Source organism: Erythrobacter sp. HKB08, assembly GCF_004114695.1.
Taxonomy (GTDB): Bacteria; Pseudomonadota; Alphaproteobacteria; order Sphingomonadales; family Sphingomonadaceae; genus Parerythrobacter_A.
In genome coordinates, this window is sequence record NZ_CP035310.1 from 280371 (window position 1) to 336969 (window position 56599).

A 56599-nucleotide genomic window follows, 5' to 3' on the forward strand; every position below is an offset into this window, starting at 1 on the left:
ACCGCGAAGGGCGAGGCGACCGACCGGATCATCGGCCTCGAAATCGGGGCGGACGACTATGTCACCAAGCCGTTCGAACCGCGCGAGCTCGTCGCCCGCATCCGCTCGGTCCTGCGCCGTGCGGGGCGCGCGGTCGCGGCGCCCGAAGAAGACGCGCAGTACGAATTCGAAGGCTGGCGGCTCGATCCGATGAAGCGCAAGCTGACCGATCCCGAAGGTGTGCTGGTCTCGATCTCGACCGCCGAGTTCCGCATGCTGCGCGCCTTCCTCGACAATCCGAAACAGGTACTCGACCGCGACCGCCTGCTCGACATGGTTCAAGGCCGCGAAGCGCAATTGTTCGACCGCGCGGTCGACAACCAGGTCAGCCGCCTGCGCCGCAAGATCGAGGCCGACAGCAAGAACCCGCAATTCATCCTCACCGTGCGCGGTGGCGGCTACCGTTTCGGTGCCAGCGTGAAGCGCGTCGCCGCCGGGGAGAACTGAGATGCGCCTGTGGCCCAAGAGCCTGCTCGGCCAGACATTGCTGGCCGTCGCCGCCGCCCTGCTGGTGGCGCAGGCCGTCACTTCGGTGCTGCTCTACCGCGTGGCGGAGAACCGGCGCGAGGAAGGCGTGCTGACGGCAGCCACCTTCACGCTCTGGGGCGCGCCCGCTTTCCGGCGCGACCGGGGCGAGGAGCTGCTGGCGAGGGGCGAGCGCCGCATGCGCGCACCCGACGGCATGCGCCGAGGCAACCGGCGCGGCGAGCGACCGCTGCGGGGCGAAGTGACCCAAGCCTACCCGCTGCTCGACGACGAGAAAAGCAGTACCGAATGGGCTGGCGAACTCGAAACCAGGCTGCGCGGCCTCGGTCTCGAGCCGATCGAGGTTCTCGCCACCGTCCGCCATGCGCGCGACGACCGCACCCTCCAGCAAAGGTTGCAGCGCTGGCCCGCGACCGCCCAGCGCATGGACTTGCAGCGCGGCCGGATCTTCGTCGCCGCGGTCCGCTGGGAAGAGGGCGGCGCCTGGCATGTCGCGCGCGTTCCCTATGCCCGCAATGACCGGCGCGTACTGTTCGTCACCGCGGCGCAGACGTTCGTCATGTTCCTGCTGCTGATGGTGGTGCTCTATTTCCTCCTGCGCCGGATAACCCGTCCTCTCGCCGAACTGACCGGCCGGACGGAGCGCTTCACCGCCTCGCAGGTTGCAGAGCAGCCGCTTGCGTTGCGCGGGCCGGAGGACGTGCAGCGCCTGATCACCGCGCATAATGCGATGGAAACGCGCATCGCCTCGCTGCTCGATGAAAAGGACGTGATGCTCGGTGCGATCGGGCACGACCTCAAGACGCCGCTCGCCGCGCTGCGCGTGCGTATCGAGAGCGTCGAGAACGAAACCGAACGCGACAAGATGGCTGCCAGCATCGAGGACATTACCCGCACGCTCGACGACATCCTCTCGCTCGCCCGGATCGGACGCGGCAACGGGCCGCCCGAGGCGACCGACCTTGCCGCGCTGACTGCCTCGGTGGTCGAGGAATTCGAGGACATGGGCAAACCGGTGACGCTCGGTGAGCACACGCGCATCGTGCGCCATATCCACGTTACCTGGCTGCGCCGCGCGCTGCGCAACCTGATTGCCAATGCCGTGCGCTACGCCGGCGATGCAGAGGTCTCGGTGATCGCCGAGGGAGATGCGGCGGTCCTGCGAGTCGACGACAAGGGTCCGGGCATTCCCGACGGGCAGATCGAGCGTCTGCTCGAACCCTTCCAGCGCGGCGAGGCATCGCGCAACCGCGAGACCGGCGGTGCCGGACTCGGCCTGACGCTGGCACGCGCTATTGCCGAACAGCATGGCGGCACGCTAATTCTCGCCAATCGCGAAAGCGGCGGCCTCAGGGCGGAGATCAGGCTCCCCGCCTAATTGCTCAGCGCATCAGGCCGCCGAGGATATTGCGCACGAAGGCGGTCGCGCCGGTTCGCAGCGGGTCGGCGCTCGATTTCTTGCCGAGAGCGGTGGCGACGGCGATCGAGGCGATCGAACCGGCCGCTGCACGCATCGCGCCCTTGCCGGCTTTCTCCCACATCGAAGTGCTCTTGCGCGAACGCTTGGCGACTTCCTCGCGGCCCTTCTCTTCCACCTCCTGCGCGGTTTCGGCGGCATCGGCGGCCTTCGCGGCGAGCACTTCTTCCGCGCTCTCGCGGTCGACCGCGGTATCGTATTTGCCGTCGAGCGGGCTCACCGACTGGATGATCGCGCGCTCCTTGGCATTAAGCGGGCCGAGGCGGCTGCGCGGCGGCTTGATCAGCGTGCGCTGCACGATGGTCGGCGCGCCGTCCTCGTCGAGCGTCGAGACCAGCGCTTCGCCGACTTTCAGCTCGGTGATCGCTTCCTCGACATCGAGGTCGGGGTTGATGCGGAAGGTTTCCGCCGCCGCTTTGATCGCGCGCTGGTCGCGCGGGGTGAAGGCGCGCAGGGCATGCTGTACGCGGTTTCCGAGCTGGCCCGCGACTTCCTCGGGAATGTCGATCGGATTCTGCGTCACGAAGAACACGCCGACGCCCTTCGAACGGATCAGGCGCACGACCTGTTCGATCTTGTCCTGCAACGCGTCGGGCGCATCGTCGAAGAGCAGGTGCGCCTCGTCGAAGAAGAAGACCAGCTTGGGCTTCTCCGGGTCGCCGACTTCGGGCAGGCTCTCGAACAGTTCGGCGAGCAGCCACAGCAGGAAGGTCGCGTAGAGCTTCGGGCTGCGCATGAGCTTGTCGGCGGCGAGCACGTTGATGTAGCCCCGCCCCTGGTCATCGACTTTCAGGAAATCGTCGATTTCGAGCGCGGGTTCGCCGAAGAAATTGTCCGCCCCCTGCGCTTCGAAGCTCAGCAGCTGGCGCTGGATCGCACCGACGCTCTGGCGGCTGACATTGCCGTAAAGCCCCGACAGTTCGCTCGCGTTCTCATAGGCATAGGCCAGCATCGACTGCAGGTCGCCGAAATCGAGCAGCAGCAGGTTGTTCTCGTCGGCATAGCGGAAGACGATCTGGAGAACGCCTTCCTGCGTCTCGTTGAGGTCGAGCAGGCGCGAAAGCAGCAGCGGGCCCATTTCCGAAATCGTCGTGCGGATCGGGTGGCCCTGCTCGCCATAGAGGTCCCAGAAGATTGCCGGGTTATCGGAATAGGCATAGTCGTCCATGCCCAGTTCCTTCGCGCGGCCTTCGAGCTTGTCGGCATGCTTGAAGGTCGGCGAACCCGGCATGGCGATGCCCGACAAGTCTCCCTTCACATCGGCGACGAACACCGGGACGCCCTCTGCCGAGAAGCTTTCGGCGAGGCCCTGCAGGGTCACCGTCTTGCCGGTACCGGTCGCGCCGGCAATCAGCCCGTGCCGGTTGGCGCGCGAAAGGTCGAGATGCTGGTTCTCGCCATTGGAGGCGAGGCCGAGAAAGATTTGTCCCATTTGTCCGAAAGTCTCCGGTCCCCGAATTGATCACGCGGACAGTGGAGAGGCACGCCGCGGCGGTCAAGCACTCGACTCAGGCTGCAAAGCGGCTAAGGCTTTGAACATGGGAGATCGAAAACCCTTCGTGCTGCTCGACGATGCGCGCTCGCAGGGCGCGGCCGATGCGCATCTTTTCGAAAAGCCCGACTGCATTTTCATCGCGCGCCGCGGCGACGAGGTCGAGACCGTGCTGGCCGAGGCCGAGGCGGCGCGGATCGAGATGGGCGGGACGCTCGCCGGATACATCGCTTATGAAGCAGGCCTCGCGCTCGAACCGCGCCTCGCCAAGCTTGCCGATGCGAGAAGCGGCGCGAAAGGCCCGCTGGTGTGGCTCGGCCTGTTCTCATCGGAACGGGTGATGCCGGCCGAGGAGGTCGAGGGCTGGCTGGCGGAGCATGGTCCGGGCGAGGCTTCGATCGGCCCGCTCGACCCGCAGATTTCGCAAGGCGCCTACGAAGCCGCATTCGCGCAGTTGCAGGACGCGATTCGCGCGGGCGACATTTACCAGGCGAACCTCACCTTCCCGCTCGCCGGGCCGTTTCGCGGCAATCCGGTTGCGCTCTACCGCGCGCTGCGCCCGGCGGCGCAGGCGGGGTACGGCGGACTGATCTTCGACGGATCGCACTGGCTTCTCAGCCTCAGCCCCGAACTGTTCGTCTCACTTCGCGGCGAGGAGGCCAAGGTCAAGCCGATGAAGGGCACCCGCCCGCGCGGCCGCACGGACGAGGAAGACGCGGCGCTCGCCGAAGACCTCGCCACCTCGGTCAAGGACAAGGCCGAAAACCTGATGATCGTCGACCTGATGCGCAACGACCTCAGCCGCGTGGCCGAGGCGGGAAGCGTGCGGGTCGATGCGCCCTTCGCGATCGAAAGCTATCCGACCGTCCACCAGATGGTCTCGACCGTCCGTGCGAAGCTCGCCCCGGGCAAGAGCGCGCGCGACCTGGTGCAGGCGATCTTCCCCTGCGGCTCGATCACCGGCGCGCCGAAAATCCGCGCGATGGAGCTGATCGACGAGGTCGAGCGCGATGCGCGCGGCCCCTATTGCGGCGCGATCGGCCGGATCGGACCGGACGGCGAAGCAGCCTTCAATGTCGCAATCCGCACCATCCGCCTGACCGAGATCGAGAACGAGCACGGCAAGGCCGAACTCGGCGTCGGCTCGGCCATCGTTGCCGACAGCGATGCCAAGGGCGAATGGCGCGAAAGCCTGCTCAAGGGCGGCTTTGCGCGCGCCAGCTCCTCCGACCTGCGCGCGCCGCAATTCGACCTGATCGAGACCATGCGCTTCGATCCGGAAACGGGGATCGAACTGCTCGAGCTGCACCTCGAACGGATGAAGGCGAGCGCAGCGGAACTCGGCTTCGGCTTCGACCGCCACATGGCGCGCAACCGGATCCAGGCACTGTGTTTCGACCTCGAGCGCCCGGCCAAGGTCCGCCTGCTCTCTTCGCGCAGCGGCGCAATCTCGCTCACCACCAGCGACTTGCCGCCCGCTCATGACGGCCCGATCGATTGCATCGCCCTGCCCCATCCGGTCGACGCGGCCGACTGGCGCCTGCGCCACAAGACGACCGACCGCGGCTTCTACGAGGACGCGCGCGACGCCGCCGAGGCGGAAGGCGCGGTCGAGGCGCTGCTCGTTCGCGAGGACGGGCAGGTGACCGAAGGCAGCTGGACCAGCATCTTCGTCGAGCGGGACGGCAAACTCGTCACCCCGCCCCTGGGCCTCGGCCTGCTGCCGGGCGTGCTGCGCCGATCGCTGATCGAGGACGGGCGCGCGATCGAGGGCGAGTTGACGCTGGAAGACCTGGAGGACGGCTTCTATATCGGCAATGCCGTGCGCGGCCTTGTGAAAGCCCAATTACTCCCATGATCGATATCCTGTTCGAAGACGGCGAAGCGCTGGTGATCGACAAGCCGGCGGGCCTGCCGATCGAGACCCCGCGTCGCGGCGGTGCCTCGCTCGAAGACCATCTCGATGCGCTGAAGCTCGGCTTCCAGCGCCAGCCTGTCCCGGTTCACCGGCTCGACACCGATACGTCGGGCTGCCTGCTGCTCGCGCGCAACCCCAAGGCGCTCAAGCGGTTCAATGCTGCCTTCGAGAATCGCCTCGTCGCCAAGCGCTATCTCGGCATCGTCGCGGGCGAGATTGCCGAGACCGAAGGCACAATCGACCTTGCGCTGAGCAAGATCAGCAGCGCGGAGAAGGGCTGGCGCATGATCGCGGCGAAGAAGGGCAAGCCCTCGGTCACCCACTGGCGCAAACTGGCGGTGATGGACGGGCTGACGCTGGTCGAATTCCGTCCCGAAACCGGCCGCACGCACCAGATCCGCATCCACGCGCAGGCCGGCCTCGGCGCAGCGCTGCTCGGCGACCCGGTCTACGGGCGCAAGGATCCGCGCGTGTCGCGCACCATGCTCCATGCCTCGACCCTTACCGTCCCGCGCGAAGGCAAGCCGCCGATCGAAGCCACCTCGTCCCTGCCGGAGGACTTCACGCGCCTCGGCTTCAGCGATGAATGACATAGTCGAACGCGCACAGGCGATCGCCGAGGAAAGCTTCATCGCTGCATCCGGTCCGGGCGGGCAGAACGTCAACAAGGTGGCGACCGCAGTGCAGCTGCGGGTCAACATCTACCGCCTCGGCCTCTCCCCGCCCGTCTTCAACCGGCTGAAGGCGCTCGCGGGCACCCGCCTCAATGCCAAGGGCGAGATCGTGCTGACCGCGCGCACCCACCGCACGCAGGAGGCGAACCGGGCGGAAGCGCGCGAGCGGCTCGCCGAACTGCTCGAAAAGGCGCAACACGAACCCAAGAAGCGCGCCAAGAGCCGGGTCAACCGTCTCGGCAAGGTCAAGCGGCTCAAGGCGAAGAAGGCGCGCGGCGAAGTGAAGGCGAAGCGCGGTCCGGTGCGCCTCTAGGCTTGACTTTGGGCGGTGATTCGATCAATGGCAGCCGCCTGTAAGGGCGGCGCCTTAGCGTCGCCCCTGTTTTTTCGGCCCGGACCGCCTTCGGAAACGGCCTCATTCGATCTTAGGAACACGCCATGGCGAAGCCCGCAACCGTCAAGATCAAGCTCGTCTCGACCGCCGACACGGGCTTCTACTACGTGACGAAGAAGAATCCCCGGAACATCACCGAGAAGATGACCTTCCGCAAATACGACCCGGTCGTGCGCAAGCACGTCGAGTTCAAGGAAGCGAAGATCAAGTAAGCTGAACGGCGGGAACTGGAAAAGTTCAGTGACCGTTCAACGCTCCGACGATAGATATCGGAGCATGAGCATGATCGCATATTTCAAGTCCAAGCCCCTGCGCAGCGCGCTTGCCGCTGCGCTGGCCCTTGGCACGCCTGCAGCAACCCTCGTCGCGACGGCCCCGGCCGTAGCTGCCGAGGGCGATCTCGACCGCGCGGTTGCCGCGCTGCGCGGGATCTCCACCATGCAGGCCGATTTCACCCAGACCGACCGCGCCGGCAACACCATCGCCGGCAAGCTGACGCTCAAGCGTCCGGGCAAGATCCGCTTCCAGTACGAAGAAGGCGTGCCGCTGCTCGTCGTCTCGAACGGCAAGTCGCTCACCATGGTCGACTACGAGGTGAACCAGGTCCAGCGCTGGCCGATCAGCAATTCGCCGCTCGGCGCGCTGCTCGATCCGAACCGCGACGTGAAGCGCTACGGCAAGCTCGTCCCGACCAGCAATCGCGACGTGGTGAGCGTCGAGGTGCGCGATCCCAAGCGACCCGAATACGGCGTCATCACTCTCATCTTCGTGCGCGATGCATCGGCACCGGGCGGCTTACAGCTTACTAACTGGGTGGCGCTCGATTCGCAGAACCACCGCACCACGGTGCGGCTGCGCAATCATCGCTACGGGATGGCGGTCGCCGACCGGACGTTCACCTACCGTGACCCGCGCCGGACCACTCGTCGCCCGCGTTGAACGGTCTGCCGTGCTCACGTTGTAAGAATACGACAAGGCGCTGTCGATTGTTCATTGGCGAGCAAGCCAGCTTCTCATAATCTTCAAGGGCAATGCAGTCGGAGGCGGGTTTCCCCCCTGTTGCCTCAGCCTCCCCCGAAAGGCCGCATTGTCCAAGCGTGACGAACGCTAACATGGAACCCTCGCACCAATGCCCCCGGTGCGAGGGTTTTTTGTTGGCCGCTCGCGATTACTCGATCCAGCCGTAGGCCGCCTGGATGATGCTGTAGATCACGTCCTGCTCGATCACGCCGCGCACCTTCTGCGCGCCAGGACCGTTCGCATAGATCGCGACATCCTCGCCGCCATGCGTTTCGCTGTATAGCGGCACGGTCGCCTGCTGGCGCGCCTTCACACCGGTTTCGGGAACCGCACGCTCGCCCGAAATCGCACCCGGACCGTTCGAGTAGCCGAGCGTCGTATAAGGCTTGCCGTCGCCTGCGAGCAGCGGCTCTTCCCCGCCTTCGCCGAACAGCGCCTCGGGCGAAACGACCAGCCCGAGGATGTCGTTGCCGCGCTTGGGATAGCCCGACATGGTGAAGACGTGGCTGTGGTCCGCCGTCACGAGGATCAGCGTCTCGTCAGGGTCGGTATTCTCGATTGCCCAGCGGATCGCATTGGCGAACTCGACCGCTTCTTCCAGCGCATAGCCCGCCTGCCCGGCATGGTGGCCGTGGTCGATCCGGCCGCTTTCGACCATCAGGTAGAACCCGTCGGGATCGTTCTCGAGGCGGCGGACCGCCTGCGCGGTCATTTCGGTGAGGGTCGGTTCGGTGCTGCTTTCCGCCCGGTCGACCATGTAGGTCATGTGGCTCTTGGAGAAGAGGCCGAGTACCGGCTTGTCGGTGCTTGCCGCTTCGAGCTCGGCTGCGGTCGTGACATAGGAGCCGCCGGTGCGCGCCACCCACTGCGCGGGCAGGTCGGCCGATGCTTCCTTGCGCATGCCGCCCTTCGCACTGTCGTAGAAAGCCTGCGTACCGCCGCCCAGCGCGACGTCGAAATCGCTCTCGACAAGCTGGCGGGCGATGTCGCGGCAGCCGAATGCGTCCTGGTCCTCGACGCCTTCGATATAGGCTTCCCAGTCGCGGTCGACGCTACGGGCATAGACGCTCGCCGGGGTCGCGTGGGTGATGCGCGCGGTGCTGACGATGCCGAGCGCGAGGCCGCGCTTCTTCGCTTCCTCGCCCATCAGCGGGAGGTGGTGCTGCTGGCCCGCTACGCAGTCGCCGCGCGGCGCGTCGGGCCCGATGCCGAGCATGCCGATGCGCGTTTTCTGTCCGGAATTCATCGCGGTCGCGGTCCCCGCACTGTCGGGCACCTGCGCATCGGTATTGTAGGTCTTCACCAGCGCCACGTTCTCGAAATTCTCGAACGGCAGGACATATTCCTCGCCGCTCTGGCCGAGCTTCTGGCCGGCATAGATGCGCGCGGCGGTCACGGTCGAAACGCCCATGCCGTCGCCGATGAAAAGGATCACGTTCTTCGCTTTCGGCTTTTCCGCCTCGGCGGCGGCGGCGTCGCCGTTCCCGTTGTAATTGATCGTCGTGGTGGTGCAGGCACCGAGCGTAAGCGCGGCTCCGGCAAGCAGGACGAGGGAGCGGGTGAAGCGCGGCATCTGTGATCTCCTGGTCATGTGTGTGCGCCTCTCTATTGCGGAACGCGCCGCAGCGAAAGTGCCAGCGTCTTGCTGGCGCGGGCATCGCCACCTAAAGCACCGCCCATGGTTTCTATCACCACCTGGAATATCAACTCCGTCCGCCTGCGCATGCCGATCGTCGAGCGCTTCCTCAAAGAGCACTCGCCCGACGTGCTGAGCCTGCAGGAAATCAAGTGCCAGGAGCACCAGTTTCCCTACGAGGCTTTCAGGGAGCTGGGCTACGAGCATGTCGCGGTGCACGGGCAGAAGGGCTATCACGGCGTCGCCACGGTCAGCCGCATCCCGCTCAAGGAATTCTCGCGCCACGACTGGCAGGACAACGGCGAGGCGCGCCATGTCGGTGTCGAGCTGCTCGGCCCGGGCAAGGGCATGATCCTCGAGAATGTCTATGTCCCGGCGGGCGGCGACGAACCTAACCGCGAGATCAATCCCAAGTTCGGCCAGAAGCTCGACTTCCTCGAGCGGATGACCCGCTGGGCGGATGCGATCGACCGTCCGACGCTGATCGTGGGCGATTTCAACATCGCGCCGCTCGAAAGCGACGTGTGGAACCACAAGCAGCTGCTCAAGGTCGTCAGCCACACGCCGGTCGAGGTCGAGACGTTGCAGCGCTTCAAGGATGCGCATGGCTGGACCGACATCGGGCGCGAGCACATCCTCGATCCGGAACGCTACTACAGTTGGTGGAGCTACCGCGCGAAGGACTGGCGCAAGGGCGACCGCGGGCGCAGGCTCGATCACATGTGGGCCAGCCCCGATCTCGCGAAACAGGCCGTGCGACATCACGTGTTCGAGGATGCACGCGACTGGGAAAAGCCGTCCGACCACATCCCGCTGACGACGGAGTTCGATCTCTGAGCGAGGCCGCCGCCTCCCCCTCGCGCCGGGTTGCCCGCGCGATCGACGCGCTGCGCCACGGCTGGCCGATCGCGCTCGAAGGCGGGCCGGTGCTGCTGCCGGTCGAGACCTCCATCGCGCGCGGGGCGAAGGCGGACCGGATGCTCATCTCGGCAGCGCGTGCTGCAACGCTCAAGCTGCTCAACCAGCGCGAATCGGCCGAGCCGCATGCGCCTGCGCTAATCCGCGCGGCAGAACCCTTCGACCTCTACACCGCCCTGCCGATTGCCGATCCGGCGCTCGACCTGACGAACCCGCTCAAGGGTCCGTTCAAGGCGGAAGGCATCGCGTGGCAGGCGCAGGCCGAAACCGCGATGGAACTGGCCCGGCTCGCCGGCATCCTGCCAGCCTTCCTGGTCGAGGCGAGCGAAGCGGGCGAGGCGGAAAGCGTATCGAGCGCCGATCTCGCGGCGTGGTCCGACACTTCGAGCCTGCAGATCGCGACCCGCGCGCGCCTGCCGGTTTCGGCGAGCGAGGATACGCAGATCGTCGCCTTCCGCAGCGCCGACGACATGCGCGAACACGTCGCGCTGGTCATCGGCAAGCAATCCTCCGACAGCGTGCCGCTCGTCCGGCTGCATTCCGAATGCCTGACCGGCGACATCTTCTCCTCGCTCAAATGCGATTGCGGGCCGCAGCTCGATGCGGCGCTGCGCGAGATGGCGAAGGAAGCGGAGACGGGCGGATGGGGCGTATTGCTCTACCTGCGGCAGGAAGGGCGCGGCATCGGCCTGGTCAACAAGCTGCGCGCCTATCGCCTGCAGGACCAGGGATACGACACGGTCGATGCCAACCAGCGCCTCGGCCTGCCCGACGAAGCGCGCGACTTCCCGGTCGCCGCCCGCATGCTCCAGCTGCTCGGCGTGCGTTCGATCCGGCTGATGACGAACAATCCGGCCAAGGTCGACGCGCTTACCGCGGCCGGGGTCGAGGTGGCCGAGCGCGTGCCGCACCAGCTGCCCGACAACCCGCACAACGCCCGCTACCTCGCGACCAAGCGCGACCGGTCGGGCCACATCCTCAAGTGAGCGCGATCACCATCCGGCCCGAGGGCGCGCGCGACCAGTCGGCAATCTACTCGCTGACGAAAGACGCCTTCGCCGACATGCCCTTCAGCGACGGGGACGAGCAGGACCTCGTCGACCGGCTGCGCGCCGATGGTGACCTTGCCCTGTCGCTCGTCGCCGAGGATGCCGAGCGGGTGGTCGGACACATCGCCTTCTCGCGCGTCGCCATCTCCGACGGCAGTGCGGACTGGTACGGTCTCGGCCCCGTATCGGTGCTGCCCGAATGCCAGCGGCAGGGCATAGGCAGCCGGCTGATCCAGCGCGGTATCGCCGACCTGCGCGAACGCGGCGCGCGCGGCATCGTGCTGCTGGGCGACCCGGCCTATTATTCGCGCTTCGGCTTCGGGCACGATCCGGCGCTGACCTATCCCGGCCCTCCGCCGCAGTATTTCCAGCGACTGGTAATCGACGGCTCGCCGCCCAAGGGAGTGGTTTCATACCCTCCCGCTTTCGGTTAGGCTCGACGCAGGACCCGAGGGGAGCTTGATGAAACAGATTTTCCTGGCCGTCGCGGCGCTGCTGCTGATGGCCAACAGCCCGGACGAAATCGATGCGCTGATCGCGCAGGAATCCTACGACGAAGCCTTCGCCATGGCGCAGGAAGGCGCCAAGTCGGGCGATCCGCTGATGGCGACCTACCTCGCTTGGATGTACGACAAGGGTCACGGAACCGAGCAGGACCTCGCCAAGGCGGCCGAGATCTATCGCGAGGCCGCGGACGGCGGAAACAACTTCGCGCGCTGGCGGCTCGGCGTGATGATCGACATGGGCGAGGCGGAAGGCACGCTCGAGGAAGCGTTCGAACTGTTCCGTGCAGGCGCGCAGGAGGACTACCTCAATGCCATTTCGAGCCTTGCGGTGATGCATGCGACGGGCCGCGGTACGCCGCAGAACTACGGCGCTGCGATGGACAGCTACAAGCATGCCGCACGGCTTGGCGACGCCCACGGGTTCCAGGGCGTCGGCGTGCTCTACGTCAATGGCGAAGGGGTCGAGGCGGACACGGTCGAGGCGATGGCCTGGTGGCTGGTCGCCCTGTCGCTCGGCAACGATACGGCCTCGGCGAACTACCAGCGCGTGTCGCCCACGCTCGAGGATTCAGAGGTGCACGCGATCTACAAGCGCGCCAATGCGATCGCGGAAGAATACGGGCTGGAGCAGCGCTTCACCCCGTGGGACGAGTAGGCCCGCCTAGCGCCGCTCGAAGGGCTTGAGCCCGACGCCGAGGGCATTTTCGCCCAGCCGGATTTGCGCCCCGCTCCAGTCGGCGACGAACACCGTGTCGCGCCGGATGTCGGGCGCAATGCGTGCATCGTTTCCGGCGATCAGCAGTCCGTCCGAGCTATGCAGGCGTTGCTCCGCACCGACGGCGATGAAGGCCGAGTAGTTCTCCTTGCTGCGACCCTGCACGAACCAGTTGTTGCTGATCTGGCCTGTCGCGCCGGCGGGCAGGTCGATCATGTAATTGGTGCTGCGACCCGAGGAATCGTCGAAACTGCTGGAAGCGATCTCGACCTTCGCGGCGCGCGCCTTGAGGTAGTGGCCGCCGGTGCCACGCTCGAACCGGCTGCGGGTCACGCGAAGGTGGCCATAGTCGCCGATGTAGATCGAGTGCGCGCAGCCCCCGCCACCCTCGCAAGTGCCGAGGCCGGAGAAGGTCGACTTGTCGATGACGATGCGCGCTGTCGGATCGTTTGCCGTTAGGATGCCCTGCTGGCTGTCGGTGAACCAGCTCTGCGAAACGGTAAGATTGCCTTTTTCGAGGCGGATGCCCGCGCCGTTGAAATCGGGCACGGCCATGCGGCGAAAGACGATGCCAGACACGCTGGCGCTATCGCCGCGCAGGACGAGCGCCGCCTTGCCTTCGCAGGTCACGCCATCGAAGATCGCGGTGCCCGGCTCGCTTGCAAGATAGGCGACATTGCCCGCCGCCTGCACCGCGCATTCGCGGTAGGTACCCGGCGCGATCGCGACGGTCCCGCCGCCGCGCCCGATGGCGTTCACCGCGTCCTGCAGCTTGGCATAGCTGCGGCCGGTCTCGACGACTGTGAAAGGCTTACCCGTCTGCGCAAGGAGCGCGCCTGCCGGGATCGCGGCAACCGCGAGCGCGCCGAGGAGTGCGATCCAGCGCAGAGAGGGGCGCTCGGGCGTAATGCGGGCAGAATAGTCCATGCAACCCGCGCTACGCGCAAAGGGTTAAGGAGCCGCTAACCCTGTTTTCCCGCGTTTCACGGGCGCCAGCGCCACCCGCCGCGCGTCCGCTTCTTCACGACGATCAGGAACAGGATCGTGACGATGGCGATGCCCGTGAACCCGATGATCATGTTGGCGAGGTGTCCGGTCTCCGCCAGCAGGCCGAAACCGAGCATGAGCACGAAATAGCCCGCCATCAGCGCCCAGCCCTGCCAGGCGATCGGGAGGCCTGCGCCGTAGCCGAGCTTCTTCGCCGCGAACCAGTCGCCGGGTTCGAAGAACTTGTGCAGCATCGGCCTATTCCTCTTTCGGTGGACGCCCGCGGCGGGGCGGCCTGGCTTGCGGAAGCTTTATCCCGCGAGCATCCAGGGCTTCGCGGAGCAGGATCTCGATCTCGGCATTCGCGCTGCGCAGTTCTGCCGCAGCCAGCCGCTCGACCGCCGCATGGACTGCGGGGTCGAGACGGAGGGCAAAGGCTTTCTTGGTCGGTGAGGCCATCGGCCTGCTCCCGTTCTCGCGCTTACTGGTAGAGCGTGCCGGCGTTGACGACCGGGTGCGCTTCGCGCTCGCCGCACAGGACGACCATCAGGTTCGAGACCATCGCCGCCTTGCGCTCGTCGTCGAGGTGGACGACGTCGTCCGCGCTCAGCTTCTGCAACGCATCCTCGACCATGCCGACCGCGCCGAGCACGATCTTGGCGCGCGCTGCAATGACCGCGTCGGCCTGCTGGCGCTTGAGCATCGCGCTGGCGATTTCCGGCGCATAGGCGAGATGGGTGAGGCCCGCCTCGTCGACCACGATACCGGCGACTTTCAGGCGATCGTTCAGCTCTTCCAGCAGCTCGCGGTTGATATGGTCGCCGCCGCCGCGCAGTGTCACCGCTTCGCCTTCGAAGTCGTCATAGGGGTGGCGCGAACCCACCGTGCGAAGCCCGGCTTCGATCTGGATGTTCACGAACTCCTTGTAATCGTCGACGTCGAACGCGGCCTGCGCGGTATCGGCGACACGCCACACGACGTTGCAGGCGATCTCGATCGGGTTGCCCCGCACATCGTTGATCTTGACCCGCTCGGAATGGATGTTGTGGGCGCGCGCGCTGATCTTCTGGCGCATCATCCAAGGCCATACCCAGCGAAGCCCCTCGCGCCGCTCGGTCCCGCGATATTCGCCGAACAGGGTGATGACCGCCGCCTGGTTGGGCTGGATCATAAAGAACCCGCCCGCGATCAGCAGGACGACGAGGATCGAGCCGACCAGCGAGCCTGCGAACATCAGCTTGTCGGATTTCTCCGGCCCCGGCACGCCGCCGCTGATGAACCAGAAGGCCAAGACGGCCACCGCCAGCAGGACGAGCAGCATGATGTAACCGTTGAAGCTGCTCGCCTCCCCCTCACGGCTGGTGTTCATTGCACGGACTGTATCTGACATGACAGGCTCCTTTCGATATAATTATGATATCACTTTTATATCAAAAGGCAGTTTTGTCAAGAAACACCGGTGCGCGCCCGCGTCAATGCCGCTGGATCACCCGCAGGAAGGCCTCGCCATAGGCTTCGAGCTTCTTCGCCCCGATACCGGCGATCGTGCCGAGCTCGGCGAGGCTTGCGGGGCGGTTCGCCGCCATTTCGCGCAAGGTCGCATCGTGGAAGATGACATAGGGCGGCACCTGCGCCTCGATCGCCAGCTCGCGCCTTAGTTCGCGCAGCGCGTCGAATAGCGGGTCGCCGACCGGGTTGGGCGCGGCATTGCGCCCGCGCCGTCTCCGCTCGCGTTTGGGCGGGAGGACCATTTCCACGCTGGCATCGCCCCTCAGGATGTCGCGCGCATCTCCTCCCAGCGCGAGCCCGCCATGCTCGGTCGAAACCAGCGCGCCGCGTGCCTGCAGTGCGCGCGAGAGCGGCTGGAGCAGGCGCGCATCCTCGCCCTCGACGATACCGAAGACGGTGAGGGCATCGTGCCCGCGCTGGCGGACGCGCTCGTCCTCCGCCCCGGTCAGCACCTTCTGAACGTGGCCGAAGCCGTAAGTCTGCCCAGTGCGATAGACGGCCGAGAGCAGCTTGCGCGCAAGCTCGGTCGCATCGGTTACCTGCGGCGGCGAGAGGCAGTTGTCGCAGTTGCCGCAGGTCTCCGGCGGATCCTCGCCGAAATGGCGCAGCAGGACCGCGCGGCGGCAGCCCGGCGTCTCGACCAGTCCGGCCAGCGCATCGAGCCGCGCGCGCTCTTCCGCCTGGCGCGCTTCGGGCAGCTCTCCGAGCCGCTGGCGTGCCTGCGCGAAATCGCCCGCACCCCAGAGCATTTCCGCCCGCGCCGGATCGCCGTCGCGTCCCGCACGGCCGGTTTCCTGGTAGTAGGCCTCGATCGATTTCGGGATGCCGGCATGGGCGACGAAGCGCACGTCCGGCTTGTCGATCCCCATGCCGAAAGCGATGGTCGCGACGATCACCATGTCCTCGCTCGCGACGAAGGAAGCCTGGTTAGCCGCGCGCTCCTCCGCCTCGAGCCCGGCGTGATAGGGGCGCACCGGGCGGCCGGTCGCATCGGCAAGCTTGGCGGCGAGGTCCTCCACCTTGCGGCGGGTCGGCGCGTAGACGATGCCCGGCCCCGGTTCCTCGTTCATCAGCTGTGTGATCTGGCGCACCGGATTGTCGCGGTGGCGGATCGCGTAGCGGATGTTGGGCCGGTCGAACCCGGCAAGCACCAGCCCATCTTCCGGGATGCCGAGTTGCTGGAGAATGTCGAGCCGCGTGCGCTTGTCGGCCGTCGCCGTCAGCGCAAGGCGCGGCACGTCGGGAAAGCTGTCCATCAAAGGGCGGAGCTGGCGATAGTCCGGGCGGAAGTCGTGACCCCATTCGGACACGCAATGCGCCTCGTCGATCGCGAACAGCGCGATGGGCGCGGCGGTGAGGAAGTCGAGGAACTGCGGCTGGCTCGCCCGCTCGGGCGCAACATAAAGCAGGTCGAGCTCGCCCGCGCGGTAGGCGTCCATCGTCTCGCGCCAGTCGGCATCGGCGCTGGTCAGCGTCGCCGCGCGAATGCCATTCGCCCGCGCGCTGCGCAGCTGGTCGTGCATCAGCGCGATGAGCGGCGAAATGACCACGCATGTCCCGCCCAGCATCGCCGCCGGCAGCTGGTAGGTGAGCGACTTGCCCGCGCCCGTCGGCATCACCGCCAGCGTCGACTGGCCTGCAAGCACGCGCGCTACGACCTCTTCCTGCCGGCCCCGGAATCCCTCGAAGCCGAACAGGCGGCGCAGCGTTTCGCGCGCGTCGTCGATCCGATCGGGTGAGAGGGGGAGGCTCGCCATGCCTGCAAGCCTTGGCACACATGCCGCCGCTCGCAAGGGCCGGTGCCACGAAATTGGCTTTGCGGCGTGGATAAGCCGCCGCTAGGCTGCGCGGCGGGACAGATCACTTACGAATACCAAGGGAGCCTATTTCCATGAAGAAGATTGCCCTCACCGCCATGCTGACCGGCTCGGCCCTCGCACTGGCTGCTTGCGGCGATGCCGAAGACGCATCCTACGAAGCCGAAGCGGACAACGTCGAAGTCCCGGCCAACGAGGCGATGGACACGGTCGAAGACGAGCCGGTCGAAGATGCCGACGCTACCGCCGAAGCGACCGAGGAAGTCGCCGACACTGTCGAGGCCGAAGCCGACGCTGCTGCCGAAAACGCCGAGGACGTCGTCGCCGATATCGAGGCGCTGACCAACGAAGCGATGGAAGACGGCGAAGACGCTGCCGACGAGGCTGAGGAAGCCGTCGACCCGGCCTGATCGCACTTAAGATCGAGAAACGGGCGGGCGGATCGCGCAGATGCGATTCGCCCGCTTTTTCTTTGCCGCGCCTGCGCTATGGTGCCGCGCATGAAACGCGCGATCGCCCTGTCGGCCTGCCCTCTCGCCCTCCTCTCCATTGCGGGATGCGGCCCGGCCGATAACGAGCCCGGCCCCGGCGGCGTGACCGTCGGCGAGGCGCGGGCGCTGGACGAGGCGGCCGAAATGCTCGAAGAGCAGCGCTTCGATCCAGAGGAGCTCGCGACCGAAGCGCCTCCATCCGAAACCGAACCGACACAGCAAGAGGGCTGAACGCCCCGGCAGGGAGAGAGATTGCATGGCCGACAACGGCATGGACCCCGATGTCTTCGACCAGTTCACCGAGCAGCTCGAACGCTATGTGCGCGAGCGGCTGATCCCGGCGGAAAAGGATGTCATCGAAAACGATGCGATCCCCGCCGATATCGTCGAGGAAATGAAGGAAATGGGGCTGTTCGGCCTGTCGGTGCCGGAAGAGTTCGGCGGTGCGGGCCTCAACATGCAGCAATATGCCCGCGTGATTAACATCATGGGCTACGCGGCGCCGGCCTATCGTTCGATCTTCTCGATCAACATCGGCATGTTCAATTCCGCGCTCAAGAACGGCGGGACCGACGCGCAGAAAGCCGAATGGTGGCCGCGTATCGCGAGCGGCGAGATCGCCTGCTTCGGCCTGACCGAACCGGGCTCGGGCTCCGACAGTGCAGGCTTGCAGACCTCCGCCCGGCCCGATCCCGGTGGCAACGGCTGGATACTCAACGGGACCAAGCGCTACATCACCAACGCACCGAGCGCCGACGTCGCGTTGATCATGGCGCGCACGGAGAAGGAAAACCTGCCCAAGAACGCGCATGTCAGCGCTTTCATCGTGCCGATGGACACGCCGGGCGTTTCGACCGGCTCGCCCGACAAGAAGATGGGGCAGGCGGGCGCGCATATCTCCGATATCATGCTCGACGACGTCCATGTGCCGGGCGAAGCGCTGCTCGGCGGGGAGACCGGCAAGGGCTTCCGCTTTGCGATGATGAGCCTCGACAACGGGCGTATCTCGGTCGGCGCCATGGCGGCAGGGCTGGCGCGCCGCGCACTCGATTCGGCCATCCGCTACGCCAACGAGCGCAAGGCCTTCGGCGAGCCGATCGCCAACTTCCAGCTGATCCAGCAGATGCTCGCGGAAAGCGAGATGGAAATCTACGCCGCCGAGGCGATGATGGCCGATGTGACCGCGCGCGCCGACCGGGGCGAGAACGTGCTGCGCAAGGCCGCCGCATTCAAGGTCTTCGCCTCCGAGATGTGCGGGCGCGTGGTCGACCGCGTGGTGCAGGTCTACGGCGGCGCGGGCTACCTCGCCGAATACGATGCAGAGCGCTTCTTCCGCGATGCGCGCATCTTCCGCATCTACGAAGGCACGACGCAAATCCTGCTGCTGCAGATCGCCAAGCACATGCTGCGCGAATGGAACGAGGGGGCCTGAACCTAAGCCATGTACAATCTGCTTTCCGATCTTTCGGTGATCGAGGTTTCCAGCTTCGTTGCCTCCCCCACCATCGGCCTCTACTGCGCGCAGATGGGTGCCGACGTGGTCCGGGTGGACCACAAGGCGGGCGGGCTCGACTACGACCGCTACATGCTGACCAGGGAAGGGCGCTCGCTCAGCTGGGAGAACCTGAACCGCGCGAAGAAGAGCGTCGCGCTCGACCTGCGCAGCGCGGAAGGGCGCGAGCTGTGCGTCGAACTTGCGCGCAAGACCGGCACGCTGGTGACCAACCTGCCGGAAAAGAGCTTCCTCAGCCATGACGCGGTGTCCGAGGGGCGCGACGACATGGTGTCCCTGCGCATCATGGGCTGGCACGACGGGCGCCAGGCGATGGACTTCACGGTCAACGCGGCGAGCGGATACCCGCTGATGTGCGGGCCGGAGGAATGGGACCCGGCGACCGCGCCGCCGGTCAACCAGGTTCTGCCTGCATGGGACTTCATCACCGGGGCTTACGGCGCCTTCGCGCTGATGGCGGCGGTCCACCACCGCAGCCGCACCGGCGAGGGTAGCGAGCTGCGCATCCCGCTGGGCGATGTCGCAATCGGGACGATGGCCAATGCCGGTGCGATGGCCGAAATGCTTTATCGCGGCTCGGATCGCGAGCGGCTCGGCAATGCGATCTGGGGCGCATTCGGACGCGACTTCCGCAGTCGCGACGGCAAGCGCTTCATGGTCGCCGCCCTCACGCCGAAGCAGTGGGACGGCCTGATTGCCGCCTTCGGGGTGGAGCAGGAAATCGCCGCGCTCGAAGCCGAACTCGGCGTGCGCTTCGCCGATGGGGACACGCCCCGCTTCCAGCATCGCAAGGCGCTGTTCGCACTGTTCCAGAACGCTTCGGAGCAGCACGATTACGACGATCTCGCCGCCCGCATGGCGCAGCACGGCTGCACGTTCGAGCGCTACCGTACCATGCACGAAGCGGCTAACGATCCGGTGCTTGTCGCCGAGAACCCGCTGTTCGGCCCCTCGCCGGCCAACCCCAGCGGTTTCGAATATCCCGCCACCCGCAGCTTCGCCAAGCGCCACGGCCACGAAGTCGGCGACCCGGCGCCCGCCCCCTATCTCGGCCAGCACAGCGAGGAAGTCCTCGCCGAGCGTCTCGGCCTGTCCTCCGGCACCATCGGCAAGCTCGTCGATGCCGGAACCGTTGCCCTTTCCGACAAGGATACCCGATCATGACCCTCCGCCGCGTTGCCATCTGCTCGCCCCTTCGCACTCCCGTCGGCCGCTTCCTCGGAAGCCTCGCCCCGCTCGAAGCGGGCGCGCTGGGTGCGGTGATCCTGAAAGCGCTGGTCGAGCGCAGCGGCGTCGATCCCGAGCGGGTCGACGACGTGGTCTTCAGCCAGGGCTACGGGAATGGCGAGGCACCTGCGATCGGGCACTGGAGCTGGCTTGCCGCCGGCCTCCCGCTCGAAGTGCCCGGCTACCAGGTCGACCGGCGCTGCGGCTCGGGCCTGCAAGCGGTCGTTAACGCGGCAATGATGGTCCAGACCGGCGCGGCCGACTGTGTCGTTGCAGGCGGTGTCGAGAGCATGTCCAATGTCGAGCACTACACGACCAAGGCCCGCCACGGCGCGCGCATGGGCGACATGGCGCTGTGGGACCGCCTGACGCGCGGCCGCCTCATGAGCCAGCCGATCGAGCGTTTCGGGGTCATCACCGGCATGATCGAGACGGCGGAAAACCTCGCCAAGGATTATGACATCTCGCGCGAGGCGGCGGACGCCTACGCCGTGCGCTCGCATCGCAATGCCGCGAAGGCGTGGGACGAGGGCAAGTTCGACGCGCAGCTCGTCCCGGTCCCCGTGCCGCAGCGCAAGGGCGACCCGGTGATGTTCGCGAAGGACGAGGGCTTCCGCGCCGATGCGAGCGAGGAAAGCCTCGGCGCGCTGCGGGCAATCGACCTCAAGCACGATCCCGATGCTATCGTCACCGCGGGCAATGCGAGCCAGCAGAACGATGCCGCAGCCGTCTGCCTCGTCGTGGCGGAAGACAAGGTCGAAGAGCTCGGCCTCACCCCCATGCTGTGGTTCAACGGCTGGGCGGCAGCAGGCTGCGACCCGAGCCGCATGGGCATCGGCCCGGTCCCGGCGGTCGAGCGGCTGTTCGCGCGCACCGGCATGGGCTGGGACGATATCGAGATGGTCGAACTGAACGAGGCATTCGCGCCGCAGGTTCTCGCCGTACTCAAGGGCTGGGGCTGGTCCGAGGATGACAGCCGGATGGACATGCTCAACGTCAACGGCTCGGGCATTTCGCTCGGCCACCCGATCGGTGCAACCGGCGGGCGCATCCTTGCCGACATGGCGCACGAGATGCACCGGCGCGGGGCACGCTACGGCCTCGAGACCATGTGCATCGGCGGCGGACAGGGGATCGCGGCGATCTTCGAACGGGCCGCCTGATGGGCGACTGGTCGCAATGGGTCGGGCGCGAGCAGCGCAGCACCGACCGGCTCGACCCGGCGCTCGCCGCGCGCTGGCTCGCGACCTTCGACCTGCCCGCGCCGCAAGCGCCGATCCTGCCGCAGGGCATCCATTTCTGCCTCTGCACGCCCGAAGCTCCCTCCGCGATGCTCGGCGAGGATGGCCATCCGCTGCGCGACGAGACCCCGGCGAGCTTCTTCCCGCCCGTCCCGTTGCCACGCCGGATGTGGGCGGCGAGCGATATCGCGTTCCACGAGCCCATCGGGATCGGCGCGAGCGTCGAGCGCATCTCGCGCATCGCCTCGGTCACGCCCAAGTCGGGCCGCAGCGGCGAGATGGTCTTCGTCGAGGTCGAGCATGAGACCAGCGCCGACGGCGAACTCGCTATACGCGAGACGCAGACGCTGGTGTACCGCGAGGCCGCTGCAAGCGACGCGCCCCTCCAGCCGCCCGCGACCGGCGCGCCTTCTTTCGATCCGAGCGGGTGGGACGCGCACCGCACCCTCACCCCCGATCCGCGCCTGCTGTTCCGCTTTTCGGCGCTGACCTTCAACACGCACCGGATCCATTACGACGCGCCCTATGCGCGCGATGTCGAGCGCTATCGCGGCCTCGTCGTGCACGGCCCGCTGACGGCCAGCATGCTGCTGCAAATGGCGGCCGAGGAATATGGCGAGCATGCGCTCAAGACCTTCCGCTTCCGCGCGGTCAGCCCGGCGATCGCGGACGAGCCGCTGCATCTCGCCCTGCGCGGGACCGGCGAGGGGATCGATCTGGCCGCCTTCGACGACGACGGGCGGCAAGTGCTTCAGGCAAGTGCCAGCCGCTAGCCTTTAGTCGACCGGATAATCCTCGATCGGCTCGATGACCGCATAGCTTTCCGCCATCGGCTCATGCCCGAGATCGGGAAATTCGAGCGGTTCGTGCTTCACCTGCGTATCGGGCAGGCGGTCGAGCAGGTCGCGGATCAGCGTCAGCCGGCCGCGCTTCTGGTCGTTGAAATCGACCAGCGTCCACGGCGCATGGGCGGTGTGCGTCGCTGCCAGCATCTCCTCGCGCGCCTCGGTATAGGCGGCGTATTGCTGCCGCGCGGCGAGGTCGATCGGCGAGAGCTTCCAGCGCTTGAGCGGGTCGTCCAGCCTCTCCCGCAAGCGCTCCTCCTGCTTTTCCTGGTCGGTGGTGAGCCAGTATTTGAACAGCAGTATGCCATCGTCGACCAGCATGCGCTCGAAGCGCGGCGCTTCGACGAGGAAGCTCGTCACCTGCTCCTGGCTCGCGAAACCCATGACCTTTTCCACGCCTGCACGGTTGTACCAGCTGCGGTCGAACAGCACGATCTCTCCCGCCGCCGGGAGGTGCGGCACGTAGCGCTGGAAATACCACTGGGTGCGCTCGGTATCGCTCGGTTTGGAGAGGGCGACGATGCGGCACTGGCGCGGATTGAGCCGTTCGCTGACCGCGCGGATGGCGCCGCCCTTGCCTGCCGTATCGCGCCCTTCGAACAGGACGCAGATGCGCGCGCCGGTCGCCTTCGCCCAGCGCGCCATGGAGACGAGCTCTTCCTCGAGCGGCTCCAGCAAATCCTCGTATTCCGCCCGCTTCAGATCGCCCAATCCCGCCTCCTTCGAAACATGCGCGAGTATTTGTCCTCGCGACACCAAACTGGTATAGATTGAAACCAGTTATGGCCACTCTAGCACAGACCGAACAGGACTTTAGCGTCCTTCCCGAGCTTCCGGCGGATGTCTTCACCGCGCCGCTGAAAAAGCCTGCCCATGTGGGCGAGGACTGGGTCGAGCCGAAGCAGACCGAATATTCGTCCGAGGACGATGCGATCTGGAACGACCTGTTCGCCCGCCAGATGGATGTGCTGCCCGGCCGCGCGGCGACCGCCTTCATGGAAGGGCTCGAGAAGCTCGACCTCGGCAAGGGCGGCGTGCCCGAGTTCGGCGCCATGTCGGAAGAGCTGAACAAGATGACCGGGTGGAGCGTCATCCCCGTGCCGATGCTCATCCCCGACCACGTGTTTTTCTGGCACCTCGCCAACCGGCGTTTCCCGGCGGGCAATTTTATCCGCACGCGCGAGACTTTCGACTACATCCAGGAACCCGACGTCTTCCACGACGTGTTCGGCCACGTGCCGATGCTGACCGACCCGGTGTTTGCCGACTACATGCAGGAATATGGCAAGGCCGGGTGGAAGGCGATGCGCTACAACCACCTCAAAGCGCTCGGCTCGCTCTATTGGTACACCGTCGAGTTCGGCCTGATCCTCGAGCACGGCAAGGACTTGCGCGCCTATGGTGCAGGCATCCTGTCAGGCCCGACCGAGGCGGTGTTCTCGGTCGAGGCGGAGAGCCCCAATCGCATCATGCTCAACGTCGACCGGGTCATGCGCACCGATTACGTGATCAGCGACCTGCAGCCGACATACTTCGTGATCGAGAGCTTCGAGGATCTCTACCGCCAGACGGTCGAGCGCGACTTCGACCGGCTTTACCGATCGCTCGGGCCGAGCTTCACCTACGCCAATACGGCGGTGATCGATGTCGACAATGTGCTGAACCGCGGAACGCAGGAATACCTGCTGCGCGGTGGACGCGGAAGCGGCGCGACGCCGGTTTAGCGGCGTTTTTGCGGCTGCGGTCGCGCGCGGAACTTGCGCAGGCCGAGCAAGGTCAGCGCAAGGACGACGATCGATCCGAGCCCGCCGAGCACAAAGCCCGCCGGGCTGATGCCGGTCATCAGGGATCCGTCGTAAATCGCTGCGCCGAGGATGACGGCGCTGATGCTGCCGACCGCCAGATTGACGATCAGTTCGACGTGATCGCTGTTCTCGCCGACGATGGACGCCAGCCAGCCGAACAGCGCTCCGACCGAGAGGAGGAGTACCAAACCCATTTATCTTACTTCGCTTAATTCCAATCTACATCTGCGGAAATGCGCGAAGCGGGGCCGGGTTCCGGCGAAAGGCGGGTTCAGAACAGTGCGAGCAGCGCTACGCCGAGGGCGACGCGGTAGACGACGAAGACCATCATCGAGGCTTTCTTGAGGAAATTCATGAGGAAAGCCATCGTCGCGAATGCCGCGATAAAGGTCATGACGCCTGCGACCAGCGCTTCGAACGCGAGATCGCCGCCGGCTTCGAAAATCTCCGGAACGATCAATATGCCCGCTCCCGCCACTGCAGGGATCGACAGGAGGAAGGAGAAGCGCGCCGCTTCGAACCGGCTGTAGCCGAGTGCGCGCGCCGCAGTCATCGTCACGCCCGAGCGGCTGGTGCCGGGAACGATTGCCAGCGCCTGCGCGATGCCGACGATCAGGCCGTCGCGCCAGCTCATGTCCTCGAAGGTCTTCTCGTTGCCGCCGAAGCGGTCGGCGAGACCGAGGAGGATGCCGTAGACGATGAGGTTCACGGCAATGAGGTCGGTGAAGCGGATCGAGGACATCAGGTCGTCGTCGACCACGGTAATGTCGAACCAGGTCTCGGCGAGCGAGTTGAATGCGCCCATCTTGATCGCGAGACCGAACAGGACGGCAGGAATCGTGCCGAGCACGATCCACCAGAACAGCTTGCGCTCCGCCGGCGCCTTGCCGATCCCGACCGAGGCGAAGCCGCCGCGCGCCAGCACCACCACGTCCTTGAAGAAATAGACCACGATCGCGAGCAGCGAGCCGACGTGCACCGCGACGTCGATCAGCGGGCCCTGGTCGGGGAAATCGGTGATGTAGGGGATGAGGATCAGGTGGCCCGACGAGGAAATCGGCAGGAACTCGGTAATCCCCTGGACGATCGCGATGAGCAGAAGCTGGAGGAAGGTCATGTAACTGGTGCAATCCCGGCATGCACGGGACCGCAAGCCGCGCGTCCCGTATTCAGCGCCGCAATCGCACGAGCGGCGCGCAAGTCAAGCCTCGTGAGGCCGGACCGGCGCGCCGCCCGCTTTGCGATAATCGCCCGTTACCAGATCGAGACGCGCTCTTCCGGCGGCAGGTAGAGATCGTCTTCCGGCGTCACGTTGAACGCTTCGTACCAGGCGTCGATGTTACGCACGACGCCGTTGGTGCGATACTCTTCCGGGCTGTGGCTGTCGGTGCGCAGGCGGTTGCGATAGTTTTCTTCGCGCTGCGTCGAACGCCAGACCTGGGCCCATGCCATGAAGAAGCGCTGGTCGCCGGTCAGGCCGTCGATCACCTTGTCTTCCTCGCCATTGAGGTGGAGCTTGTAGGCACGGTAGGCGAGGCTGAGCCCGCCGAGGTCGCCGATGTTCTCGCCCAGCGTGAGGCGACCGTTGACGCAGGTCTCACCTTCGTCGAGCGGGCAATAGGAATTGTACTGCTCGACCAGCTTGTCGCCGCGCTCGTCGAATGCCGCGCGGTCCTCGTCGGTCCACCAGTTGCGCAGGGCGCCCTCGGCATCGAACTTCGAACCCTGGTCGTCGAAACCATGGCCGATTTCGTGGCCGATCACGCCGCCGATCGCGCCATAATTGACTGCCGCATCCGCAGTTGCGCCGAAGAACGGCTGCTGCAGGATGCCCGCCGGGAAGACGATCTCGTTCTTCAGCGGGTTGTAGTAGGCGTTGACCGTCTGCGGCAGCATGCCCCACTCGGTCCGGTCGATCGGGCCGCCGAGCTTTTCGAGCATGTCGCGCCATGCCCAGTGGGCCGCCGCCATGCGATTGCCGAGCGGATCGCCCGCCTTCACATTGAGGCCTTCATAGGTGTCGAGATTGTCGCGGTAGCCGATCTTCGGGTCGAAGCTGTTGAGCTTGGCCATCGCCTGCTCCTTCGACGCATCGCCCATCCAGTCGATTTCCTCGAGCGATTCGGCGAGGGCGAGGCGCAGGTTCTTCACCAGCTCGTCCATCGCGGTCTTGCTCGCCGGCGGGAAGTAGCGCTCGACATAGGACTTGCCGAGCAGCTCGCCCATCAGGCCTTCGGTTTCGCCGATCGCACGCTTCCAGCGCTCGCGCTGTTCGGGCGTGCCGCGCAGCGTCTGGCCGTAGAAAACGAAGTCGGCCTCGTCGATGTGGCTCGGCAGGACCGAAGCGTTGTTCTCGATGAATTCCTTCACCGTCCACGCCTTGAGCGTTTCGATCGGGGTCGCCTGCAGCAGGTCGGTCATGCCGGTGAAGCCCTTGCCGATCTTCGACATGAACTCGTCGGTCAGGCCCAGTTCCTTGGCCTTTTCCTCGCTCGGGCGGATGTTGGTGACGATGAAGCGGTCGGTTTCGCCGAAGCCTGCTGCCTCGATCATGGTTTCGATCGGGAAGTCGCCGACCAGCTCGCCGAGTTCTTCGGGCGTGTAGGCGTTGTAGATGAGGTCGAGGTTACGGCTCGCCGCACGGTCCCACGAGATCGTGCGGGCGATGTCGTCCTCGAAGCCGAAGACGGCAGCAGCGGTCGATTCCGGATCCTCGTAGCCCGCTTCGGTGAAGAGGAAGGTCAGGTACTCGCGGTACTTGGCCTTGATTTCCTCGCCCTTCTCGCTGTCGTCGAGATAGTAGTCGCGGTCGGGCAGGCCGAGGCCGCCGGACGACATGTAGACCGAGTAGCGATCGGTTTCCTTGGCATCGACATTGACGCCGCCACCGAGCGGCGAAGCATAGCCCGGGGTCGACCACAGCGTGACCAGCGCCTCGAGGTTCTCGGCACCCTGGATGCGGTCGAGATAGGGCTGCGCCGGAGCGAGGCCGGCAGCATCGATCGCCGCGGTATCGAGGTAAGAGGAATAGACGGCGGCGATGCGCTGCTCGTCATAGGTCAGCTCGGACGCATCCTTGGCCATCAGCTCGTCGACCAGCGCCTTCACGTCGGAGGTCGACTTTTCGCGCAGCAGGTTGAACGCGCCGAAGCGGCTGAATTCCGCCGGCAGCGGGTTCGCATCGAGCCACTTCTGGTTGACGTAGCCGAAGAAGTCGTCGCCCGGATCGATGTTGTCCGACAGCAGCTCGGGGTCGACGCCCCAGGTGCCGAAGCTCATGGTCGGCGTTGCCGGCTCGGCCGCTTCGGTTTCGGTGTGATCGTCGGCAAGCGCCGGCGTCGCCAGTGCGAGGGCAGCAGCGCTGACACCCGCGGCAAGGATGGTACGGATCATGTATGTTCTCCCGATAAGCCCGCCGCGTGCTGGCAGCGGGCCCGAATTGATGGGTCTTGCATAGAGATTTGCGATTGCCAACGTCGCCGCTTGTCGGCGGGTTCGCGCGCTTGGTCGAAAAGCGGGCGGCTCAGGCGGCTTCGCCCGAGGCGAATTGCAGGCTCGCGAGGCGGCTGTAGAGCCCGCCTGCCGCCGACAGCTGGGCATGCGTGCCCTGCTCGACGATGCGCCCGTCTTCCATCACCACGATCCGGTCGGCTGCGCGCACTGTCGCCAGGCGGTGAGCGATGACCAGCGTCGTGCGGTCGCGCATCAGCCGGTCGAGCGCCTGCTGGACCAGCTGCTCGCTCTCGGCATCGAGCGCGCTGGTCGCCTCGTCGAGCAGCAGGATAGGCGCATCGCGCAGGAGGGCGCGGGCAATGGCGACACGCTGCTGCTGGCCGCCCGACAGCCGCGTGCCGCTTTCGCCGAGGAATGTGTCGAGCCCGTCGGGCAGTTCCTTGAGGAAACGTTCGGCATTGGCCGCGCGGGCAGCTTCCCAGATTTCCTCGTCGCTCGCATCCCAGTTGCCGTAGCGCAGATTGTCGCGCGCATCGGCGGAGAACAGGATGCCGTCCTGCGGGACCAACGCGATGCGCTTGCGGATTTCCGCCGGGTCCGCACTGGTGAGCGGGATACCGTCGATGCGGATCGTGCCTGCCTGCGGGTCGTAGAACCGCTCCGCCAGCTGGAAGATGGTCGACTTGCCCGCGCCCGACGGCCCGACGATCGCGACAGTCTCGCCCGGTTCGACTTCGAGGCTGAAGTCGGCCAGCGCCGCGGTTTCGGGGCGCGTGGGATAGCGGAAGGTCACATTGCGGAAGGAGATGCTGCCGCGCGGCGGTTCGGGGAGGTTTTCCGGCCTCGCGGGCGGGGCGATCTCGGCCTTGGCGTTGAGCAGTTCGTTGAGGCGGCTGGCTGCGCCTGCGCCGCGCAGCAGGTCGCCGTAAACCTCGGTCAACGCCCCGAAGGCCCCTGCGACGAGACCGCCGGTGAGGACGAAGGCGAAGATCGAGCCGCCCGAAATCGCGCCTTCGGTCACGGCGATGGCGCCGCGCCACATGACGAGGGTGATGCCCCCGAAGATCAGCAGGATCACGATCGAGGTCATCACCGCCCGCAGCATGATGCGCCGCTTGGCAGTGGCGAAGGTCCGCTCGACCGCGTCGACGAAGCGCGTGTGTTCGCGATCTTCCTGGTTGAACGCCTGGACGATCTTCATGCCGGCAAGCACTTCGGTCACCATCGCGCCGACATCGGCCACCCGGTCCTGGCTCGAACGCGAGACGTTGCGAATGCGGCGGCCGAAAAACATGATCGGCAGGATCACCAGCGGGATGCCGATGATGAGGCCGAGCGTCAGTTGCGGCGCGAGGTAGAGCAGCAGGGCCGTCCCGCCGATACCGGTCAGCACATTGCGCAGCGCGACCGAAACGGTGGTGCCGACCACCTGCTCGATGATCGCGGTATCGCTGGTCATCCGGCTCGAAATCTCTTTCGGGCTGTTCTCCTCGTAGAAAGCGGGCGCGAGGCGCAGCAGGTGACCCTGCACCTTGCGGCGGATATCGGCGACCACGCGCTCGCCGATCCAGCTGACGAAATAGAACCGTACCGCCGTCCCGAGGCCGAGCACGACGACGATCATCAGCAGGTACTGGAAGGCGTGCGCGATCTGGTCGGCATCGGCCCCGCCACTGAAAGCCTCGTCGATGATGACCTTGAAGCGCCACGGAATGGCGAGCGTCGCCCCGGCGGTGATCAGCAGCGCGACGAAAGCGGCAGCGATCTGCGCCGGGTATTTCGCCGCCTCGCGGTAGATCATGCGCAGCGGTCCGAGCGTGCGAGCAGGCTTGGCCTCGCCGTTCTCCGCACGCTTGCCACGGCGCGCGAACAACGAGAGGCGCGTGTTTTCGCTTTCCTGCGAGGTCTCGGTATCCGCGTCCATCGCGACAGGAGTTAGCGATGCATCGGGCACAATTCCACACCCGCAGGCCCACTTTCGGCCCTTTTGGGCACCGTTTTGCGCATGATGCGTTGCACAAAACGGAAAAGCCCGTCACTGTGCAGTGCACAAAAGGCCGGCAAGAGCCTCAAATTGGGACCAGCAGGGGACTTCGGATTGCTTTATCACGCTTATGAATTGCAGCGCTCGTGGCTCAGCAGCGCAAGTGCCTGGGCCTCGATCAGCGCCGAGGTGCTGACCAATCCGCGCCTCCCCTTCGGCTATCTCGGCCTCGGCCCGATGGCTGCGAGCGCACTCGAAGTCTTCGCCCATGCTGCAGCCCCGCGCGGCAAGCCCGCTTTCGGGATCGAATTCGTCGAGATCGGCGACCAGCAATTCCCGGTCGAGGAAGCGACGGTGGTCAACCGTCCGTTCGGCGACCTCAAGCGCTTCCGCCGCGAGGAACTGCCAGAAGATGCCCCGCGCCTGCTGATCGTTGCACCGATGAGCGGCCACTATGCGACGCTCCTTCGCGGCACGGTCGAACGGATGGTCGAAAGCTGCGAGGTCTACATCACCGACTGGGCCGACGCGAAAACGGTCCCGCTGCACGAGGGCCATTTCGACCTCGACGACTACATCGACTACCTCGTCGAATTCCTCGAGTTCATCGGCGAGGGCGCGCATATGATGGCGGTGTGCCAGCCGAGCGTCCCGGCGCTTGCCGCGACCGCGATCATGAACCGCGACGACCATCCGGCGAAACCCGTCACCCTCACCATGATGGGCGGCCCGATCGACACGCGCGAAAGCCCGACGACGGTCAACGACCTCGCGATGGAGCGCCCGATCGAGTGGTTCCGCCATTCGGTCATCGCCACCGTGCCGATGCAGCATCGCGGCGCGGGCCGCCAGGTCTACCCGGGCTTCCTGCAGCTCGCCGGCTTCATGAGCATGAACCTCGGCAGCCACATGATGAGCCATTACGAGATGTTCAAACACCTCACCATCGGTGACGAGGACAGCGCGCAGGCGACCAAGGATTTCTACGACGAATACCGCAGCGTGTGCGACATGACGGCGGAGTTCTACCTGCAGACGGTGCAGGAAGTGTTCCAGGAGCACTCGATCCCCAATGGCACTTTCAGCCACCGGGGCCGCCGCGTGAACTTGGGCGACATTACCTCCACCGCCATCCTCGCGGTCGAGGGCGAGCGCGACGATATTTCCGGCGTCGGCCAGACCAGGGCTGCGCTCAAGCTGACCCCCAAGCTGTCCGACACGAAGAAGGCCTATTACCTCGCCGAGGGCGCAGGCCACTACGGCATTTTCAACGGCAGCAAGTGGCGCGAGAAGGTCGCTCCGACGGTCGAGGAATTTATCGCCAGGCACGGCAAGGCGAAGCTGCGCGCGGTCGCCTGACCGCTCGCTAGACGTTGCCTTCCCTGCCGCCGCCCAGCACGCGGCGGATGATCCTTCGCGCGAGCAATAGCAGCCAGATGGTCAGCGCCAGCAGAACGAGCGCGATTGCGCCTGCCGCATAGGGATATTCGTAGGCGAGATAGAGCAGGCCGATGGTCGCGACGTCCTCGACCGAGGAGACCGCGAAATTGCTCACCGGCTCAGGGCTCGTGTTGACCACACCGCGTGCGCTCGCCTTGCCTGCATGCGAGGCGAAAGCCGCGCCCCCGCCGAGCAGGAAAGCGATCACCTGCGTCGTCGGATCGCCCGGATCGACGATGGCGAGCGCCAGCAGCGCGCCGCCGACCGGCCGCACGAATGTGTGTACCGCGTCCCAGATCGAATCGAGCCACATGACCTTGTCGGCGAAGAATTCCGCCAGCGCGCCGACTGCGGCGATGCCCATTACCCACGGGTTCTCGAGTACCGCGAGGCTCGTCAGGTGCTCCGGCACGGGCAGTGCCTCCAGCCGCATGGCGAGGCCCGTCGCGAAGATGCACAGGTAAAGTCGCCAGCCCGCCAGCAGGCTCACGCTTCCCGCGATCCCGATAATCTCCATGATGCCCATATTCGTCGCCTCATGCGCCGGCGGATGCATTCGCATCCTTGGCTATCCTCGCTCATGCGACCTCGCGGTCGCGTCGCTGCGGACGGCCGTTCGGCCTTGCGGTCCTCGGGTTCCGAGGCCCGGAAACAGAAACTCCCGCCGTGTCCCTTAAAGGACGGGCGGGAGAATGCTGTGCAATGCCCCGAAAGGCAAATTTCCGGTTGCGGGTCCTGCGCTTAGAGGACTTCGAACATGCCCGCAGCGCCCATGCCGCCGCCGACGCACATGGTGACGACGACATACTTCGCGCCGCGACGCTTGCCTTCGATCAGTGCGTGGCCGACGCAGCGTGCACCGGTCATGCCGTAAGGGTGGCCGATCGAGATCGAGCCGCCGTTGACGTTGAGGTTCTCGTCGGGAATGCCGAGCTTGTCGCGGCAGTAGAGCACCTGCACCGCGAAGGCTTCGTTCAGCTCCCACAGGCCGACATCGTCCATCTTCACGCCGGTGCGCTCGAGCAGCGCCGGAATCGCGAAGACCGGGCCGATGCCCATTTCGTCGGGCTCGGTACCGGCGACCGCCATGCCGACATAGCGGCCGAGCGGCTGCAGGCCGCGCTGTTCGGCGAGCTTGGCTTCCATGATGATGCTGGCCGAGGAGCCATCCGACAGCTGCGAGGCGTTACCCGCGGTGATCGTCGTGCCCGGACCCATGACCGGCTGGAGCGACTGCAGGCCTTCGAGCGTGGTCGAGGGGCGGTTGCCTTCGTCCTTGGCGATGGTGACTTCCTGGTCGGAATTCTCGCCGGTTTCCTTGTTCTGCACCTTCATGGTGGTGGTGACGGGGACGATCTCGTCGTCGAACTTGCCCGCTTCCTGGGCGGCAGCGGTGCGCTGCTGCGACTTGAGGGCGTATTCGTCCTGCGCCTCGCGGCTGATGCCGTAGCGCTGGGCGACCGTCTCGGCAGTCTGCAGCATCGGCATGTAGATCGCGCCGTGCATCGCGATCAGCTCGGGATCGGGCATCACGCGCATTTCCTTGGTCTGCACGAGGCTGATCGATTCCTGGCCGCCGGCAGCGACGATATCCATGTTGTCGACGATCACCTGCTTGGCGGCGGTCGCGATGGTCATCAGGCCCGAGGAGCACTGGCGGTCGATGGTCATGCCCGACACGCCGATCGGGCAGCCTGCGCGCAGCGCGACCTGGCGGGCGAGGTTGCCGGCCTGCGTGCCCTGCTGGAGCGCAGCGCCCCACACGACGTCCTGCAGCTCGCCAGCTTCGATGCCGGCGCGCTCGATCGCGGGCTTGAGCGAATAGGAACCGAGCGTCGGGCCCTTGGTGTCGTTGAACCCGCCCTTGTAGGCGCGTCCGATGGCTGTACGGGCGGTGGAAACGATGACTGCGTCGCGCATGGCGAGCTCCTTTTCAGATGTTAGAACTTGTCCGATCGCCCGGGGAGGAGGGGGATCTGTCGGGTCGTGATCAGACGAAAACCTGCATGATCCATTCGGTGATCAGGGCGGGCTTGTCCTCGCCTTCGATCTCGATGGTGATCTCGTTGGTCTGCTGCCACTGGCCCGGACGCTTCTCGATCATTTCGAGCAGCTTCCAGTGAGCGCGGATGCGCTTGCCCGAGCGGACCGGCGAGATGAAGCGGGTTTTGTTGCCGCCGTAGTTGACGCCCATTTTCACGCCGTCGACCCTGGGCAGGTCGGAATTGGCGCTGAGGTAGGGGATCATCGAGAGCGTGAGGAAGCCGTGCGCGATGGTGCCGCCGAACGGCGTCATCTTGGCCTTTTCCTCGTCGATATGGATGAACTGGTGGTCGCCGGTCGCTTCGGCGAACTGGTTGATGCGCTCCTGGCTCATCTCGACCCATTCGCTGGTGCCGATGTGCTGGCCGGTCTTTTCTGCGATTTCCTGCGGGTTCATTGCGCCTCTCCTTTGTCCGCCGAGTCTCTAAAGCTGGCGGCTTCATGGCGCATTAGGCGGCGCGGTGCAACGCGCTTTCCGTAAACGTCAACCTGCCGCTACGGCATCGCGAGGCCCCGGCGCATCGGTCGACGGAGGCTTGCGGCGCGAGGTGGAGAAGTCGTGCTCCTCGATCCGCTTGCAATAGCTCCACAGAGCGCATTGCAGGCCGACGATCATCAGCACGAAGGGCTGGTAGGCGATGCCCTGGAAGAGCGAGCCAACGAGGTAGATGGCCTGCGCATATTGCAGCGAGGTCGCAAGCGGCGCGATCCATTCGCGGCCCTGCGCCTCGCCGTTCCCCTGCCGCTTGCGCCAGCGGCGACGCAGGCGCTCCATGTGCCACAGGCCGAGCGCGTGGAGCCACAGCCACAGGAACAGCCCCGGCCAGCCCTGCTCGCCGAGCATCTCGAAAATCGCCGAGTGATAGGCGCGGCCCGAATCCGTCACTTCCTGGAATTCGACCGAGGTGGTGTTCCCCTGTTTCTCGCGCACCGGCATGTCGTAGGTGAATTCGTTGCCGCGGAAGGCATCGAAGCCGCCGCCGGTGGGCTTCTCCATCGCGTAGTCGATGGTCCATTCCCACACCGCGATGCGGGTCGAGGCGCTCTCGTCGCCGTCGACACTGCCGAGGGTCGACATGCGCTCGTAATAGCTCGCCGGGAGGAAGGGCAGCGCGACCAGGCCCAGCGTCGCGCCCGCGACGAGGAAGGTCACGCGGCGCTTAACGTCCCTCAGCGCGAGGACCAGCAGTACCGCGATGCATACGAGGCCGGTGCGCGCCTCGGTCCCGACCGGCATCAGCAGGCAGGCGAAGATCAGCCCGGCGGAGAAGGCCTTCATCCGCCAGTCGGGGGTGAAGACCGTGCCGTATTTGTTGAACCACAACACGATCGGGATGATGCAGATCGCGACCGTCGCCAGCGTCGAACTTTCATAGAGGCCGCTGTTGTCGTTCACGAAGAACAGTTGGTTCTCGTAGCCGCCCCCGCCGAGCGTCACCTTGATCCCTGCGCTGATAATGATCGCGGAGACCGACAGCAGCATGACGAGCAGCGCCGCTTCCATCCTGAGGCGGGTCGTCAGCGTGAGCGGCAGGAAGATCGCGAAGACCAGCGCCTTCCACACCCAGGCCCATTTCTCCGCCGCGGCTTCGGGGAAATCGGCATTGCCGGTCGTCCAGAGGCAATAGACCAGCAGCGCCAGCATGATGCCCTGTCGCAGGGTAAAGCGGCTGCCGTGCTTGGGATCGGTCAGCAGCCAGCCGGCAAAGGCCGCGACGAAAGTGATCAGCGAGGCCTTGAGGATCGGCATGAGCGTCCAGCCCATTTTCCCCGGCGCGAGCACGTCGACATAGAGATAGGCCAGCACCCACAGGTAGGGCCGCCGGAAACCGAAGGCGAGGAAGACGATCAGGAAGAGGAACAGCGCGGCGTCAAGCATCCTCGCCGCCTTCCCCTGCCTTCGATCGGCGCACCGGCCTGTGCCGGTCGTCGAGATCGGGGTCCTCGTCGAGCTCAGCGCGACCGACGAGCCTCACCAGCGCGATCAGGATCAGCGCATGGGTCATGGCAAGGGCGAAATAGTCGATCACGGCGGTTCGGTAGGCCTCTTCACGCGCGGCGGCGCGCATTCTTCAATCCGTGCGAGTTAGCACCGAGCGGTTGACGCGGCGTTAAGCCTATTCTGGCACAGCTGCGCGCCATGACCCGCGTATTGCATGTCCTCGACCATTCGCTGCCGCTCCACAGCGGCTACACTTTCCGCACGCGCGCCATCCTGAAAGCGCAGCAGGCGGCGGGGATGGAAGTGCGCGGCATCACCGGCCTGCGCCACGGCGCCGAGGGGCCGGACATCGAGACGGTCGACGGCCTCACTTTCCATCGCACGCACGGCGAAGCCAGCGGACCGCCGGGCCTGCGCGAATGGCGCGAGGTGTCAGCGCTGTCGAAAGCGATCCTCGACCTGGCTGCCGAGTGGCGGCCCGACATCATCCATGCGCACTCGCCCGCCCTTTGCGGCGAAGGGGCGCTGGCGGCCGCCCGCAAGCTCGGCATCCCGCTGGTCTACGAGATCCGCGCCTTCTGGGAGGACGCCGCTGTCGGCAACGGCACGGGGCGCGAAGGTTCGGTCAAATACCGCATGACCCGCGCGATGGAGAACCATGTCGTCGGCCAGGCCGATGCGGTCTTCACCATCTGCCACGGCCTACGCGACGATCTGATCGCGCGCGGCTTCGAAGGGGCCAAGATCGGCATTTCGCCCAATGGCGTCGACCTCGACCTGTTCGGCGATCCGCCGCCGCGCGACGAGGAACTCGCCGCCGAGCTCGGGTTCGGGCACGAGCCGGTGATCGGCTTCATCGGCAGCTTCTACGATTACGAAGGGCTCGACGACCTGATCGCCGCCATGCCGATCCTGCGCGAGACGCAGCCCGGTGCGCGCCTGCTGCTCGTCGGCGGCGGGCCGTGCGACGAGGCCTTGCGCGCGCAGGCAGCAGCCTCGCCAGCGAGCGATGCGATCACCTTCACCGGCCGCGTGCCGCATGGCGAGGTCGAGCGGTTCTATTCGCTGATCGACATTCTTGCCTATCCGCGCAAGCGCAGCCGCCTGACCGAGCTGGTCACGCCGCTGAAGCCGCTCGAGGCGATGGCGCAGCGCCGCCTGGTCGCCGCATCCGATGTCGGCGGGCACCGCGAACTGATCGAGGACGGGGTCAGCGGAACGCTCTTCCCGGCAGACGATCCGGCGGGCTGCGCCGACACACTGTCGACCCTGATCGACAACCGCGCGCGCTGGGATGTCATGCGCAATGCCGGTTCACGCCATGTCGCCGAGTGCCACGACTGGGCGCATAATATTCATCGTTATCAATCCGTTTACCAACAATTGTTAGAGCACCGGACAGATGAGGTCGCGCAAGTCGCCGCGTAAGCGGTGGCTGAAGCAATTTGAGTGGGGACACAGACCACCGTGAGCAAAAGTAAGAAAGCGCCGATTGCAGCGCACCCGGCCTTCCCGGCCGTCGTCGCGCTGTGGTTCGCCACACTGCTCGGACTGGGCAGTCTCGTGGTGCCGATCGTCGTATTCGAGCAACTCGTCTCCGCGACCGGCCTTTCCTCGATCGTCGCCTCGCTCGCGCCGCCGCTCGGCATGACCGCGCGGCTCGGTATCGCCGCCATCGCTGCCCTGCTGGGCGGCGGGCTCGGCCTGTTCCTTGCACGCAAGGTGAGCGCGGGCGGACGCTGCAAAAATGCACCCGTCGTGGTGCGCAAACGCGAAGACCGTCTCGATCGCGAGCCTGCAAAGCGCCCGATCAGCGCGCATGAGGAACTCGGCCCCGATTCGCTCGATTCGCCTTTAGGGAAGAAGGTGCAGGCGGAAGAAGTCGTCGCCGAAGAGCCGCTCGAAGCGGAATTCGAACACGTCGAAGAAGCGCCGGAGCCGGTCGCGGAAGAGCCTGCTAGCGAACCTGCGTTCGCGGGCAAGACCATCCCCGGTCGCCGCCGTGCGTTCAGCGTCAACGACGAAAGCAGCAAGAGCGAGTATCTCGAATTCGTGCCCCTGCCGGGCGGCGACGAGGCGCTCGACGAACCGCATCTCGCCGTGCGCAACGACGATCTCATGCCGCTCGACCTCGATGAATTCGTCGATGAGGACGAGGCCGACCATGAAGACCTGAGCGCGCTGGCCAACCTGCGCCGCAGCCTGTCGAACGAAACGCTCGCCACTTCGCTCGCCCGGAGCGACGAGGCGGACGTGGCTGAAGAGGACGAAGTGCCCAGCGACGATGTCGCCGCACCAGCCCCGCGCCCGTTCGATGCGCCCGCGGTTGAAGCGGAACGCGAGGAAGCGCCCGCCCCTGCTGCATTCGCGATTCCCGAAATTGCGGAACCCGCCGCCGAGGAACCGCTCGAACCGGTCGTTCCCGAGGACAGCGAGCCGGGCGACGTCGCCAGCCGCCCGCTCGGCGAGCTCGGCATGGTCGAGCTGGTGGAACGTTTCGCGCGTGCGCTCCAGAACACGCCCAGGCCTGAAGAGACCGAAGCCGTCGAAGAGGCGGAGCTCGTCGAAGACGTAGAACCTGCCGCTGCAGAGGCCGTCACCTTCGAACCGGCTCCGGTTGTCGAACAGCCGGTCGTCGTGGACGATATGCCTGTCGAAGAACCGGTCGAAGCTACCGCACAGGAAGAACCCGCGCAGGGAGAAATCGCCGTCGCGGAAGAGGAAGTGGCAGCGGCAGCACCCATGGTGTTCCGGCGCCAGGTTTCGGCCCCGGTCGCCCAGCCCGAAGAAGAGTCGGTCGAAACGGTCGAAGACGCCGCGCCGCCCTCTTTCGAGGCCGCGCCGCAAGTCCCGAAGATGCTGCAGTCCTTTGCAGGCATAGAAGACGACGAGGAAGACGAGGACGACGACCATTTCCCGTCCTTCAAGCTGCCGAGCGCCGCCCCTGCTCCGAGCCCGGCCCAGCCGCGCGTGCGCCTCGACACCGCTCCGCCGCGTGCGTTCGACGAGGAAGACGACAGTTCGGAAGATGCCTACCCCTCGCTGCTCAGCATGCGCGGTCGCATCGGCGAGAGCCAGGGCTTCGTGCGGATCGAGGACGATGGCGTCGCCCCGGCCGACGAGGAACCCGTCGTGGTCTTCCCGGGACAGGAAAACACCGCGCGCCCGGCAAGCGACGGGCCGACCCGCGACCCTGCGATGGGCCAGAAATTCGCTCCGCCGCAGCAGGATGCGCCCGCCCCGCGCCGCTTCGATGCTCCGGCCGAGCCGCAGCAGTTCGGTGCGCCGAAGGCAGCAGCAACCCCGGCCGATCGCAGCGAGACCGAACAGGCCCTGCGCGATGCGCTGATCAAGCTCCAGCGGATGTCCGGCGCGGCCTGACCGCCCGGAAAGCCAAACTTCCCCAAGGGCCGGTTCGCCAAGCGCGCGCCGGCCCTTTCTTCATGCGCCCTAACGCAGCCTAGGGGCGTGCATACGATTCCTTCTCGCTTCGCAGTTGCAAAAATTATTTCCTGTCGGCATGAGAGCCTTTCACGACAGTTTTACTGCGCGTGGCAGACAGCTACGCCATCTTTCGTTTCCCGGACGCTCCTCGCGGACCGGACGGGCAAGCGACCGAACGGGAATTGCGAATGGGATATCCTGGTCCGAGCGGCCTCTACGATCCGGTGAACGAGCACGACGCCTGCGGCGTCGGCATGATCGCGCACATCAAGGGCGAGAAGAGCCACGCGATCGTCGAGCAGGCGCTCGAGATCCTCGCCAACCTGGACCACCGCGGTGCAGTCGGCGCCGACCCGCTGCTCGGCGACGGCGCGGGCATCCTGCTGCAGGTTCCCGATCCGCTGATCCGCAAGTGGGCGAAGGCCGAAGGCCACGACCTGCCGCCGGCCGGCGACTATGCCGTTGCCCAGTGCTTCCTCCCGCAGGACGAGGAAGCGCGCGATTTCGTGATCGAACAGCTTGAAAAGTTCGCCGCCAAGGAAGGCCAGCGCGTCATCGGCTGGCGCGAGGTCCCGCTGACCCTCGACGGGCTCGGCAAGGCGGTGATCGAATCGATGCCGGTCATGCGCCAGTGCATCATCGCGCGCGGCGACAACTGCGCCGACCAGGATGCTTTCGAACGCAAGCTGATCGTCATCCGCAAGCAGACGCTGAACCCGCTCGCGCGCCTGTCGGAAAAGCACAATTTGCCCGACCTGGTGAAGACCTACATCCCGAGCTTCTCCAGCCGAACCATTGTGTACAAAGGCCTGCTTCTCGCGAACCAGGTCGGTTCGTTTTACGACGATTTGCGCGATGCCGACTGCGTTTCGGCGCTCGGCCTCGTGCACCAGCGCTTCTCCACCAACACCTTCCCGAGCTGGCGCCTAGCCCACCCCTACCGCTTCATGGCGCACAACGGCGAGATCAACACGGTTCGCGGCAATGTGAACTGGATGAACGCGCGCCGCCGCACGATGGAAAGCGACCTCCTGGGCGCGGACCTCGACAAGATGTGGCCGCTCATCCCGCATGGCCAGTCGGACACGGCGTGCCTCGACAATGCGCTCGAACTGCTGCTCGCCGGTGGCTTCAGCCTCGCCCATGCGATGATGATGATGATCCCGGAAGCCTGGGCGAAGAACGCGCTGATGGATCCCGCCCGCCGCGCTTTCTACGAATATCACGCCGCACTGATGGAGCCATGGGACGGCCCGGCCGCCGTGTGCTTTACCGATGGCCGCCAGATCGGCGCGACGCTCGACCGCAACGGCCTGCGCCCGGCGCGCTACTGCACGACCAGGGACGATCTCGTTTGCCTCGCCTCGGAAAGCGGCGTGCTGCCGTTCGCCGAGGAAGACATTACCCGCAAGTGGCGCCTCCAGCCGGGCAAGATGCTGCTGATCGACCTCGAACAGGGCCGCATCATCGAGGACGAAGAGCTCAAGGCCGACCTTGCCGCTGCGCACCCGTACGAGAAGTGGCTCGAGCAGACGCAGTACAAGCTCGAAGACCTCGACACGATCGAGCCGGAACTTTCCGAAGTTCCCGAGCACGTGACCTCGCTGCTCCAGCGCCAGCAGGCCTTCGGCTATACGCAGGAAGACGTCTCGCGCTTCCTCGAGCCGATGGCGCAGAGAGGCGACGATCCGATCGGTTCGATGGGGACCGACACGCCGATCGCCGTGCTGTCGAGCAAGAGCCGCCTGCTTTACGACTATTTCAAGCAGAACTTCGCACAGGTCACCAACCCGCCGATCGACCCGATCCGCGAGGAACTGGTGATGAGCCTGCTGTCGATGATCGGCCCGCGCCCGAACCTGCTCGGCCGCGATGCCGGTACGCACAAGCGCCTCGAAGTCAGCCAGCCGATCCTGACCAACACAGACCTGGCGAAAATCCGCTCGGTCGAAGCGGCACTCGACGGCGCGTTCCGGACCGAGACGATCGACATCACCTGGGATGCGAGCACGGGCGCAGAAGGCCTCGCGCTGGCGCTCAAGGAAATGTGCTGGGCCGCTACCGAGGCGGTGCTGCAGGATCACAACATCCTCGTCCTGTCCGACCGCGCGCAGGGGCCGGACCGCATCCCGATGCCCGCCCTCCTCGCGACGGCGGCGGTGCACCACCATCTCGTTCGCCAGGGCCTGCGCATGCAGACCGGCCTTGTCATCGAGACCGGCGAAGCGCGCGAGGTGCACCACTATTGCGTGCTCGCGGGCTACGGTGCTGAAGCGATCAACCCCTATGTCGCCTTCGAGACGCTGGAGGACCTGCGCACGCGCAAGTTCCCCGAACTCACCGCGCGCGAAGTGCAGGACAATTACATCAAGGCGGTCGGCAAGGGCATTCTCAAGGTCATGTCCAAGATGGGCATCTCGACCTACCAGTCCTATTGCGGCGCGCAGATCTTCGATGCGGTCGGCCTGTCGAGCGAACTGGTCGACGCATATTTCAAGGGCACCGCGACGACCATCGAAGGCATCGGCCTCGGCGAGGTCGCCGAGGAAGCGGTGCGCCGCCACGCGATCGCTTACGGCGATGATCCGCTCTATAAGGGCATGCTCGATGTCGGCGGCATCTACCAGTACCGCCTGCGCGGCGAGGACCATGCCTGGACCCCGGCGAATGTCGCCAACCTGCAGCATGCGGTGCGCGGCAACGATCCGAAGAATTACGAGGAATTCGCCCGTTCGGTGAACGACCAGAACGAGCGGCTCCTGACCATCCGCGGGCTGATGGAGCTCAAGAAGGCGGACCAGCCGGTCCCGCTCGAGGAAGTCGAATCCGCCAAGGACATCGTCAAGCGATTCAGCACCGGCGCGATGAGCTTCGGCTCGATCAGCCACGAGGCGCACTCGACCCTGGCCATCGCGATGAACCGCATCGGCGGGCGCTCGAACACGGGCGAGGGCGGCGAGGAGCCGTTCCGTTTCCAGCAGATGGACAACGGCGATTCCATGCGCAGCCGGATCAAGCAGGTCGCCTCCGGCCGCTTCGGCGTGACGACCGAATACCTCGTCAATTCCGACGACATCCAGATCAAGATGGCGCAGGGCGCAAAGCCCGGCGAAGGCGGTCAGCTGCCCGGCCACAAGGTCGACAAGCGCATCGGCGCGGTGCGTCACTCGACCCCGGGCGTGGGCCTGATCTCCCCGCCGCCGCACCACGACATCTATTCGATCGAAGATCTCGCGCAGCTGATCCACGACCTCAAGAACGTGAACCCGGCCGCGCGCATCTCGGTCAAGCTGGTGTCCGAAGTCGGCGTCGGCACGGTCGCCGCGGGCGTATCCAAGTGCAAGGCGGACCACGTCACCATTTCGGGCTACGAAGGCGGCACGGGCGCAAGCCCGCTGACCTCGCTCACCCATGCCGGCAGCCCGTGGGAAATCGGCCTTGCCGAGACCCAGCAGACGCTGCTGCTTAACGACTTGCGCAGCCGCATCGCGGTGCAGGTCGACGGTGGCCTGAGGACCGGACGCGACGTCGCGATCGGTGCGCTGCTCGGCGCTGACGAGTTCGGTTTTGCGACCGCCCCGCTGATTGCGGCGGGCTGCATCATGATGCGCAAGTGCCACCTCAACACCTGCCCGGTCGGCGTCGCGACGCAGGACCCGGTGCTGCGCAAGCGCTTCACCGGCACGCCCGAGCACGTCATCAACTACTTCTTCTTCGTCGCCGAGGAACTGCGCCAGATCATGGCCGAGATGGGCTTCCGCACGCTCGACGAGATGGTCGGCCGCGTCGACCGGCTCGACATGCGCCGGGTGCATCGCCACTGGAAGGCGCAGGGCGTCGACCTCACGCGCCTGCTCCACACCATCACGCCGGGCGAGCACGGTTCGCTGCGCCATACCGAGACGCAGGACCATGCGCTCGGCACGGCGATGGATGTCGAGCTGATCGACGTCTGCAAGCCCGCGATCCAGAGCGGCCAGCCGATCGAGATCAGCCGCGAGATCCGCAATGTGAATCGCACGGTCGGCGCAATGCTGTCGGGCGAAGTCGCCAAGGCGCACGGCCATTCCGGCCTCTCGCCCGACACGATCCGCATCAATCTCGATGGCGTTGCAGGCCAGAGCTTCGGCGCATGGCTCGCCCACGGCATCACGCTCGACCTGACCGGCGATGCCAACGACTACGTCGGCAAGGGCCTGTCGGGCGGACGCATCATCGTGCGCCAGCCTGCCGCCGCCGAGCGCAACCCGCGCGAGAACATCATCGTCGGCAACACCGTGCTCTACGGCGCGATCTCGGGCGAAGCCTTCTTCGGCGGCGTCGCGGGCGAGCGTTTCGCGGTGCGCAATTCGGGCGCCGTCGCGGTGGTCGAAGGCACCGGGGACCATGGCTGCGAATATATGACCGGCGGCGTCGTCGCCGTGCTCGGCCGGACCGGACGCAACTTCGCGGCCGGGATGAGCGGGGGCGTCGCTTACGTCTACGATCCCAAGGGCACCTTCCACGAACGCTGCAACCTCGCACAGGTCGAGCTGGAGAAGATCTCGCCCGAGCCGGACGAGGACGAAGGCACCGGTCGTCCCAAGCAGCGTCCGGTCGGGGTCAACGATCTCGGCATGGGCGACATGCTTCGCCACGATGCCGAGCGGCTGAAAATCCTCATCGAGCGGCACAAGCTGCACACTGGCTCGCAGCGCGCGGCCGACCTGCTGGCCGACTGGGACAATGCACTCGGCAAGTTCGTCAAGGTGATGCCGAAGGATTACCGCCGGGCGCTCGAAGCGCTCGAACAGGAGCGGCGCGAAGCCGCCAGCATGGCAGCGGAATAAGGGTCAAGGATCATGGGCAAGGAAACGGGCTTCCTCGAAGTCGAGCGTGAAGATCGCGGGGCGATCGAACCGGAAAGCCGGCTGCGCAACTACAAGGAATTCATGGTCCCGATGCCGGAGGAAAAGCTCCGCGCGCAGGCCAGCCGCTGCATGAACTGCGGCATTCCCTACTGTCACAACGGCTGTCCGGTGAACAACATCATCCCGGACTGGAACCACCTCGTCTATGAAGGCGACTGGAAGAATGCGCTCGAATTGCTGCATTCGACCAATAACTTCCCCGAGTTCACCGGCCGCATCTGCCCCGCCCCGTGCGAGGCGGCATGCACGCTCAACATCATCGACTCTCCGGTCACCATCAAGAGCATCGAATGCGCGATCGTCGACCGCGGATGGGATGAGGGCTGGATCAAGCCGCAGGTGCCAGAGAAGCAGACCGGCAAGTCGGTCGCGGTAGTGGGCTCCGGCCCGGCGGGCCTCGCCTGCGCCCAGCAACTCGCCCGCGCGGGCCATGCCGTCACCGTGTTCGAGAAGAGCGACCGGATCGGCGGGCTGCTGCGCTACGGCATTCCCGACTTCAAGATGGAAAAGCACCTCATCAACCGCCGAGCGGTGCAGATGGAAGCCGAGGGCGTGACCTTCAAGACGAGCGCCGAGGTCGGCGTGGAAGTCAGCTTCAAGGCGCTGCAGGAGAATTTCGACGCGATCGTCCTGTCGGGCGGTGCGGAAGAAGCGCGCCAGCTCGACATTCCGGGTGCCGAACTGCCGGGCGTGCGCCTGGCGATGGAATTCCTCACCCAGCAGAACAAGCGCAATGCGGGCGACGACGAAGTGCGCGCCGCCCCGCGCGGCACGCTGACCGCGACGGGCAAGCACGTCATCGTGATCGGCGGCGGCGATACCGGCTCGGACTGCGTTGGCACCTCGAACCGCCAGGGCGCGGCGAGCGTCACCCAGCTCGAGATCATGCCCAAGCCGCCCGAGCACGAGGACAAGGCGATGACCTGGCCCGACTGGCCGCTCAAGCTGCGCACCTCTTCGAGCCACGAGGAGGGCGTGCAGCGCGACTGGTCGGTCCTGACCAAGCGCGTCGTCAGCGAAGGCGGCGACGTAACCGGGCTGGAATGCGTCCACATCGAATGGAAGGACGGCAAGTTCGAGGAAGTGCCGGGTAGCGAGTTCACCCTCAAGGCCGACCTCATCTTGCTCGCGATGGGCTTTACCGGGCCGAAGCGGCGCGGGCTGCTCGACCGGGCGGGCGTCGAACTCGACGGGCGCGGCAATGTCGCTGCCAACACCGACGATTATGCGACGAGCGAGCCGGGCGTCTATGCCTGCGGCGACATGCGGCGCGGGCAAAGCCTCGTCGTCTGGGCGATCCGCGAAGGCCGCCAGTGCGCGCGTTCGGTCGACGAAGCGCTGATGGGCGTCACTTCGCTACCGCGTTGATCTCGCAACACATCGCAGGGAAACTGTCGACAGTCCGCCAAATGGGTTGCGGGCTGCAATTGCCCGATTCATAGATGCGCCGGGGATACCGCCGTGTCGGACGTGCGCGGCCATACGCAACATATTGAAAAGCCCGAAGCATCGCAGAATTGCACGGGCGCCTTGGAGGGAAATAGTGAAGCACGTCTCGGCGCATAGTCGCAAAGCAGCATCGCGCATCTCGGCATCGTTCCTGGCCCTGGCTCTGACCGGCCTCGCCTCGCCTGCACTCGCAAGCGAAGGCGAAGCGATGGGCAGCGCCGCCTCGGAAGCCGCCGAAGCGACCTCGTTCGATCTCGCAACCGTTTCGATCACGGCCAACGACCTCATCCAGCAGCAAGGCGTGCCGACGCCGCAGGCGGAAACGCAGCAAGCCGCCGATGCAGCGCCGCCGCCCACGCCGCCGCGCCGCCGCGGCCCGCCGCCGACCGATGCCAAGCTGGTCGTCTCGCAATTCGTCGATTTCGTCGTGACCGGCAGCCCCGACGATACCGCCCGCTACGGCGGCCGCGCCGATGCCTATATCAACCTGCGCGGCGACACCTGGGGTCTCGACGAGAGCTGGATGCTCAAGATCCGGCCCGAGTTCCGCTGGGGCAAGAGCTCCAACGGCGTGGTCGGCCTGATCCCGAAGAACACCGCGCTGTTCCGCCCCGAAGGCACCGAGAATTACGACCTGTCGCTGTCGGTCAAGAAGACCTTCGGCAATGGTGCGAGCCTTGAAGTGGGCAAGATGAACGTGCTTGATATTTCGGGCACGCTGCCGATCGTGGCGAGCGACGGGCATTTCGGCTTCCAGAACCTCGGCATCGCACTGCCGCCGACCGCGGTGGTGCCGAACACGCTGACCGGCGCGATGCTCGAAGTGCCGACCCAGAAGGTCATTTACCGCCTCTGGGTGTTCGATCCGGATTCGCAATACGGCCGCACCGGGTTCGAGACCGCATTCGAAAGCGGCGTCGGCTTCCTCGCGTCGGCCGCTGCGCTGACCCGCTTCGGCGGCAAGCCGGGCGTCTACAATTTCGCAGTCGTCGGTTCGACCCGTTCGGGCCCTGCCTTCGACATCCTGCCGCGCGCCCTGACGCCTCCGCCGAACGGCAATTTCGGCGACGAGTCGGGCGAGCTCGCGCTGCAGCTGTCTGGCTTCCAGTACCTCAGCCTCAACCCGAACGCGCCGGGCAAGGGCATCGGCCTCTTCGGCCGCTTCCAGGCCTCGATGGGCGATCCGACCTTCCTCGATTATTCGGGCTTCATCGGTCTTGCCGGCAACCCGGCGGTGCGCCCGCAGGACCGCTTCGGCATCGCCTTCTTCTACTACTCGCTGACCGACGAGCTGGTCGACGACATCGCCTTCCGCCTGCCGATCGAGGAGGAGAAGGGAATGGAGGTGTTCTACACCGTCGGCCTGCCCGAGAAGTTCGAGCTGACCTTCGACGTGCAGGTGGTCGACAGCGCGATCGCCTTCCGCGACACCGGCGTCACTGCCGGGCTGCGGCTGACCAAGACCTTCTGACGCGTTTCGGGGCCGGAGCTAGTTCTGGCCCCGTCCGCGCTCCTGCACGGCGGCGCGGCGCGCTTCGATCTCTTCACGTGCGACGGCTGAATTCGCCGCACTGGAAACCCGTGCCTCGATAGCCATGCCCTCGCCGAAACTGGCGGCGTAGCCTTCGTCGATCAGCGCCTTGTACTTGGCGAGGAAGGCGGGATCGATGCTCGCCATGTCGCTCGCCAGCTTGCGTGCGAGCGGGAGGAGTTCGTCGGACGCGACGACGTGGTTCACCAGCCCCCAGGCGAGCGCGGTCTGCGCATCGAGGAAATTGCCGGTGAAGGCGAGTTCCTTGGCCCGGCTGATGCCGATCATGCGCGACAGCTTTTGCGACAGGCCCCAGCCCGGCACGATGCCGACCCGCGCATGGGTATCGGCAAAGCGCGCATTGCTGCTCGCCACCAGCACGTCGCAGGCGAGCGCGACTTCGAAGCCGCCGGTGATCGCAACTCCGTTGATAGCACCGATGACGGGCTTGCGGCACACCTCGATCGCCTTGACCGGGTTGTCCGCCGGATCGGTCGCATTGGCCGAACCGAGCGCGCCCTCCTCGCTACCCAGCTCCTTGAGGTCGAGCCCGGCTGTGAAGGCCCGCTCACCCGCACCGGTCAGGATGACCGCGCGCACCGCGTCATTCGCATCGACCTCGCGCATGACCTCGTAGAGCCGCCGGCGCAGCTCGCGCGAGATCGCGTTCATCGCCTGCGGGCGATTGAGCGTGACGGTCGCGATGCCATCGGAGATTTCGAGCAGGACGGTGTCGGACATGAATAGCTCCCTCAATTCGCAATAAGGCTAGTCGCGCGATCCGCTAGCACATTTGACGCATTGCGTGGCGGCCGGATCATTTTCGAGGCGTTTGGCGGCAATGTCCTCGCCGCAGGTCAGGCAATAGCCCCACTCGCCTTCCTCCAGCCGGACGAGCGCCGCTTCGAGCCGCACCCGCTCGCCCTTGCGCCGCCGCTCCGCCGCGAGCGCCATCGCCTGCTGCTGCATCGCGTCCATCCGGCTGAGGCGCCCGACGCTGTCCTGCTGCAGGGTGACTGGCTCGCGCCCCTCGGCGCTGATGCGGTCCTGCTCGTCGATCTCGGCGATCCGCACGCGCAGCGCTTTCCCGGCTTCCTCCTCCGTCATGGCGGCCAGCCTACCATTCTATCGGCGTATGGCCATTCTCTTGCAGGAACGCGTTGACCCGGCTGAACGGGCGGCTGCCGAAGAAGCCGCGATGCGCCGAAAGCGGGCTGGGATGCGGGCTCTTCAGGACGAGATGCCGGTCCGACTGGCCGATCGCCGGGATGCGCGCGGCCTTGCCCTGTGCATGGCTGCCCCACAGCACGAAGGCGGTCGGCACGCCTCGCGCTGCGACTGCCGCGACGCAGGCATCGGTGATCGCGTCCCATCCCTTGCCCGCATGGCTGCCGGCCTTGTGCGCTTCGACCGTGAGCGCGTTGTTGAGCAGCAGGACGCCCTGGCGCGCCCAGTGCTCGAGATTGCCGTGATCGGGGCGCGCGATGCCGAGGTCGCTTTCCAGCTCCTTGTAGATGTTCGCGAGCGAGGGCGGCATCTTCACGCCTTCGGGGACGGAGAAACACAGGCCATGCGCCTGCCCCGGGCCGTGATAGGGATCCTGCCCGAGGATCACGACCTTGACCGCGTCGAGCGGGGTCAGGTCGAGTGCCCGCAGGCGCTGGCCGCGCGGCGGGTAGATCGCCTTGCCCGCGTCCTCTTCCGATCGCAGCCAGCCGCCGAGGCGCCGTGCATCCTCGCCCGCGAGGACGGGGTCGAGCACCGGCTTCCAGCTTTCGGGGACTGCATCGCTCATGGCCGACGGGAATAGCCAGCGTGCAGGCGGCGAGCCAGCACCCCTTCCCTCCAATCCCCAATCGGCCTAAGGCGCTGGACTTATGGCAGTGCATTTCCACGAAGAAGATTTGCCCGAAGGCGTGCTCGCGCCCGGGCCCGTTGCAGTCGACACCGAAACGATGGGGCTGATCACGCCGCGCGACCGCCTGTGCGTCGTGCAGATCAGCGACGGTAATGGCGATGAACACCTCGTCCGCTTCAAGGTCGGCAGCAGCTACGATGCGCCGAACCTCAAGGCGGTGCTGGCGGACCCGAACCGCCTGAAGCTCTACCACTTCGCGCGCTTCGACCTTGCCGCGATCGAATACTATCTCGGCGTCACCGCCGCGCCGGTGTTCTGCACCAAGATCGCGAGCAAGCTGACCCGCACCTATACCGATCGCCACGGACTCAAGAACCTCGTGATGGAACTGCTCGACGGCGAAATGAGCAAGGTCCAGCAGTCGAGCGACTGGGGCGCGCCGGAAATCAACGACGCGCAGCGCGAATACGCCGCTTCCGACGTGCGCTTCCTCCACCGCCTGCACGACGTTTTCGTCGAACGGCTGAAACGCGAGGGACGGACCGAAATCGCCCAGGCCTGTTTCGACTTCCTGCCGACGCGCGCGAAGCTCGATATCGCAGGCTGGGCCGACCACGACATCTTCTCGCACGCGTAAGGGACTTCCCAGGGCAGCAACCATGGTCATCAAGCGGCGGATCGAAACGGATGAGGCGAAGGAGCGGCGCAGCAAGCGCCAGCACTTCGCCGCGCCCGGCGGTTCGCACGACAAGCTGGTGTCCTTCCTCGGCAAGGCTCTGCCGATGGGCGTGGGCGTGCTGGCCGCCTTCATGGTCATCACCCCGCTCAGCCCGCGTGGCGAGGTGAGCTTCCTGCTCGACCGCAACAAGGTCGCGGTGATCAACGAGCGCCTGCGCGTCGACAATGCGATGTACCGCGGGCAGGACAACGATGGCCGTCCGTTCTCGCTGACCGCGGGCGAAGCCGTCCAGCGATCGAGCAGCGAGGGCATCGTGCGGATGGAAGACCTCGTCGCGCGCATTCTCCTGCCCGAGGGTCCGGCGCGCGTCGGCGCGGCGGCAGGCAGCTACGACATCGACGAGGAAGTGGTCGACATCACCGGCCCGGTCCGGATGGTCGCCGCAGACGGCTATCGCATGCAGGTGAGCGGCGTGTCGGTCGACCTCGCTGCGAAACGCATGGTCGGGACCGACGGAGTCGAAGGGGAAATCCCGGCCGGCTCCTTCTCCGCCAACCGGCTCGAAGTCGACATGGCCGAACGCACCATCGTGCTCGACGGGAATGCGCGGCTTTCCATGATCCCCGGCAGACTGAGGATGCCATGACCAAGACCTATCTCACCACCGCCCTGCGCAATGCCGCGATCGGCTTCACGCTGACGGCCGCCGCCTTCGCCGGTATCCAGGCGGGCGCGCAGGCGATTGCCGGGCACAATTCCAACGCGCCGGTCAATTACAACGCCGGGCGTATCGAGCTGCAGGATCGCCAGAACCGGGTCGTCCTGTCGGGCGATGTCGTGGTGACGCAGGCCGGGCTGACCGTTCGTTCGAACCGCATGCTTGTCAATTACAGCGATGCGGGCACGCTGCAGATCCAGCGCATCACCGCCACCGGCGGGGTCACCGTCAGCCGAGGCAACGAGCGGGCGAGCGGCGATGTTGCGGTCTACGACTTCAACCGCCGGATCATCACCATGGCAGGCAATGTGCGCCTGCGCCGCGGATCGGATACGCTGAACGGTGGGCGGCTGGTGATCGACCTCGCAAGCGGCGTTTCCAGCGTCGACGGGCGCGCGAGCGGCTCGTCCTCGGTCGCCGGAGAGAGCGGCACGAACAGCTCGGGCCGCGTCACCGGCACCTTCTCCGTTCCCGAGAACTGAGGCACCGCGCGGTGACCGCGCGCGACACTCCGCAACTGCGCCGCGCGGCGCTGTCGCTGCTCGGCTCGGCCGCGCGCCAGCGCGAGTTCGCCGGTTCGCTATCGCATGGCGAGTGGGAATCGGTCGCCATTCTCGCAGGGCTCCATCGCCTGTGGCCGCATCTGCATGGCCGGATCGAGCGCGGCGAGCTTGTGGTCGAGGTGCCGCCCCATATCGTCGCGCACTGGCGCAAGGCGCACCGCGAACAGGCGCTCGTCGCGCTCGCCCAGCGAAACGAGCTGTTCCGCCTGACCGAATGGCTGCGCGAGCGCGGCATGGAGAGCGTGGCGCTGAAGGGCAGCTGGCTTGCCTGGTACGCCTATCCCCACGCGGCCGAGCGGCCCTTGCGCGACATCGACCTGCTGCTGCCCGCAGGCATGGCAATCGCGGCGTGGGATGCGCTCGTAGCCGATGGTTTCACGCCCGACGAGCCGCGCGAGACGGACGAGGCGCAGGCTCGTCTCGCCAAGCACCTCCCGCCACTCGAAGGACCGGCGGGCGCCTCGGTCGAATTGCACCTGCGCGCATGGGAACTTGCCGAGCGGATGGACTGGGCCATGCCGCCGGACCGGACCGAGCGGATGATCGCGAGCGCGCAGCCAGCCGATCCGAGTGACCCGTGCCGCTATCCCTCGCGCGAGGCGATGCTCGCCCATCTGGTGATACACGCGGTCTATTCGCATCGCCTCGATGCCGGGCCGCTCCTCCTGCCCGATATCCTTTTCTGCGCCGCAAAGGAGATCGACTGGCCCGCCCTTCTCGAATGGGCGCGCGAGGATGGGTGGGAAGAGGCGCTGGCACTGGTCCTCTCACTGGTCGACCGCTGGTGCAGCAGTGGCATGGTAGGCGAAAGCGGGGTGAGCCATGTTCCGCCCGAGCGCGTGCTGGAGGACGCCGAGCTGCTGCTGGTGCAGGACCCGCGCGCGCGCAAGTCGGCGGGCATCGCAATGGCGGTCGGCGAAGCGTGGGACGATGGGGGCCTTGCCGAAGTGCTGCGCCGCCTCGGCGAACGCGCGGCGAAGCTGTCGCCCGCGAAAATCGCCAAGCGCAGCTACGAGACGGCGCGCGATTTCACCTCCGGTCCGGCGAGCGAGGATGCGCGCCGCGCGCTCGCCATCGGACGCTGGCTCGAAGGGCGGGAATAACGCGAGCGCGCCAGTTCCGCCGCGACGCCAAAGCGTCTAGGCAGCAGCCATGGCACTCGAAGGCACAGGCAAGCGCGCACTCGTCACCGGGATCACCGGGCAGGACGGGGCGTATCTCGCGCAATTGCTGCTCGACAAGGGATACGAGGTGCACGGCATCAAGCGCCGGTCGTCATCCTTCAACACGGGCCGGATCGAGGAAATCTACCAGGACCCGCACGAGCCCGACCAGCGGCTGGTGCTGCATTACGGCGACCTGACCGATGCGACGAACCTCATCCGCATCGTGCAGGAAACGCAGCCGCACGAAATCTACAACCTCGCCGCGCAAAGCCATGTGCAGGTGAGTTTCGAGACCCCCGAATATACCGCCAATTCCGACGGCGTGGGAACGCTCCGCCTGCTCGAGGCGATCCGCATCCTCGGTCTGGAAAAGCACACGCGGTTCTACCAGGCCTCGACCTCCGAACTCTATGGCTCGGTGCAGGAAGTGCCGCAGCGCGAGAGCACGCCGTTCTATCCGCGCAGCCCCTATGCCGCCGCGAAGCTCTACGCCTACTGGATCACGGTCAATTACCGCGAGGCCTATGGGATGCACGCCTCGAACGGCATCCTGTTCAACCACGAAAGCCCCTTGCGCGGCGAGACTTTCGTCACGCGCAAGATCACGCGCGCGGCCGCGGCCATTTCGCTCGGGCGGCAGGACCGGCTCTATCTCGGCAATCTAGATGCCAGCCGCGACTGGGGCCATGCCAAGGAATATGTCCGCGGCATGTGGCTGATGCTGCAGCAGGATGAACCCGACGACTACGTGCTCGCGACCGGCGTGACGACGACGGTGCGCGACTTCACCCGCTGGGCGTTCGAGGATGCGGGCATCCCGATCGAGTTCCGCGGCGAGGGCGTCGAGGAGAAGGGCTACTGCAAGGCGAGCGGCAAGCTGCTGGTCGAAGTGGACCCGCGCTATTTCCGCCCGACCGAAGTCGACCTGCTGATCGGTGATCCCGGCAAGGCGCACCAGAAGCTCGGCTGGCGGCACGAAACCGGCGTGCGCGAACTGGCGCGCGAAATGGTCGAAGCGGACCTCCAGGTGATGCGCAGCGCGCCCATCGCCAAGGGTTCATGATCCGGCGGGGCTGAGCCATGACGAGCATCGGCCAGCGCATGATTTCCTCCGGCGCGGCCAGCGCGACCTCGCTCGTGACGAGGGTGGCCGAGCAATTGCTGCTCATTCCGGTCCTGCTCGCCGCCTGGTCGGTCGAGCTGTTCGGCGAATACCTGCTGATTGCCGCGATCCCGACCTATATTGCGCTGTCCGACCTCGGCGTCGTGCAGTCCGGCTCGAACGAGCTGGCGCGCCGCGCGGGCGAGGGCGACGAGGAGGGCGCGCATCGCTTTTTCCGCGACCTCGTCGTCACCTTCCTGCGCTGGTCGCTCCTCCTGCTGGTCGTGCTTGCCGCAGTCGTGATGGCTGTCCCGCTGGCGGACTGGCTGGGCCTCAGGCAGATTTCCTCCGCCGAGGCGAAATGGACTTTCGGCCTGCTCGCTGCCGCCGCGATCATCTCGCAGAATTCGCTCGCGCTGCTCGGCGGGATGCGGGCGCGCAGGATCATGCCGGCCGGGCTGTGGACCCGCGCGATAGGGACCATCCTGCGCCTCGCCGCGACCTTCATCGCGGTGAAGTTCTTCGACACCGGCCCGGTCGCGATCGGCGCAATCATGCTCGCATCGCGCATCGGCGAATATGCCGCGCAGTCGGTCATCCTCAGGCGCGCGGATTTCGCCGCAACCCTCAACCTTTTCGCACGGCGGAGCCAGAAGCTCGGCAGATATGTAGCAAGCGGGCTGGAATACCTCATGTTCGACCTCGCCAAGGCGCTGCTGCTGCAGGGCGCGGTCATCATTATCGGGCTGACGCTCGGCGCGGTGGCGGTCGCGGTGTTCTCGACCCACCGAACGCTCGCCCGGGCAGTGTCGCAGATCGTCCAGACCGCGCTTGTCCCGCTGCAGGCGGAAGCCGGGCTGATGGGCGGAGCGAGCCAGCGTACGGGCCTTGCCCGGCTGGTCATCGCCACCACGCGCCTGGCTGTGTGGACATGCCTCGCGGTCGCCCTCGCGCTGTTCGTCGCCGGCCCGGCGATATTCGAGCTGTGGACCGGCGGGAAGATCGCCTTTGCGCCGGAGCTTTACGGGCTTCTCGTCGGAGCCGTGCTCTTCGAAGCGGTCTGGATGCTGACTGCGCAGGCGCGCATGGGGACCAACCGGCACCGCCCGATCGCGTGGAGCTTCCTCGCGGTCGCCGCTTGTGCAGTGGCCGGGATGTCCGCCTCGGTCACGCTCGTCACGGCAGCGGCGGTCCTGCTCGTCGCGGAGATCGTCATGTGCCTCGTCGCGATCCCGTTGACCGTATCGCTGCTCGACATGCGGGTCGGCGCCTACCTGCGCGCGATTTTGCGCTTCCCGAGCGAGGAACTGCGCTTCCTCAAAAACCGCCTGCTTCCTTCGGGGCATTAATCGCTCCCGCGCATTGCCCGCGCGTTATGCGCTTGGCATGAAACCGGCACTCTTCGCAGCGGGCGAGCGGGAAGCCGGATGTTCGAACTGACAGGCAAGCGCGTATTCGTGGCCGGCCATCGCGGCATGGTCGGCAGCGCGCTGTGCCGCAGGCTCGCGAGCGAGAATTGCGAAGTGCTCACCGCGACGCGCGAGGAACTCGACCTGCGCGACCAGCAGGCGGTCGAGACATGGTTCGAAGCCAACCGCCCGCATGTGGTGTTCCTTGCGGCAGCCAAGGTTGGCGGCATCCTTGCCAACGACAGCTATCCGGCGGATTTCCTCTACGACAATCTCGCGCTCGAAACGCATGTCATCCACGCGAGCTGGAAGCATGGCGCGGAAAAACTGCTCTTCCTCGGTTCGAGCTGCATCTACCCCAAGCATGCCGAGCAGCCGATCCGCGAGGACAGCCTGCTGACCGGTCCGCTCGAGCCGACCAACGAGTGGTACGCCATCGCGAAAATCGCCGGCCTCAAGCTGTGCCAGGCCTATCGCCGCCAGCACGGGGCGGACTTCATCTCCGCCATGCCGACCAATCTCTACGGGCCAGGCGACAATTACGATCTCGAGACGAGCCATGTCCTGCCCGCGCTGCTGCGCAAGGCACACGAGGCGAAAAAGCGCGGCGAGAATGAAATTGCGATCTGGGGCAGCGGGACGCCGCTCCGCGAGTTCCTGCATGTCGACGATCTTGCCGATGCGCTGGTTTTCCTGATGCAGAACTACTCCGAAGAAGCGCCCGTCAACGTCGGCAGCGGCGAGGAAGTAACTATCGAAAAGCTCGCTCGCCTCGCGCTCGAAACGGTCGGGGTCGAGGGCACGGTGCGAACCGATCCGTCCAAGCCCGACGGCACGCCGCGCAAGCTGCTCGACACCAGCAGGCTGGCCGAACTCGGCTGGCGCGCGAAGACGCCGCTGCGCGAAGGCATGGCCGATGCCTATGCCGATTTCGCATCGCGGGCCGGGCAATGACCCTGCCGGCGAGAAGCGAGCGGCTGCTTTTTCCGCTGGCACTCGCGACCATGCTCTGGACGCTGGTCGTCGGCGGGTCCGGGCGCGAGCCCAACCTCGCGCTGGTGTTCTTCGGCAGCCTGCCGCTGCTTTACGCAGTCCTGCGCAGCAAGCCGCGGGGCGAGACGGCCTGGACGCTCAAGCTCGCACTCGTCCTGCTGGCCCTCGCCGCGCTCCAGCTCGTGCCGCTGCCGCCGTCCATCTGGACCGCGCTTCCGGGGCGCGATCTCGCTGCGCAGGTGCTCGTCGCATCGGGGCAGGAGCCGGGCTGGCGACCGCTCGCGCTCGATCCGGCGGCGGCGGCTATCTCGCTGCTTGCAGTCGTCCCTGCGCTCGCCATGCATGCAGCGGTCCTGCGGCTGGATCCGCGCGAAACGAAGCGCCTGCTCGCTGCCGTGGCCCTTTTCGCCATCGCGAGCGCGGTTGTCGGGATAGGCCAGCGCCTGATCGGCGGCGGTGCGCTCTATGCGACCGAGCATGCCGGGGCCGCACTCGGCCTGTTCGCCAATCGCAACCATCACGCCGACCTGCTCATCGCCGGCATATTGCTGACCGTCGCTATCCCCGTCGGGAGGGCGGGGAAGAGCGCACGCGCCATCGCCACGGCAGCGATCGCCCTGCTCGCCTTCGCCGTGGTCGCGACCACTTCGCGCGCCGGCATCGCGCTCGCCATACCGGCCATCATCGCCGCGCTCGTCGCGATCTGGCGACCGAGGCGGCGTGCCGCGCCCCTGCTCGGCGCCGTCCTGGTGGCGGGCGGGATCGCCATGCTGCTGGTCCCTGCATTTTCCGACATCTTCGCACGCTTTGGCCTCGCGGCAGACGACCAGAGGCTGACCATGGCGGCCGACACGCTCGCAGCGACGCGCGCGATGTGGCCGTGGGGATCAGGATACGGCAGCTTCGTGCCGGTCTACATGGCGCATGAGAACCTCGACATGATCGACGCGCGCTTCGTCGTGGCGGCGCATAACGACTACCTGCAGCTCGCTCTCGAAGGAGGGCTTCCCGGCGTATTGACGGCGCTGGCGGGGCCGCTCGCACTGGCCCTCCTCGCATGGCAGATGCTCTCGCGGCGCGCGCCGATGGCGGCATGGGCCGCGTGGGGCGTCGCAGCCGTCCTGCTGGCCCATTCCGCTCTCGACTTTCCGCTGAGGACGCCCGCACTCGCCATGCTGTTCGGGTTGTGCACAGCTGCGGCGCAAATGGGCATCGCGCAATGGCGCGCGGCAAGGCTATGACGTCAGCTAGCAATGGGTCCGGCAAGGGTGAGGCGCACATGACGAGGCTGGCGGCCAAAGCTGCATTGGCACTTGCATCGGCGCTCGCCGTGGCGGGTTGCAGCAATGGGCCAGCACCGCAGCTTCCCGCTGGCGAGGCGGCCTACGCGCTGCTGCCGCCCGGCGACGTCACTGCGCCGCGCCGCTCCGAAATCGGACCGAACGACCAGATTTCGATCATCGTCTTTCGCGAACCCGACCTCTCGCTCGAGAAAGCCTTCGTCGACAGCGACGGCGCGGTCCAGGTGCCGCTGCTTGGCTCGGTGCAAGCCTCGGGGCTGACCGCCGCCGAATTCGCCCGCCAGCTCGAACGGCTCTACGGCGCGCGCTACCTCGTCGATCCGAGCGTGACGGTGTCGATCGTCGAAGCTTCGCTCCAGCGAGTGACAGTGACCGGGGCGGTCAAGAAAGCAGGCGTGTTCGAGATGCCGAGCCGCATCTCGCTGATCGATGCCGTCGCCTTGGCCGAAGGTCCGACCAATGTCGCGAAATACGACCAGGTCGTCGTCTTCCGCCGTGTCGGGGGCGAGCGCGTGGGTGCGCTGTTCGACCTGTCGCAGATCAACGCGGGCAATGCGCCCGACATCGAAATCCTGCCGGGCGACCAGGTCATCGTCGGCACTGACGGGCTGAAGCAGGCCTATCGCGACCTCCTCCAGGCAGCGCCGCTGATCGGCATCTTCAGGCCGTTCTGATGTCGCGCGTCGAAACTCCTGCCGCGCAAACGCCGCTCTCGGTCCAGCCGCCGGGCGCACCGCCTTATGCCTACAGCTACGGCAATCCCATGCCGACCATCGGCATCGATGTGCGCCGGCTGGCGAGCGCGCTTTACCGCAATCGCTTCATCGCAGCCGCGATTATCGCAGCCGCACTGGT

At 66.2% G+C, this 56599-nt stretch carries 54 protein-coding genes (2 of these 54 only partly in view); 34 read left to right on the forward strand and 20 right to left on the reverse strand.

The genetic code is table 11. The features are described from left to right. Positions 1–486: the 3' portion of a response regulator gene (locus EO245_RS01370; RefSeq protein WP_128891248.1), read on the forward strand. Its footprint begins 252 nt before the window's first position; the window shows 486 of its 738 coding nt (coding positions 253–738); its start codon lies off the left edge, out of view; it ends in the stop codon at positions 484–486. A 1-nt stretch (position 487) separates the two neighbouring features. Continuing rightward, the gene (locus EO245_RS01375) at positions 488–1903 is read left to right on the forward strand and encodes a HAMP domain-containing sensor histidine kinase (protein ID WP_128891249.1); all 1416 of its coding nucleotides are present in this window, start codon (positions 488–490) and stop codon (positions 1901–1903) included. Between the two features lie 4 nt (positions 1904–1907). On the opposite strand, the gene EO245_RS01380 is transcribed toward EO245_RS01375, so the two are convergent. Then, positions 1908–3434 carry a helicase HerA-like domain-containing protein gene (locus tag EO245_RS01380; RefSeq protein ID WP_128891250.1) on the reverse strand — a complete coding sequence of 509 codons (1527 nt, stop codon included), beginning with the start codon at positions 3432–3434 and terminating at the stop codon, positions 1908–1910. A gap of 106 nt (positions 3435–3540) precedes the next feature. On the opposite strand from EO245_RS01380, the gene pabB reads away from it, so the two are divergent. From pabB to EO245_RS01405, 5 genes are all read left to right on the forward strand, one after another. Further along, positions 3541–5352 carry an aminodeoxychorismate synthase component I gene (pabB, locus tag EO245_RS01385; protein ID WP_128891251.1) on the forward strand — a complete coding sequence of 604 codons (1812 nt, stop codon included), beginning with the start codon at positions 3541–3543 and terminating at the stop codon, positions 5350–5352. Beyond that, positions 5349–6002, forward strand: coding sequence for an RluA family pseudouridine synthase (locus EO245_RS01390; RefSeq protein ID WP_128891252.1), 654 nt, complete (start codon positions 5349–5351; stop codon positions 6000–6002). Before pabB ends, EO245_RS01390 begins: the two co-directional genes overlap by 4 nt. Further along, positions 5995–6399 carry an alternative ribosome rescue aminoacyl-tRNA hydrolase ArfB gene (gene arfB, locus EO245_RS01395; protein WP_128891253.1) on the forward strand — a complete coding sequence of 135 codons (405 nt, stop codon included), beginning with the start codon at positions 5995–5997 and terminating at the stop codon, positions 6397–6399. Before EO245_RS01390 ends, arfB begins: the two co-directional genes overlap by 8 nt. Before the next feature lie 125 nt (positions 6400–6524). Further along, a complete protein-coding gene (gene rpmG, locus EO245_RS01400; protein WP_010233410.1) occupies positions 6525–6692 on the forward strand; it encodes a 50S ribosomal protein L33 in 168 nt (55 codons plus the stop codon). Between the two features lie 64 nt (positions 6693–6756). Further along, positions 6757–7419 (forward strand): outer membrane lipoprotein carrier protein LolA, encoded by a 663-nt coding sequence (locus EO245_RS01405; protein ID WP_128891254.1) that lies wholly within the window; start codon positions 6757–6759, stop codon positions 7417–7419. A 229-nt stretch (positions 7420–7648) separates the two neighbouring features. Here the strand turns inward: EO245_RS01405 and EO245_RS01410 are convergent, their stop codons facing one another. After that, the gene (locus tag EO245_RS01410) at positions 7649–9091 is read right to left on the reverse strand and encodes an alkaline phosphatase (protein WP_234026925.1); all 1443 of its coding nucleotides are present in this window, start codon (positions 9089–9091) and stop codon (positions 7649–7651) included. A gap of 87 nt (positions 9092–9178) precedes the next feature. On the opposite strand from EO245_RS01410, the gene EO245_RS01415 reads away from it, so the two are divergent. Genes EO245_RS01415 through EO245_RS01430 form a run of 4 tightly spaced genes read left to right on the forward strand, consistent with a single transcriptional unit; the run spans position 9179 to position 12264 of the window. Beyond that, a complete protein-coding gene (locus tag EO245_RS01415; protein ID WP_128891255.1) occupies positions 9179–9973 on the forward strand; it encodes an exodeoxyribonuclease III in 795 nt (264 codons plus the stop codon). Continuing rightward, a complete protein-coding gene (gene ribA / locus EO245_RS01420; RefSeq protein ID WP_128893409.1) occupies positions 9922–11040 on the forward strand; it encodes a GTP cyclohydrolase II in 1119 nt (372 codons plus the stop codon). Before EO245_RS01415 ends, ribA begins: the two co-directional genes overlap by 52 nt. Then, positions 11037–11537 carry a GNAT family N-acetyltransferase gene (locus tag EO245_RS01425; protein ID WP_128891256.1) on the forward strand — a complete coding sequence of 167 codons (501 nt, stop codon included), beginning with the start codon at positions 11037–11039 and terminating at the stop codon, positions 11535–11537. Before ribA ends, EO245_RS01425 begins: the two co-directional genes overlap by 4 nt. 28 nt (positions 11538–11565) lie before the next feature. Next, on the forward strand, positions 11566–12264 hold the full coding sequence (locus tag EO245_RS01430; RefSeq protein WP_128891257.1) for a tetratricopeptide repeat protein: 699 nt from the start codon (positions 11566–11568) through the stop codon (positions 12262–12264). A 6-nt stretch (positions 12265–12270) separates the two neighbouring features. Here EO245_RS01430 and EO245_RS01435 read toward each other — a convergent pair whose 3' ends face one another. The 5 genes from EO245_RS01435 to recQ all read right to left on the reverse strand — a co-directional run bounded on the left by EO245_RS01435 (position 12271) and on the right by recQ (position 16577). Beyond that, positions 12271–13251 carry a right-handed parallel beta-helix repeat-containing protein gene (locus tag EO245_RS01435; RefSeq protein ID WP_128891258.1) on the reverse strand — a complete coding sequence of 327 codons (981 nt, stop codon included), beginning with the start codon at positions 13249–13251 and terminating at the stop codon, positions 12271–12273. 56 nt (positions 13252–13307) lie between these two features. Continuing rightward, the gene (locus tag EO245_RS01440; RefSeq protein ID WP_128891259.1) at positions 13308–13565 is read right to left on the reverse strand and encodes a hypothetical protein; all 258 of its coding nucleotides are present in this window, start codon (positions 13563–13565) and stop codon (positions 13308–13310) included. A 4-nt stretch (positions 13566–13569) separates the two neighbouring features. Next, positions 13570–13770 carry a toxin-antitoxin system HicB family antitoxin gene (locus tag EO245_RS01445; RefSeq protein ID WP_128891260.1) on the reverse strand — a complete coding sequence of 67 codons (201 nt, stop codon included), beginning with the start codon at positions 13768–13770 and terminating at the stop codon, positions 13570–13572. 22 nt (positions 13771–13792) lie between these two features. After that, positions 13793–14701, reverse strand: a complete 909-nt coding sequence (locus tag EO245_RS01450) for an SPFH domain-containing protein (protein ID WP_128891261.1) — start codon at positions 14699–14701, stop codon at positions 13793–13795. Between the two features lie 82 nt (positions 14702–14783). Beyond that, positions 14784–16577, reverse strand: a complete 1794-nt coding sequence (gene recQ / locus EO245_RS01455; RefSeq protein ID WP_128891262.1) for a DNA helicase RecQ — start codon at positions 16575–16577, stop codon at positions 14784–14786. 134 nt (positions 16578–16711) lie between these two features. Here recQ and EO245_RS01460 point away from each other — a divergent pair, with 134 nt between their 5' ends. The 6 genes from EO245_RS01460 to EO245_RS01485 all read left to right on the forward strand — a co-directional run bounded on the left by EO245_RS01460 (position 16712) and on the right by EO245_RS01485 (position 21882). After that, positions 16712–17047 (forward strand): hypothetical protein, encoded by a 336-nt coding sequence (locus EO245_RS01460; protein ID WP_234026926.1) that lies wholly within the window; start codon positions 16712–16714, stop codon positions 17045–17047. A gap of 90 nt (positions 17048–17137) precedes the next feature. Then, positions 17138–17359 (forward strand): hypothetical protein, encoded by a 222-nt coding sequence (locus EO245_RS01465; RefSeq protein WP_128891263.1) that lies wholly within the window; start codon positions 17138–17140, stop codon positions 17357–17359. 25 nt (positions 17360–17384) lie between these two features. Next, entirely contained in the window at positions 17385–18560 is a 1176-nt protein-coding gene (locus EO245_RS01470) for an acyl-CoA dehydrogenase family protein (RefSeq protein ID WP_128891264.1), read from the forward strand. 9 nt (positions 18561–18569) lie between these two features. Further along, complete coding sequence (locus EO245_RS01475; RefSeq protein ID WP_128891265.1) at positions 18570–19805, forward strand: CoA transferase; 1236 nt, start codon at positions 18570–18572, stop codon at positions 19803–19805. Then, positions 19802–21031: an acetyl-CoA C-acetyltransferase gene (locus EO245_RS01480; protein ID WP_128891266.1), complete on the forward strand. Its 1230-nt coding sequence runs from the start codon at positions 19802–19804 to the stop codon at positions 21029–21031. Before EO245_RS01475 ends, EO245_RS01480 begins: the two co-directional genes overlap by 4 nt. Beyond that, positions 21031–21882, forward strand: a complete 852-nt coding sequence (locus EO245_RS01485) for a MaoC family dehydratase N-terminal domain-containing protein (protein ID WP_128891267.1) — start codon at positions 21031–21033, stop codon at positions 21880–21882. Before EO245_RS01480 ends, EO245_RS01485 begins: the two co-directional genes overlap by 1 nt. A gap of 3 nt (positions 21883–21885) precedes the next feature. On the opposite strand, the gene ppk2 is transcribed toward EO245_RS01485, so the two are convergent. Beyond that, positions 21886–22665, reverse strand: coding sequence for a polyphosphate kinase 2 (gene ppk2, locus EO245_RS01490; protein WP_128891268.1), 780 nt, complete (start codon positions 22663–22665; stop codon positions 21886–21888). Between the two features lie 71 nt (positions 22666–22736). On the opposite strand from ppk2, the gene phhA reads away from it, so the two are divergent. After that, entirely contained in the window at positions 22737–23678 is a 942-nt protein-coding gene (phhA, locus tag EO245_RS01495; RefSeq protein ID WP_128891269.1) for a phenylalanine 4-monooxygenase, read from the forward strand. Here phhA and EO245_RS01500 read toward each other — a convergent pair. The 4 genes from EO245_RS01500 to EO245_RS01515 form a co-directional block, all read right to left on the reverse strand. Further along, positions 23675–23953: a GlsB/YeaQ/YmgE family stress response membrane protein gene (locus EO245_RS01500; protein WP_128891270.1), complete on the reverse strand. Its 279-nt coding sequence runs from the start codon at positions 23951–23953 to the stop codon at positions 23675–23677. The genes phhA and EO245_RS01500 overlap by 4 nt on opposite strands. 77 nt (positions 23954–24030) lie before the next feature. Continuing rightward, positions 24031–24876: an undecaprenyl-diphosphate phosphatase gene (locus EO245_RS01505; RefSeq protein WP_128891271.1), complete on the reverse strand. Its 846-nt coding sequence runs from the start codon at positions 24874–24876 to the stop codon at positions 24031–24033. A gap of 137 nt (positions 24877–25013) precedes the next feature. Further along, positions 25014–27152: a M13 family metallopeptidase gene (locus tag EO245_RS01510; RefSeq protein ID WP_128891272.1), complete on the reverse strand. Its 2139-nt coding sequence runs from the start codon at positions 27150–27152 to the stop codon at positions 25014–25016. A 130-nt stretch (positions 27153–27282) separates the two neighbouring features. Then, positions 27283–29136, reverse strand: coding sequence for an ABC transporter transmembrane domain-containing protein (locus EO245_RS01515; RefSeq protein WP_128891273.1), 1854 nt, complete (start codon positions 29134–29136; stop codon positions 27283–27285). 174 nt (positions 29137–29310) lie between these two features. On the opposite strand from EO245_RS01515, the gene EO245_RS01520 reads away from it, so the two are divergent. Continuing rightward, the gene (locus EO245_RS01520) at positions 29311–30555 is read left to right on the forward strand and encodes a polyhydroxyalkanoate depolymerase (RefSeq protein ID WP_128891274.1); all 1245 of its coding nucleotides are present in this window, start codon (positions 29311–29313) and stop codon (positions 30553–30555) included. Between the two features lie 7 nt (positions 30556–30562). On the opposite strand, the gene EO245_RS01525 is transcribed toward EO245_RS01520, so the two are convergent. From EO245_RS01525 to EO245_RS01545, 5 genes are all read right to left on the reverse strand, one after another. After that, positions 30563–31162, reverse strand: a complete 600-nt coding sequence (locus EO245_RS01525) for a DUF4126 domain-containing protein (RefSeq protein ID WP_128893411.1) — start codon at positions 31160–31162, stop codon at positions 30563–30565. 215 nt (positions 31163–31377) lie between these two features. After that, positions 31378–32556: an acetyl-CoA C-acyltransferase gene (locus tag EO245_RS01530; RefSeq protein WP_128891275.1), complete on the reverse strand. Its 1179-nt coding sequence runs from the start codon at positions 32554–32556 to the stop codon at positions 31378–31380. 70 nt (positions 32557–32626) lie between these two features. Next, positions 32627–33076, reverse strand: coding sequence for a MaoC family dehydratase (locus tag EO245_RS01535; protein WP_128891276.1), 450 nt, complete (start codon positions 33074–33076; stop codon positions 32627–32629). Between the two features lie 87 nt (positions 33077–33163). Then, entirely contained in the window at positions 33164–34558 is a 1395-nt protein-coding gene (locus EO245_RS01540; protein ID WP_128891277.1) for a DUF5935 domain-containing protein, read from the reverse strand. Next, a complete protein-coding gene (locus EO245_RS01545; protein WP_128891278.1) occupies positions 34551–34748 on the reverse strand; it encodes a hypothetical protein in 198 nt (65 codons plus the stop codon). The genes EO245_RS01540 and EO245_RS01545 overlap by 8 nt, the downstream gene beginning before the upstream one ends. 71 nt (positions 34749–34819) lie before the next feature. On the opposite strand from EO245_RS01545, the gene EO245_RS01550 reads away from it, so the two are divergent. From EO245_RS01550 to EO245_RS01570, 5 genes are all read left to right on the forward strand, one after another. Beyond that, entirely contained in the window at positions 34820–36049 is a 1230-nt protein-coding gene (locus EO245_RS01550) for a TIGR04063 family PEP-CTERM/XrtA system glycosyltransferase (protein WP_128891279.1), read from the forward strand. 39 nt (positions 36050–36088) lie between these two features. Next, a complete protein-coding gene (locus EO245_RS01555; RefSeq protein ID WP_128891280.1) occupies positions 36089–38002 on the forward strand; it encodes a hypothetical protein in 1914 nt (637 codons plus the stop codon). Positions 38003–38253: 251 nt separating this feature from the next. Beyond that, entirely contained in the window at positions 38254–42894 is a 4641-nt protein-coding gene (gene gltB / locus EO245_RS01560; protein ID WP_128891281.1) for a glutamate synthase large subunit, read from the forward strand. 12 nt (positions 42895–42906) lie between these two features. After that, entirely contained in the window at positions 42907–44343 is a 1437-nt protein-coding gene (locus tag EO245_RS01565) for a glutamate synthase subunit beta (RefSeq protein WP_128891282.1), read from the forward strand. Positions 44344–44518: 175 nt separating this feature from the next. Continuing rightward, the gene (locus tag EO245_RS01570; RefSeq protein ID WP_234026927.1) at positions 44519–45895 is read left to right on the forward strand and encodes a carbohydrate porin; all 1377 of its coding nucleotides are present in this window, start codon (positions 44519–44521) and stop codon (positions 45893–45895) included. Between the two features lie 18 nt (positions 45896–45913). Here the strand turns inward: EO245_RS01570 and EO245_RS01575 are convergent, their stop codons facing one another. Genes EO245_RS01575 through EO245_RS01585 form a run of 3 tightly spaced genes read right to left on the reverse strand, consistent with a single transcriptional unit; the run spans position 45914 to position 47750 of the window. Continuing rightward, positions 45914–46696 carry an enoyl-CoA hydratase gene (locus tag EO245_RS01575; RefSeq protein ID WP_128891283.1) on the reverse strand — a complete coding sequence of 261 codons (783 nt, stop codon included), beginning with the start codon at positions 46694–46696 and terminating at the stop codon, positions 45914–45916. Positions 46697–46723: 27 nt separating this feature from the next. Further along, positions 46724–47062, reverse strand: a complete 339-nt coding sequence (locus EO245_RS01580) for a TraR/DksA C4-type zinc finger protein (protein WP_128891284.1) — start codon at positions 47060–47062, stop codon at positions 46724–46726. A gap of 10 nt (positions 47063–47072) precedes the next feature. After that, complete coding sequence (locus tag EO245_RS01585; RefSeq protein ID WP_128891285.1) at positions 47073–47750, reverse strand: uracil-DNA glycosylase; 678 nt, start codon at positions 47748–47750, stop codon at positions 47073–47075. An 82-nt stretch (positions 47751–47832) separates the two neighbouring features. Between EO245_RS01585 and EO245_RS01590 the strand changes: the two genes are divergently transcribed. From EO245_RS01590 to EO245_RS01635, 10 genes are all read left to right on the forward strand, one after another. Further along, positions 47833–48450 (forward strand): ribonuclease D, encoded by a 618-nt coding sequence (locus EO245_RS01590; protein ID WP_128891286.1) that lies wholly within the window; start codon positions 47833–47835, stop codon positions 48448–48450. 22 nt (positions 48451–48472) lie between these two features. Then, positions 48473–49138 carry an LPS export ABC transporter periplasmic protein LptC gene (gene lptC / locus EO245_RS01595; protein ID WP_128891287.1) on the forward strand — a complete coding sequence of 222 codons (666 nt, stop codon included), beginning with the start codon at positions 48473–48475 and terminating at the stop codon, positions 49136–49138. Beyond that, positions 49135–49692 (forward strand): LptA/OstA family protein, encoded by a 558-nt coding sequence (locus EO245_RS01600; RefSeq protein ID WP_128891288.1) that lies wholly within the window; start codon positions 49135–49137, stop codon positions 49690–49692. The genes lptC and EO245_RS01600 overlap by 4 nt, the downstream gene beginning before the upstream one ends. A gap of 11 nt (positions 49693–49703) precedes the next feature. Further along, a complete protein-coding gene (locus EO245_RS01605; RefSeq protein ID WP_128891289.1) occupies positions 49704–50876 on the forward strand; it encodes a nucleotidyltransferase family protein in 1173 nt (390 codons plus the stop codon). Between the two features lie 49 nt (positions 50877–50925). Next, positions 50926–52002, forward strand: coding sequence for a GDP-mannose 4,6-dehydratase (gene gmd / locus EO245_RS01610; protein WP_128891290.1), 1077 nt, complete (start codon positions 50926–50928; stop codon positions 52000–52002). A gap of 17 nt (positions 52003–52019) precedes the next feature. Beyond that, positions 52020–53390, forward strand: a complete 1371-nt coding sequence (locus EO245_RS01615) for a lipopolysaccharide biosynthesis protein (protein ID WP_128891291.1) — start codon at positions 52020–52022, stop codon at positions 53388–53390. 78 nt (positions 53391–53468) lie between these two features. Then, positions 53469–54404: a GDP-L-fucose synthase gene (locus EO245_RS01620; RefSeq protein ID WP_128891292.1), complete on the forward strand. Its 936-nt coding sequence runs from the start codon at positions 53469–53471 to the stop codon at positions 54402–54404. Then, positions 54401–55684 carry an O-antigen ligase gene (locus tag EO245_RS01625; RefSeq protein ID WP_128891293.1) on the forward strand — a complete coding sequence of 428 codons (1284 nt, stop codon included), beginning with the start codon at positions 54401–54403 and terminating at the stop codon, positions 55682–55684. Before EO245_RS01620 ends, EO245_RS01625 begins: the two co-directional genes overlap by 4 nt. A 38-nt stretch (positions 55685–55722) precedes the next feature. Continuing rightward, on the forward strand, positions 55723–56418 hold the full coding sequence (locus EO245_RS01630; protein WP_164931235.1) for a polysaccharide biosynthesis/export family protein: 696 nt from the start codon (positions 55723–55725) through the stop codon (positions 56416–56418). After that, on the forward strand, positions 56418–56599 hold the 5' portion of the coding sequence (locus EO245_RS01635; RefSeq protein WP_128891295.1) for a polysaccharide biosynthesis tyrosine autokinase. The gene runs 2008 nt beyond the window's last position; the window shows 182 of its 2190 coding nt (coding positions 1–182); its start codon is at positions 56418–56420; its stop codon lies beyond the right edge, outside the window. Before EO245_RS01630 ends, EO245_RS01635 begins: the two co-directional genes overlap by 1 nt.

Excerpts from the sequence above, each read along its gene's own strand:
- EO245_RS01375 (WP_128891249.1), top strand. The coding sequence starts at position 488 with ATGCGCCTGTGGCCCAAGAGCCTGCTCGGCCAGACATTGCTGGCCGTC.
- EO245_RS01550 (WP_128891279.1), top strand. The coding sequence starts at position 34,820 with ATGACCCGCGTATTGCATGTCCTCGACCATTCGCTGCCGCTCCACAGC.
- EO245_RS01380 (WP_128891250.1), bottom strand. The coding sequence starts at position 3,434 with ATGGGACAAATCTTTCTCGGCCTCGCCTCCAATGGCGAGAACCAGCAT.
- EO245_RS01405 (WP_128891254.1), top strand. The coding sequence starts at position 6,757 with ATGAGCATGATCGCATATTTCAAGTCCAAGCCCCTGCGCAGCGCGCTT.
- EO245_RS01535 (WP_128891276.1), bottom strand. The coding sequence starts at position 33,076 with ATGAACCCGCAGGAAATCGCAGAAAAGACCGGCCAGCACATCGGCACC.
- EO245_RS01435 (WP_128891258.1), bottom strand. The coding sequence starts at position 13,251 with ATGGACTATTCTGCCCGCATTACGCCCGAGCGCCCCTCTCTGCGCTGG.
- EO245_RS01460 (WP_234026926.1), top strand. The coding sequence starts at position 16,712 with ATGAAGAAGATTGCCCTCACCGCCATGCTGACCGGCTCGGCCCTCGCA.
- EO245_RS01470 (WP_128891264.1), top strand. The coding sequence starts at position 17,385 with ATGGCCGACAACGGCATGGACCCCGATGTCTTCGACCAGTTCACCGAG.
- lptC (WP_128891287.1), top strand. The coding sequence starts at position 48,473 with ATGGTCATCAAGCGGCGGATCGAAACGGATGAGGCGAAGGAGCGGCGC.
- EO245_RS01580 (WP_128891284.1), bottom strand. The coding sequence starts at position 47,062 with ATGACGGAGGAGGAAGCCGGGAAAGCGCTGCGCGTGCGGATCGCCGAG.
- EO245_RS01525 (WP_128893411.1), bottom strand. The coding sequence starts at position 31,162 with ATGGGCATCATGGAGATTATCGGGATCGCGGGAAGCGTGAGCCTGCTG.
- EO245_RS01450 (WP_128891261.1), bottom strand. The coding sequence starts at position 14,701 with ATGTCAGATACAGTCCGTGCAATGAACACCAGCCGTGAGGGGGAGGCG.
- EO245_RS01540 (WP_128891277.1), bottom strand. The coding sequence starts at position 34,558 with ATGCTTGACGCCGCGCTGTTCCTCTTCCTGATCGTCTTCCTCGCCTTC.
- EO245_RS01485 (WP_128891267.1), top strand. The coding sequence starts at position 21,031 with ATGGGCGACTGGTCGCAATGGGTCGGGCGCGAGCAGCGCAGCACCGAC.
- EO245_RS01390 (WP_128891252.1), top strand. The coding sequence starts at position 5,349 with ATGATCGATATCCTGTTCGAAGACGGCGAAGCGCTGGTGATCGACAAG.
- gmd (WP_128891290.1), top strand. The coding sequence starts at position 50,926 with ATGGCACTCGAAGGCACAGGCAAGCGCGCACTCGTCACCGGGATCACC.
- EO245_RS01630 (WP_164931235.1), top strand. The coding sequence starts at position 55,723 with ATGACGAGGCTGGCGGCCAAAGCTGCATTGGCACTTGCATCGGCGCTC.
- EO245_RS01625 (WP_128891293.1), top strand. The coding sequence starts at position 54,401 with ATGACCCTGCCGGCGAGAAGCGAGCGGCTGCTTTTTCCGCTGGCACTC.
- EO245_RS01575 (WP_128891283.1), bottom strand. The coding sequence starts at position 46,696 with ATGTCCGACACCGTCCTGCTCGAAATCTCCGATGGCATCGCGACCGTC.
- EO245_RS01615 (WP_128891291.1), top strand. The coding sequence starts at position 52,020 with ATGACGAGCATCGGCCAGCGCATGATTTCCTCCGGCGCGGCCAGCGCG.
- EO245_RS01475 (WP_128891265.1), top strand. The coding sequence starts at position 18,570 with ATGTACAATCTGCTTTCCGATCTTTCGGTGATCGAGGTTTCCAGCTTC.
- EO245_RS01600 (WP_128891288.1), top strand. The coding sequence starts at position 49,135 with ATGACCAAGACCTATCTCACCACCGCCCTGCGCAATGCCGCGATCGGC.
- EO245_RS01415 (WP_128891255.1), top strand. The coding sequence starts at position 9,179 with ATGGTTTCTATCACCACCTGGAATATCAACTCCGTCCGCCTGCGCATG.
- phhA (WP_128891269.1), top strand. The coding sequence starts at position 22,737 with ATGGCCACTCTAGCACAGACCGAACAGGACTTTAGCGTCCTTCCCGAG.
- EO245_RS01505 (WP_128891271.1), bottom strand. The coding sequence starts at position 24,876 with ATGACCTTCCTCCAGCTTCTGCTCATCGCGATCGTCCAGGGGATTACC.
- EO245_RS01565 (WP_128891282.1), top strand. The coding sequence starts at position 42,907 with ATGGGCAAGGAAACGGGCTTCCTCGAAGTCGAGCGTGAAGATCGCGGG.
- EO245_RS01585 (WP_128891285.1), bottom strand. The coding sequence starts at position 47,750 with ATGAGCGATGCAGTCCCCGAAAGCTGGAAGCCGGTGCTCGACCCCGTC.
- EO245_RS01480 (WP_128891266.1), top strand. The coding sequence starts at position 19,802 with ATGACCCTCCGCCGCGTTGCCATCTGCTCGCCCCTTCGCACTCCCGTC.
- EO245_RS01500 (WP_128891270.1), bottom strand. The coding sequence starts at position 23,953 with ATGGGTTTGGTACTCCTCCTCTCGGTCGGAGCGCTGTTCGGCTGGCTG.
- EO245_RS01440 (WP_128891259.1), bottom strand. The coding sequence starts at position 13,565 with ATGCTGCACAAGTTCTTCGAACCCGGCGACTGGTTCGCGGCGAAGAAG.
- pabB (WP_128891251.1), top strand. The coding sequence starts at position 3,541 with ATGGGAGATCGAAAACCCTTCGTGCTGCTCGACGATGCGCGCTCGCAG.
- EO245_RS01510 (WP_128891272.1), bottom strand. The coding sequence starts at position 27,152 with ATGATCCGTACCATCCTTGCCGCGGGTGTCAGCGCTGCTGCCCTCGCA.
- rpmG (WP_010233410.1), top strand. The coding sequence starts at position 6,525 with ATGGCGAAGCCCGCAACCGTCAAGATCAAGCTCGTCTCGACCGCCGAC.
- arfB (WP_128891253.1), top strand. The coding sequence starts at position 5,995 with ATGAATGACATAGTCGAACGCGCACAGGCGATCGCCGAGGAAAGCTTC.
- EO245_RS01465 (WP_128891263.1), top strand. The coding sequence starts at position 17,138 with ATGAAACGCGCGATCGCCCTGTCGGCCTGCCCTCTCGCCCTCCTCTCC.
- gltB (WP_128891281.1), top strand. The coding sequence starts at position 38,254 with ATGGGATATCCTGGTCCGAGCGGCCTCTACGATCCGGTGAACGAGCAC.
- EO245_RS01515 (WP_128891273.1), bottom strand. The coding sequence starts at position 29,136 with ATGGACGCGGATACCGAGACCTCGCAGGAAAGCGAAAACACGCGCCTC.
- EO245_RS01445 (WP_128891260.1), bottom strand. The coding sequence starts at position 13,770 with ATGGCCTCACCGACCAAGAAAGCCTTTGCCCTCCGTCTCGACCCCGCA.
- EO245_RS01620 (WP_128891292.1), top strand. The coding sequence starts at position 53,469 with ATGTTCGAACTGACAGGCAAGCGCGTATTCGTGGCCGGCCATCGCGGC.
- EO245_RS01410 (WP_234026925.1), bottom strand. The coding sequence starts at position 9,091 with ATGACCAGGAGATCACAGATGCCGCGCTTCACCCGCTCCCTCGTCCTG.
- EO245_RS01430 (WP_128891257.1), top strand. The coding sequence starts at position 11,566 with ATGAAACAGATTTTCCTGGCCGTCGCGGCGCTGCTGCTGATGGCCAAC.
- EO245_RS01590 (WP_128891286.1), top strand. The coding sequence starts at position 47,833 with ATGGCAGTGCATTTCCACGAAGAAGATTTGCCCGAAGGCGTGCTCGCG.
- EO245_RS01530 (WP_128891275.1), bottom strand. The coding sequence starts at position 32,556 with ATGCGCGACGCAGTCATCGTTTCCACCGCCCGTACAGCCATCGGACGC.
- EO245_RS01545 (WP_128891278.1), bottom strand. The coding sequence starts at position 34,748 with ATGCGCGCCGCCGCGCGTGAAGAGGCCTACCGAACCGCCGTGATCGAC.
- recQ (WP_128891262.1), bottom strand. The coding sequence starts at position 16,577 with ATGGCGAGCCTCCCCCTCTCACCCGATCGGATCGACGACGCGCGCGAA.